General features: G+C 61.6%; 55 protein-coding genes, 1 tRNA gene and 1 pseudogene (2 of these 57 cut by a window edge). 34 read left to right on the forward strand and 23 right to left on the reverse strand.

All coding sequences use genetic code 11. The features are described 5' to 3' along the window. Nucleotides 1-501: the 3' portion of an aldo/keto reductase gene (locus ACN0X6_RS00530; protein ID WP_417701214.1), read on the forward strand. 321 nt of this gene lie to the left of the window's left edge; 501 of the gene's 822 nt are visible here — the last part of the coding sequence; its start codon lies off the left edge, out of view; the stop codon is at nt 499-501. Between the two features lie 158 nt (nt 502-659). Here ACN0X6_RS00530 and ACN0X6_RS00535 read toward each other — a convergent pair whose 3' ends face one another. Together ACN0X6_RS00535 and ACN0X6_RS00540 are read right to left on the reverse strand one after the other, a co-directional pair. Next, the gene (locus ACN0X6_RS00535; protein WP_417701216.1) at nt 660-1,616 is read right to left on the reverse strand and encodes a hypothetical protein; all 957 of its coding nucleotides are present in this window, start codon (nt 1,614-1,616) and stop codon (nt 660-662) included. 20 nt (nt 1,617-1,636) lie between these two features. Then, nucleotides 1,637-3,352: a proline--tRNA ligase gene (locus tag ACN0X6_RS00540; RefSeq protein ID WP_417701218.1), complete on the reverse strand. Its 1,716-nt coding sequence runs from the start codon at nt 3,350-3,352 to the stop codon at nt 1,637-1,639. Between the two features lie 130 nt (nt 3,353-3,482). Here ACN0X6_RS00540 and ACN0X6_RS00545 point away from each other — a divergent pair, with 130 nt between their 5' ends. After that, nucleotides 3,483-3,890 carry a PaaI family thioesterase gene (locus ACN0X6_RS00545; RefSeq protein WP_417701220.1) on the forward strand — a complete coding sequence of 136 codons (408 nt, stop codon included), beginning with the start codon at nt 3,483-3,485 and terminating at the stop codon, nt 3,888-3,890. A gap of 73 nt (nt 3,891-3,963) precedes the next feature. Here ACN0X6_RS00545 and ACN0X6_RS00550 read toward each other — a convergent pair whose 3' ends face one another. Further along, nucleotides 3,964-5,244 (reverse strand): OprD family porin, encoded by a 1,281-nt coding sequence (locus ACN0X6_RS00550; protein ID WP_417701221.1) that lies wholly within the window; start codon nt 5,242-5,244, stop codon nt 3,964-3,966. 660 nt (nt 5,245-5,904) lie between these two features. Here ACN0X6_RS00550 and ACN0X6_RS00555 point away from each other — a divergent pair. Then, nucleotides 5,905-6,336, forward strand: coding sequence for an HIT family protein (locus ACN0X6_RS00555; RefSeq protein ID WP_417701222.1), 432 nt, complete (start codon nt 5,905-5,907; stop codon nt 6,334-6,336). After that, on the forward strand, nt 6,333-6,539 hold the full coding sequence (locus ACN0X6_RS00560) for a SlyX family protein (protein ID WP_417701223.1): 207 nt from the start codon (nt 6,333-6,335) through the stop codon (nt 6,537-6,539). Before ACN0X6_RS00555 ends, ACN0X6_RS00560 begins: the two co-directional genes overlap by 4 nt. Nucleotides 6,540-6,581: 42 nt before the next feature. Here the strand turns inward: ACN0X6_RS00560 and ACN0X6_RS00565 are convergent, their stop codons facing one another. The 4 genes from ACN0X6_RS00565 to ACN0X6_RS00580 form a co-directional block, all read right to left on the reverse strand. Beyond that, the gene (locus tag ACN0X6_RS00565) at nt 6,582-7,205 is read right to left on the reverse strand and encodes a cold shock domain-containing protein membrane protein (RefSeq protein WP_417701225.1); all 624 of its coding nucleotides are present in this window, start codon (nt 7,203-7,205) and stop codon (nt 6,582-6,584) included. Nucleotides 7,206-7,378: 173 nt separating this feature from the next. Beyond that, nucleotides 7,379-8,446, reverse strand: coding sequence for a GGDEF domain-containing protein (locus tag ACN0X6_RS00570; RefSeq protein WP_417701227.1), 1,068 nt, complete (start codon nt 8,444-8,446; stop codon nt 7,379-7,381). Between the two features lie 96 nt (nt 8,447-8,542). Next, nucleotides 8,543-9,013, reverse strand: coding sequence for a Dps family protein (locus ACN0X6_RS00575; protein ID WP_013714439.1), 471 nt, complete (start codon nt 9,011-9,013; stop codon nt 8,543-8,545). A gap of 185 nt (nt 9,014-9,198) precedes the next feature. After that, nucleotides 9,199-10,317, reverse strand: a complete 1,119-nt coding sequence (locus ACN0X6_RS00580; protein ID WP_417701229.1) for an HD-GYP domain-containing protein — start codon at nt 10,315-10,317, stop codon at nt 9,199-9,201. Between the two features lie 198 nt (nt 10,318-10,515). On the opposite strand from ACN0X6_RS00580, the gene aspS reads away from it, so the two are divergent. The 15 genes from aspS to ACN0X6_RS00655 all read left to right on the forward strand — a co-directional run bounded on the left by aspS (nt 10,516) and on the right by ACN0X6_RS00655 (nt 22,803). Then, nucleotides 10,516-12,291 carry an aspartate--tRNA ligase gene (gene aspS, locus ACN0X6_RS00585; protein ID WP_417701231.1) on the forward strand — a complete coding sequence of 592 codons (1,776 nt, stop codon included), beginning with the start codon at nt 10,516-10,518 and terminating at the stop codon, nt 12,289-12,291. A 104-nt stretch (nt 12,292-12,395) separates the two neighbouring features. Then, on the forward strand, nt 12,396-13,145 hold the full coding sequence (locus ACN0X6_RS00590) for a YebC/PmpR family DNA-binding transcriptional regulator (RefSeq protein ID WP_160020681.1): 750 nt from the start codon (nt 12,396-12,398) through the stop codon (nt 13,143-13,145). Nucleotides 13,146-13,525: 380 nt separating this feature from the next. After that, a complete protein-coding gene (ruvC, locus tag ACN0X6_RS00595) occupies nt 13,526-14,050 on the forward strand; it encodes a crossover junction endodeoxyribonuclease RuvC (protein ID WP_017361755.1) in 525 nt (174 codons plus the stop codon). Between the two features lie 21 nt (nt 14,051-14,071). Then, on the forward strand, nt 14,072-14,677 hold the full coding sequence (ruvA, locus tag ACN0X6_RS00600) for a Holliday junction branch migration protein RuvA (protein WP_160020680.1): 606 nt from the start codon (nt 14,072-14,074) through the stop codon (nt 14,675-14,677). A 99-nt stretch (nt 14,678-14,776) separates the two neighbouring features. Next, nucleotides 14,777-15,829, forward strand: coding sequence for a Holliday junction branch migration DNA helicase RuvB (ruvB, locus tag ACN0X6_RS00605; protein ID WP_160020679.1), 1,053 nt, complete (start codon nt 14,777-14,779; stop codon nt 15,827-15,829). 53 nt (nt 15,830-15,882) lie between these two features. Then, on the forward strand, nt 15,883-16,335 hold the full coding sequence (gene ybgC, locus ACN0X6_RS00610; protein WP_417701234.1) for a tol-pal system-associated acyl-CoA thioesterase: 453 nt from the start codon (nt 15,883-15,885) through the stop codon (nt 16,333-16,335). A gap of 2 nt (nt 16,336-16,337) precedes the next feature. Beyond that, nucleotides 16,338-17,033, forward strand: a complete 696-nt coding sequence (gene tolQ, locus ACN0X6_RS00615) for a protein TolQ (RefSeq protein WP_417701236.1) — start codon at nt 16,338-16,340, stop codon at nt 17,031-17,033. Between the two features lie 27 nt (nt 17,034-17,060). Next, a complete protein-coding gene (tolR, locus tag ACN0X6_RS00620; protein WP_021488348.1) occupies nt 17,061-17,513 on the forward strand; it encodes a protein TolR in 453 nt (150 codons plus the stop codon). Continuing rightward, nucleotides 17,510-18,454, forward strand: coding sequence for a cell envelope integrity protein TolA (tolA, locus tag ACN0X6_RS00625; protein ID WP_417701727.1), 945 nt, complete (start codon nt 17,510-17,512; stop codon nt 18,452-18,454). Before tolR ends, tolA begins: the two co-directional genes overlap by 4 nt. Nucleotides 18,455-18,459: 5 nt before the next feature. After that, on the forward strand, nt 18,460-19,758 hold the full coding sequence (tolB, locus tag ACN0X6_RS00630) for a Tol-Pal system beta propeller repeat protein TolB (protein WP_417701238.1): 1,299 nt from the start codon (nt 18,460-18,462) through the stop codon (nt 19,756-19,758). A 55-nt stretch (nt 19,759-19,813) separates the two neighbouring features. Beyond that, nucleotides 19,814-20,311, forward strand: coding sequence for a peptidoglycan-associated lipoprotein Pal (pal, locus tag ACN0X6_RS00635; protein WP_160020676.1), 498 nt, complete (start codon nt 19,814-19,816; stop codon nt 20,309-20,311). A 6-nt stretch (nt 20,312-20,317) separates the two neighbouring features. After that, nucleotides 20,318-21,130, forward strand: coding sequence for a tol-pal system protein YbgF (gene ybgF, locus ACN0X6_RS00640; RefSeq protein WP_417701240.1), 813 nt, complete (start codon nt 20,318-20,320; stop codon nt 21,128-21,130). A gap of 214 nt (nt 21,131-21,344) precedes the next feature. Continuing rightward, a complete protein-coding gene (gene queE, locus ACN0X6_RS00645; protein WP_417701242.1) occupies nt 21,345-21,992 on the forward strand; it encodes a 7-carboxy-7-deazaguanine synthase QueE in 648 nt (215 codons plus the stop codon). A 2-nt stretch (nt 21,993-21,994) separates the two neighbouring features. Next, nucleotides 21,995-22,669, forward strand: a complete 675-nt coding sequence (gene queC / locus ACN0X6_RS00650; protein ID WP_417701244.1) for a 7-cyano-7-deazaguanine synthase QueC — start codon at nt 21,995-21,997, stop codon at nt 22,667-22,669. Nucleotides 22,670-22,727: 58 nt separating this feature from the next. Next, nucleotides 22,728-22,803, forward strand: a tRNA-Lys gene (locus ACN0X6_RS00655). A gap of 177 nt (nt 22,804-22,980) precedes the next feature. Here the strand turns inward: ACN0X6_RS00655 and ACN0X6_RS00660 are convergent. The 6 genes and pseudogenes from ACN0X6_RS00660 to ACN0X6_RS00685 all read right to left on the reverse strand — a co-directional run bounded on the left by ACN0X6_RS00660 (nt 22,981) and on the right by ACN0X6_RS00685 (nt 28,879). Further along, nucleotides 22,981-23,202, reverse strand: a complete 222-nt coding sequence (locus ACN0X6_RS00660; RefSeq protein WP_417701246.1) for a dihydrofolate reductase family protein — start codon at nt 23,200-23,202, stop codon at nt 22,981-22,983. A 211-nt stretch (nt 23,203-23,413) separates the two neighbouring features. Beyond that, nucleotides 23,414-25,102: a WD40 repeat domain-containing protein gene (locus tag ACN0X6_RS00665; protein ID WP_417701248.1), complete on the reverse strand. Its 1,689-nt coding sequence runs from the start codon at nt 25,100-25,102 to the stop codon at nt 23,414-23,416. A gap of 18 nt (nt 25,103-25,120) precedes the next feature. Then, a pseudogene (locus tag ACN0X6_RS00670) lies at nt 25,121-25,727 on the reverse strand (GTP cyclohydrolase II). Nucleotides 25,728-25,772: 45 nt separating this feature from the next. Further along, complete coding sequence (locus ACN0X6_RS00675; RefSeq protein WP_417701250.1) at nt 25,773-26,780, reverse strand: formylglycine-generating enzyme family protein; 1,008 nt, start codon at nt 26,778-26,780, stop codon at nt 25,773-25,775. A 42-nt stretch (nt 26,781-26,822) separates the two neighbouring features. Beyond that, the gene (locus ACN0X6_RS00680; RefSeq protein WP_417701252.1) at nt 26,823-27,560 is read right to left on the reverse strand and encodes a class I SAM-dependent methyltransferase; all 738 of its coding nucleotides are present in this window, start codon (nt 27,558-27,560) and stop codon (nt 26,823-26,825) included. A gap of 410 nt (nt 27,561-27,970) precedes the next feature. Continuing rightward, the gene (locus ACN0X6_RS00685; protein ID WP_417701254.1) at nt 27,971-28,879 is read right to left on the reverse strand and encodes a LysR family transcriptional regulator; all 909 of its coding nucleotides are present in this window, start codon (nt 28,877-28,879) and stop codon (nt 27,971-27,973) included. A gap of 96 nt (nt 28,880-28,975) precedes the next feature. Here ACN0X6_RS00685 and ACN0X6_RS00690 point away from each other — a divergent pair, with 96 nt between their 5' ends. The 4 genes from ACN0X6_RS00690 to nadA all read left to right on the forward strand — a co-directional run bounded on the left by ACN0X6_RS00690 (nt 28,976) and on the right by nadA (nt 34,950). Continuing rightward, complete coding sequence (locus tag ACN0X6_RS00690) at nt 28,976-29,449, forward strand: DMT family transporter (protein ID WP_417701256.1); 474 nt, start codon at nt 28,976-28,978, stop codon at nt 29,447-29,449. Nucleotides 29,450-29,534: 85 nt separating this feature from the next. After that, nucleotides 29,535-30,629 carry an efflux RND transporter periplasmic adaptor subunit gene (locus ACN0X6_RS00695; protein ID WP_417701257.1) on the forward strand — a complete coding sequence of 365 codons (1,095 nt, stop codon included), beginning with the start codon at nt 29,535-29,537 and terminating at the stop codon, nt 30,627-30,629. Next, nucleotides 30,626-33,697 (forward strand): MexW/MexI family multidrug efflux RND transporter permease subunit, encoded by a 3,072-nt coding sequence (locus ACN0X6_RS00700; RefSeq protein ID WP_417701258.1) that lies wholly within the window; start codon nt 30,626-30,628, stop codon nt 33,695-33,697. The genes ACN0X6_RS00695 and ACN0X6_RS00700 overlap by 4 nt, the downstream gene beginning before the upstream one ends. Before the next feature lie 194 nt (nt 33,698-33,891). Then, nucleotides 33,892-34,950, forward strand: a complete 1,059-nt coding sequence (nadA, locus tag ACN0X6_RS00705) for a quinolinate synthase NadA (RefSeq protein ID WP_003241694.1) — start codon at nt 33,892-33,894, stop codon at nt 34,948-34,950. Nucleotides 34,951-35,072: 122 nt separating this feature from the next. On the opposite strand, the gene ACN0X6_RS00710 is transcribed toward nadA, so the two are convergent. Next, the gene (locus ACN0X6_RS00710) at nt 35,073-36,146 is read right to left on the reverse strand and encodes an LOG family protein (protein WP_417701259.1); all 1,074 of its coding nucleotides are present in this window, start codon (nt 36,144-36,146) and stop codon (nt 35,073-35,075) included. A 131-nt stretch (nt 36,147-36,277) separates the two neighbouring features. Next, nucleotides 36,278-37,681, reverse strand: coding sequence for an MBL fold metallo-hydrolase RNA specificity domain-containing protein (locus tag ACN0X6_RS00715; RefSeq protein WP_417701261.1), 1,404 nt, complete (start codon nt 37,679-37,681; stop codon nt 36,278-36,280). Between the two features lie 124 nt (nt 37,682-37,805). On the opposite strand from ACN0X6_RS00715, the gene ACN0X6_RS00720 reads away from it, so the two are divergent. Further along, nucleotides 37,806-40,208 carry a xylulose 5-phosphate 3-epimerase gene (locus ACN0X6_RS00720; protein ID WP_417701263.1) on the forward strand — a complete coding sequence of 801 codons (2,403 nt, stop codon included), beginning with the start codon at nt 37,806-37,808 and terminating at the stop codon, nt 40,206-40,208. Between the two features lie 37 nt (nt 40,209-40,245). Further along, nucleotides 40,246-40,440, forward strand: a complete 195-nt coding sequence (locus tag ACN0X6_RS00725) for a hypothetical protein (RefSeq protein ID WP_417701265.1) — start codon at nt 40,246-40,248, stop codon at nt 40,438-40,440. A gap of 13 nt (nt 40,441-40,453) precedes the next feature. Here ACN0X6_RS00725 and ACN0X6_RS00730 read toward each other — a convergent pair whose 3' ends face one another. After that, nucleotides 40,454-40,855, reverse strand: coding sequence for a quorum-sensing-regulated virulence factor family protein (locus tag ACN0X6_RS00730; RefSeq protein WP_417701266.1), 402 nt, complete (start codon nt 40,853-40,855; stop codon nt 40,454-40,456). 289 nt (nt 40,856-41,144) lie between these two features. Here ACN0X6_RS00730 and ACN0X6_RS00735 point away from each other — a divergent pair, with 289 nt between their 5' ends. Together ACN0X6_RS00735 and ACN0X6_RS00740 are read left to right on the forward strand one after the other, a co-directional pair. After that, entirely contained in the window at nt 41,145-42,833 is a 1,689-nt protein-coding gene (locus tag ACN0X6_RS00735; RefSeq protein ID WP_417701268.1) for an OmpP1/FadL family transporter, read from the forward strand. 60 nt (nt 42,834-42,893) lie between these two features. Next, nucleotides 42,894-43,616 (forward strand): tRNA-uridine aminocarboxypropyltransferase, encoded by a 723-nt coding sequence (locus ACN0X6_RS00740; RefSeq protein WP_417701269.1) that lies wholly within the window; start codon nt 42,894-42,896, stop codon nt 43,614-43,616. Here ACN0X6_RS00740 and ACN0X6_RS00745 read toward each other — a convergent pair. Further along, nucleotides 43,576-44,502: a DMT family transporter gene (locus ACN0X6_RS00745; RefSeq protein WP_417701271.1), complete on the reverse strand. Its 927-nt coding sequence runs from the start codon at nt 44,500-44,502 to the stop codon at nt 43,576-43,578. The genes ACN0X6_RS00740 and ACN0X6_RS00745 overlap by 41 nt on opposite strands. A gap of 203 nt (nt 44,503-44,705) precedes the next feature. Between ACN0X6_RS00745 and erdR the strand changes: the two genes are divergently transcribed. Then, nucleotides 44,706-45,356 (forward strand): response regulator transcription factor ErdR, encoded by a 651-nt coding sequence (gene erdR / locus ACN0X6_RS00750; RefSeq protein WP_417701273.1) that lies wholly within the window; start codon nt 44,706-44,708, stop codon nt 45,354-45,356. Nucleotides 45,357-45,629: 273 nt separating this feature from the next. On the opposite strand, the gene ACN0X6_RS00755 is transcribed toward erdR, so the two are convergent. Continuing rightward, entirely contained in the window at nt 45,630-46,556 is a 927-nt protein-coding gene (locus tag ACN0X6_RS00755; protein WP_079784346.1) for a LysR family transcriptional regulator, read from the reverse strand. 113 nt (nt 46,557-46,669) lie between these two features. Here ACN0X6_RS00755 and fpr point away from each other — a divergent pair, with 113 nt between their 5' ends. Then, a complete protein-coding gene (gene fpr / locus ACN0X6_RS00760) occupies nt 46,670-47,449 on the forward strand; it encodes a ferredoxin-NADP reductase (protein ID WP_026041990.1) in 780 nt (259 codons plus the stop codon). A 215-nt stretch (nt 47,450-47,664) separates the two neighbouring features. On the opposite strand, the gene ACN0X6_RS00765 is transcribed toward fpr, so the two are convergent. The 3 genes from ACN0X6_RS00765 to ACN0X6_RS00775 are packed head-to-tail and all read right to left on the reverse strand — an operon-like array spanning nt 47,665 to nt 49,959. Further along, nucleotides 47,665-48,219: a peptidylprolyl isomerase gene (locus tag ACN0X6_RS00765; protein ID WP_417701275.1), complete on the reverse strand. Its 555-nt coding sequence runs from the start codon at nt 48,217-48,219 to the stop codon at nt 47,665-47,667. Between the two features lie 5 nt (nt 48,220-48,224). Then, nucleotides 48,225-49,022 carry an alpha/beta fold hydrolase gene (locus ACN0X6_RS00770; protein ID WP_417701277.1) on the reverse strand — a complete coding sequence of 266 codons (798 nt, stop codon included), beginning with the start codon at nt 49,020-49,022 and terminating at the stop codon, nt 48,225-48,227. Nucleotides 49,023-49,032: 10 nt separating this feature from the next. Continuing rightward, entirely contained in the window at nt 49,033-49,959 is a 927-nt protein-coding gene (locus ACN0X6_RS00775) for a LysR family transcriptional regulator (protein ID WP_417701278.1), read from the reverse strand. A gap of 77 nt (nt 49,960-50,036) precedes the next feature. Between ACN0X6_RS00775 and ACN0X6_RS00780 the strand changes: the two genes are divergently transcribed. The 4 genes from ACN0X6_RS00780 (at nt 50,037) to rarD (ending at nt 53,027) form a co-directional block, all read left to right on the forward strand. Further along, nucleotides 50,037-50,351 (forward strand): 3-phosphoglycerate kinase, encoded by a 315-nt coding sequence (locus tag ACN0X6_RS00780; protein WP_417701280.1) that lies wholly within the window; start codon nt 50,037-50,039, stop codon nt 50,349-50,351. Between the two features lie 135 nt (nt 50,352-50,486). Further along, a complete protein-coding gene (locus tag ACN0X6_RS00785; RefSeq protein ID WP_417701282.1) occupies nt 50,487-51,086 on the forward strand; it encodes an FMN-dependent NADH-azoreductase in 600 nt (199 codons plus the stop codon). 163 nt (nt 51,087-51,249) lie between these two features. Beyond that, the gene (locus ACN0X6_RS00790; RefSeq protein ID WP_417701284.1) at nt 51,250-52,122 is read left to right on the forward strand and encodes a carboxylate/amino acid/amine transporter; all 873 of its coding nucleotides are present in this window, start codon (nt 51,250-51,252) and stop codon (nt 52,120-52,122) included. Then, nucleotides 52,122-53,027 carry an EamA family transporter RarD gene (gene rarD / locus ACN0X6_RS00795; RefSeq protein WP_417701285.1) on the forward strand — a complete coding sequence of 302 codons (906 nt, stop codon included), beginning with the start codon at nt 52,122-52,124 and terminating at the stop codon, nt 53,025-53,027. Before ACN0X6_RS00790 ends, rarD begins: the two co-directional genes overlap by 1 nt. Here rarD and ACN0X6_RS00800 read toward each other — a convergent pair. After that, nucleotides 53,014-53,592 (reverse strand): dihydrofolate reductase family protein, encoded by a 579-nt coding sequence (locus tag ACN0X6_RS00800; protein ID WP_417701287.1) that lies wholly within the window; start codon nt 53,590-53,592, stop codon nt 53,014-53,016. The two genes, rarD and ACN0X6_RS00800, sit on opposite strands and share 14 nt — an antisense overlap. A gap of 99 nt (nt 53,593-53,691) precedes the next feature. Continuing rightward, nucleotides 53,692-54,096: an anti-virulence regulator CigR family protein gene (locus tag ACN0X6_RS00805; protein WP_417701289.1), complete on the reverse strand. Its 405-nt coding sequence runs from the start codon at nt 54,094-54,096 to the stop codon at nt 53,692-53,694. Between the two features lie 199 nt (nt 54,097-54,295). On the opposite strand from ACN0X6_RS00805, the gene ACN0X6_RS00810 reads away from it, so the two are divergent. Then, nucleotides 54,296-54,715, forward strand: partial view of a DEAD/DEAH box helicase gene (locus tag ACN0X6_RS00810; protein WP_417701290.1) — the 5' end (the start) only. Its footprint extends 906 nt past the window's final position; 420 of the gene's 1,326 nt are visible here — the first part of the coding sequence; its start codon is at nt 54,296-54,298; its stop codon lies off the right edge, out of view.

Genomic DNA, 54,715 nt, shown 5'->3' on the forward strand with positions numbered 1-54,715 from the left:
CTGTTGCACTGGAGCGGGCGCTATCCGCTGGCTGAAACGGTCGAAGGCTTCGAGCGCCTGCGTGAGCAGGGCAAGATCGGCGCCTGGGCTGTCTCCAACTTAGACCTGGATGATCTGCTCGAACTGGATCAGGCTGCGTGCCGGGCCAATCAGGTGTTGTACAACCTGGAGGCGCGCGGTATCGAGTATGACCTGCTGCCCTGGCAGCAACGCGTCGGCATGCCGCTGATGGCCTACTGTCCGCTAGGCCAGGCCGGTACGCTGCTGCACGAATCGGCACTGCTCGAGGTGGCCCGGCGGCATGGGGTTACGCCGGCCCAGGTCGCACTGGCCTGGGTGCTCAGGCAGGAAGGTGTGATCGCCATTCCCAAGGCCGTGGGCAGCGCGCATCTGCGCGATAACGCGGCGGCGGCTTCGATTGCCTTGAGTGCGGATGATCTGGTCTTGCTCGACGCGGCTTTCCCGCCACCGCGCCGCAAGCAAGAACTGCAGATGATATAGAGCGCAACGCCGCTCGGTAGGGTGCGCCGCGCGCACCGAGTTTAGCGCAAGGCTGGAGTCCGTCGCCCTCAAGGCCCGACAGGCAGATGCCGGCTGAAGGGTTGGGTGGTGCAGGGCCTGCACTGCCCTGCGACGTCCTGAAGAGCCTGAGTGGGGGCTCAGTTGGCAGGGTCGGCAGCCAGGCGCCCGGCATCCTTGAGCAGTGCCTTGAGGAAGGCATCCTGCAACTCAGGGTCGTTGCGGGTCAGCTCGATCAGGCTTTGCTCCAGCTCGCTGGCCTCTTCTTCCAGGCCAAGATCGGAAAGGCGTTTGACCCGGTGTACCCACTGCTCGACATCGCCGCCTTCGAGGTCATCGAAGATCAGGTCATGCGCTTCACGCAGTTTGCCGCGCAGGGTGTGGCTGACCATAAGGGTCGTTTCCGCACGCGCGACATCGTCGCCAAGGCGATCTTCGACGCTCAGTTGCAGCATGTTCAGGCGCGCGATGTCCTGTTCACTGAACGGGCTGTCGAGCAGGTTGAGGCGCAGCACCCCGCTGCCGTCGGTGAGCAGTTCGAATTGCTGATCGCCCGCCTTGACCTGCACCGGGCGCTCGGACCAGGGCAGGTTGGTGTACTCCATGCGACGGTCCCGCTGCTGTTCCTCGATGCTCGCCAGGTTCTGCTCGGCGCGGCCATTCGACTCGACGTTCATGAAGGGGTTCAGGCCGGCCATGCCGTAGCTGATCCAGCCACGGGTAGCGGTTTCCGGCAGGCTGCCGAGCAGCACGACGTTGAGTATGTTGGCGCCCACGCCCGCAACCACCGCTACCGCGCCCATCGGTACTTCATAAAGCTCGCGCCAGGGCTGATAGGGTGTGTAGCGGTCGTAGCGACGGGTCACCTCGAAGGCTGTGACCTCGTAGCTCTTCTGGTCATGCACGCGCACGCGGCGTTGCGGTAGCTCCAGCACCTTGGGTTCGCCGGCATCGATCTGCAGCTGGTGATCCAGCAGTTTGCGTTCGATACGCTCCTCATGCTCGCTGCGTTGCGGCAGCTGATTGGCGCAGCCGCTGATCAAGAGGGCGCCGCACAAGGCGGCGCCGGTCAGGCGAGGGTTGTTGCTCGTGTGCATGATGTCTCGGTAGGGCGCGATCAGCGGCTGATACGGGCTTGCAGGAAGGGCAGGATATCGGCCAGCGGCACGGCTTGCGCATCGGTTTCGGCGCGGCTCTTGTACTCGAGGTTACCCTCGGCCAGGCCACGGTCGCTGACGACCACGCGGTGCGGAATGCCGATCAGCTCCATGTCGGCGAACTTGATGCCGGGGCTGGTTTTCTTGTCGCGATCATCCAGCAGCACTTCGTAGCCAGCGGCGGTCAGCTCGGCATACAGCTTGTCGGTGGCCTCGCGCACCTGCTCGGTTTCGTAGCGCAGCGGTACCAGGGCGATCTGGAACGGTGCCAGTGCATCGTTCCAGCGGATGCCGCGTTCGTCGAAGTTCTGCTCGATGGCAGCCGCCACCACGCGGGAAACGCCGATGCCGTAGCAGCCCATGGTCAGGGTGACCGGCTTGCCGTTCTCGCCGAGTACCTGGCAGTTCATCGACTCGCTGTACTTGGTGCCGAGCTGGAAGATGTGACCGACTTCGATGCCGCGCTTGATTTCCAGGGTGCCCTGGCCATCCGGGCTGGGGTCGCCGGCGACGACATTGCGCAGGTCGGCAACCTCGGGCAGCGGCAGGTCGCGCTCCCAGTTGACGCCGAAGTAGTGCTTGTCTTCGATGTTGGCACCGGCAGCGAAATCGCTCATCAGCGCAACGCTGCGGTCGATGATGCAGGGAATCGGCAGATTGACCGGGCCCAGCGAACCGGGGCCGGCACCGATGGCGGCGCGAATCTCGGCTTCATTGGCCATCTGCAGCGGGCTGGCAACCTGCTCCAGGTTGGCAGCCTTGATCTCATTCAGTTCGTGGTCGCCGCGCACGATCAGGGCGACCAGCTTGCCCTCTTCGGCGGCGTGCACCACCAGGGTCTTGATGGTCTTCTCGATGGCCAGGCCAAAACCCTGAACCAGCGCGTCGATGGTCTTGGTGTCGGGGGTGTCGACCAGGCGCATCGCTTCGGTCGCTGCAAGGCGCTCTTTCTCGCGCGGGATGGCTTCGGCCTTCTCGATATTGGCGGCGTAGTCGGAGACATTGCTGAAGGCGATATCGTCTTCACCAGAGTCGGCCAGTACGTGGAACTCATGCGAGCCGGTGCCGCCGATGGAGCCGGTATCGGCCTGTACCGGGCGGAAGTTCAAGCCCAGGCGGCTGAATACGTTGCAGTAGGCCTGGTGCATGCGGTCATAGGTTTCCTGCAGGCAAGCCTGGTCGGCATGGAAGGAGTAGGCGTCCTTCATGATGAACTCGCGGCCACGCATCAGACCGAAGCGCGGACGGATCTCGTCACGGAACTTGGTCTGGATCTGGTACATGTTGATCGGCAACTGCTTGTAGCTGTTCAACTCGTTGCGGGCCAGGTCGGTGATCACTTCTTCGTGGGTCGGGCCGACGCAGAACTCGCGATCATGACGATCCTTCACACGCAGCAGCTCGGGGCCGTACTGCACCCAGCGCCCGGATTCCTGCCACAGCTCGGCAGGCTGAATGGCCGGCATCAGCACTTCCAGCGCGCCGGCTGCGTTCATTTCCTCGCGCACCACGGTCTCGACCTTGCGCAGCACGCGCAGGCCCATCGGCAGCCAGGTGTACAGGCCGGAGGCCAGTTTGCGGATCATGCCGGCACGCAGCATCAGCTGGTGGCTGATCACCACGGCATCGGAAGGGGTTTCTTTCAGGGTCGAGAGCAGGAACTGACTGGTACGCATGTTTGGCCGTTCTGTCGGTTGCTAGGGCTTGGAATAGGCCGGCATTGTACGGTGCCTATACAGTGGCGTACAGGACGGGCGCAGGTGCGAAAGTGCTACTGCGCTTGCCGGGGAGGAATGAAGAGTGGGATTGACTGCACTTGAGGTTCAGACCCTGATTCGAGCAGGGCTGCCGATGGCGGACGATATCGATCTGCGGATCGACCGCCTCGATGAAAAGGGTGTGCTGGCGCGCGTGCCTTTTCACGCCAAATTGGTGCGTCCGGGTGGCACGCTATCGGGCCCGACCATCATGGCGCTGGGGGATGCGGCGATGTATGCGGTGGTACTGGGGCGTCTCGGCCGGGTGGAAATGGCGGTGACGTCCAATCTCAACATCAACTTCCTGGTCAAACCCAAACCGGTGGACTTGTTGGCCGAGGCACGAATACTTCGCTTGAGCCGGCGCCAGGCAGTTTGTGAAGTTTCGTTGTATTCGGCCGGGAATGAGAATGAACTGGTTGCACATGTAACGGGGACTTATGCGCTGCCCCTTTGAAACACTGAACCCGAAATAAAGAAACCCGGCCAAGGCCGGGTTTCTTTTATTCCGCTATCGAGTAGCGCTGAAGTTACAGAACGCTCAGCGGGTATTCGACGATCAGGCGGAAGTCGTTCAGGTCGCCTTCGAACGAGTTGCGGTAGAAGGCTTGACGAATGCGGAAGGACAGATCCTTGGCAGCGCCGTCCTGGATCACGTACTTGGCTTCGACGTCGATCTCACGCTCTTGCTCGCTGCTGCCAGTACCCACATCCATATCGGTACCGCGGATGTAGCGGGTCATGAAGCTCAGGCCAGGAACGCCGAACTCAGCCATGTTGATGTCGTAGCGGGCTTGCCAGGATTTTTCGTCTTTCTGGTTGAAGTCGGAGAATTGAACCGAGTTCGCCAGCCAAACGGTACCACCGCCGTCGACGCCGTAATCATAGCCACGGTCACCAGAAGAGCGCTGGTGTGCCAGGGTGAAGGTATGAGCGCCCATGGAGTAGGCAGCTGCCAGGCTCCAGATGGTGTTGTCTTGGTCGCTGGTGGTGTTGGTGTAGCTCTTGTCGTAGTCGGTCTTGTAAATGTTGACGTCGAAGTTCAGAGCCTGTTCTTCGGCCAGCGGCAGGTTGTAGTTGACGTTGCCGTAGTACTTCTTCCAGTAGTCCTCTACATCGGAGGCATGGAAAGCTGCGCTCAGGTCGTCGGTGAAGGAGTAGGAAGCGCCCACGATGTTGGCATACTTCAGGCCAGCTTCACCCTTGCCGTTGATGTCATCGCGGCTGGTGCCAGTCTGGCTGCTCATGGCAGTGAAGCGACCAGCGCTCAGTTCCAGACCTTCGATTTCGTTACTGACCAGGTAAGTACCGGTGGTGACTTCCGGCAGGATGCGGCTGTCGTCGGTGGAGAACACCGGGCTGGCCGTGAACTGGCTGCCGTACTTCAGAACGGTGTCGGAGATACGGAACTTGATGGCGCCGCCAACTTCGGTCTGAGTATCGTCGCCACGACCGTCATCGGTCTGTGAGAACAGGCCATTGCCGTAGCGGCCGCGACCGCTGTCCAGCTTGATGCTGCTCAGGGAGTGAGCGTCGAAACCAACGCCTACGGTGCCTTGGGTGAAGCCGGATTCGTACAGCAGGCGGATGCCCAGGCCGGTTTCTTCACGGTAGCCAGCCGGGTTGGCGGAGGTGCTTGCGCCGTTCGGGCCGTTACGGAAATCGCGGTTCATGTACAGAACGCGATTGAAGATGTTGAAGCTGCTGTCTTCGATAAAGCCGTTGGACTCGGACTGGCTGGAAGCCACGGCCATTTGGCTGGTACCCGCGGCTACTGCCAGGGCGATTACGCTCCACTTCATCACTTGCATCGTGATTGCTCCTTTGGTTTAGAAGAGTTGCGCTGCCCACTGTTTTGTTATATGGGCGGCTCTTTCTTTTTGTGTCGGCGCTAACTTATAGCACGCAGCCAATATTGGCGATAGTTGCAGTCTATTCGTTACGACTTCGTTCATGCTGGTGTCGCATCGCATTAGGAGGAATGTCGCAAATCTGTAGCTCTGCCCTTGCGTTTCGTTATGCCAACGCTTTCGCGGCTCTGAGGTGTCTGGGGGCCGCTGTTATTGATCGACTGCACGGCTCGCCGAGCATTGCTTTCACAGATAGCAAAAGTCGTGCTCAAAACCTGGATGTCCCGCTAAAACCATGATTTTCTGGCATGCAGTGCATTGAGCAGCGACGCTGATCCCGCGTCCGGCGCGGGTTTGCCTGAGCGGTGTCAGTTCTTCGCGTCGGGCCAGCGGCAGGCGATATCGCCTGCGTTCATATTGCTGCCCCGGTAACGCTTGGCGCTACCTATTACGGGAAGAAACAAAATGGTGCACGCCTGCGGTGCGTATGTGTTCAGGCTGCCTTGCGTTGGTGCGTGGTCGGCGGATGAAGTCTCGACTGAGCCAGCGTATGCTGCGCGCCATTGCTCGGCCCTCGCTGGGGCTGTGCTTGATTGATCCGTTCAAAGGAGGAGAGCCGTCATGTTCGCTCTGGATTCGCGTCTGCAGCAGGATTGCCTGCTGGTCGGGGATTTTCCCCTGTGTCGTTTGCTGCTGATGAATGACTCCAATTACCCCTGGTTCATCCTCGTGCCGCGGCGTGAGGAGGTCAGCGAGCTGTTCCAGCTCGACGCTGATGATCAGCGTCAGCTGTGGCAGGAAACCACGCTGCTGGCCGAGGTCCTCAAGGACACTTTTGCCGCCGACAAGATGAACCTGGCCACGCTCGGCAATGTGGTCAGTCAGCTGCATATGCATGTGATCGTGCGTCGACGTGAGGATGTCGCCTGGCCCGCGCCGGTGTGGGGGCGCCATCCTGCGCAGCCTTACGCCGGGCAGCAGGTGCGACGGATCATCGACAAGCTGCGCCTGGTGCTGACCGAGGATTTTCAGTTTGCCGGAGAGCCAGCATGAGCCTCGAGTCGCGGATCATGGAGCTGGAGAGCCGCCTGGCTTTTCAGGATGACACCATTCAGGCGCTCAGCGATGAGCTGGTCGAGCAGAACAGGCGCATCGAGCGGATGCAGCTGCAATTGACGGTTCTGGCGCGACGCCAGGAGGAGTTGAGTGGTCAGGCGGATATTGCCGAAGATGAAGCGCCGCCACCGCATTACTGATATGAAAAAGCCCGGTTTCCCGGGCTTTTCTTTGCGTACCGCTCAGCGCCGCGAAGGGGCTGCTGCGATCACGTCTTCCGCCTGCAGGCCTTTGTCACGCTGCATGACCGAGAACTCCACGCGCTGGCCTTCGATCAGGACGCGGTGACCTTCGCCGCGAATGGCACGGAAGTGCACGAAGATATCGTCACCCGAGTCGCGGGAAATGAAGCCGAATCCCTTGGATGTGTTGAACCACTTGACCGTGCCGGTCTCGCGATCATCTGCAGTCACGCTGGTGCTGACACTGGCTTTTGGCACGGGCGGACGTTGCTCTGCGCTGCGCGGCTGCGTGTTCAGTTGCGCTGCAAGGTTCAGTGCCACGGCGATGACCAGGGCCAGAAGCGGCAGCCAGATGGCGGGTTGGCTACCGATGCTTGGCAGCGGGGCAAGCAGGATCAGGCTCTGTACCACGGCAGCCAGTATCAAGAGAGCCGATGACAGTCCCAGCAGTTGTTGACGCGCAGCGTGGGCGTTCTGTTGCTGCGCTGCGGCAAGCAGGTTGAGCAGGCCGATGAGGGCCAGATAGATGGCATCCGGGGTGGTCAGGAACGAAGTGGAAAAACCGGGTACGGCAGACAGCAGCAGGGCGGCAAACCCTGTCACGAGATGGGCAATCTTCAACATCTTCGATGAACTCACTGATTGAATGATGACTCAAGGTGTTGCGGAGAGAGCGCGCTTGTAAGGGTTGCCAGTCGAACGGCAACGACGCGCGCCGGTATACAGGGTTGGCGACGCCGCAGAACGGTAATGCGGCGTGCAAGGCTATTTAACAGCAAAGGCGGGGGCTTCTCAAATCAAGCGCTTAGCATCGTTTCGCTGGTAATCGGGTGGACCTGATTGCGGCCGGCGCGTTTGGCCTGATAAAGCGCGTCATCGGCGCGGGTGAGCAGGGATTCGAAGGTGTCGCCTTCTTCGGTCATGGTACAGCCGAAGGACGCGGTGATGCTGTCCAGAACCTGGTCCGTTCGTCTTACCTTGATTCTCAGTGACTGGATCTTGTGGCGCAGTCGTTCGGCGAAATCGAGAACTTCGTTGAGGTTGACGCAGTTGCGTAGCACCACGCAGAACTCTTCGCCGCCGTAGCGCGCAGCAAAGGCCTCTGGTGGCAGCAGGTCGCGCAATAGTTGTCCGACGTGTTGCAGTACGCGATCACCCAGTGGATGGCCGTACTGGTCGTTGAACTGCTTGAAGTGGTCGATATCCAGAATCACCAGCGCCAGGCCCTGCTGTGACTCGTTCAGGGCGCGCTCCAGCAGGCGGGTAAAGGCATGGCGATTGAATACGCGGGTCAGGCTGTCGAGCGTTGCTGCCAGATGTGCGCGTTCCAGTTGGCTGCGCAGGTGAGTGATCTCCTGCTGTGCGGCGCGCAGGCGATAGAGGAATTTTTCCTGCTGATCCTGCATCAGCTGGGTGCTTTCCTGCAGTTCGCTGAGCACGCTGGGTAGATCGTCGACGATGGGTTCCTGCAGTGCGCTGAGGCCCTGGCTCAGGCTCTGCTGGTAATGCAGGCCGCCGATCACGCTGCGTGAGACGTCGCCTTCGATATCATCGACCAGCTCGATTACCTGCTGCTGGCCGGCACGGGCTTCTTCCAGCTCGCCGCGGATGATGTAGTCGCGAAACAGCCGGCTGGCGGTTTCCGGCGGGAACACGTCGAAGTCTTCCACCACCTTGTCCAGGCGGCGGTTGAGCTCAGGTTCGCTGCCTCTGCTGTAGGTGTACCACAGCGCGTAGTGCAGCGGATTTGGCGGGATGTCGTGGCGCATCATCAGCGGCACGGCCTGCTTCAGGAGGTCGGCCGCCTTGCGGGTTTCCTCCGGATACAGATCGATGATGCTGGGCGGTTTGGCTGGTTGACTCATGGGTGTCGGAAACTCAATGGCGAATGGCCAGAGCATAGATCAGGGCAAGGCTGCCTGCCTAATGAAAAGGCCCGGATCACCGGGCCTCTGAGTATCTCAAGCAGCGAGCAGGCTGCGCAGCATCCAGGCGGTTTTCTCGTGCACCTGCATGCGTTGGGTCAGCAGGTCGGCAGTCGGCTCGTCGCTGACCTTGTCCAGCAGCGGGAAAATGCCGCGCGCAGTGCGTACGACGGCCTCTTGGCCTTGTACCAGCTGCTTGATCATATCGTCGGCGCTGGGTACGCCTTCCTCTTCCTTGATCGAGGACAGGCGGGCGTAGGCGGCGTAGGTGCCTGGCGCCGGGAAGCCCAGTGCACGGATGCGTTCGGCGATTGCGTCAACCGCCAGGGCCAGTTCGGTGTACTGACCTTCGAACATCAGGTGCAGGGTGTTGAACATCGGACCGGTGACGTTCCAATGGAAGTTATGGGTCTTCAGGTACAGGGTGTAGGTGTCGGCCAGAAGGCGCGAGAGACCTTCGGCGATGGCGGCGCGATCCTGTTCGGCGATTCCGATATTGATTTCCATGGTTTTTCTCCTTTCAGGTGAGCCCAGGGTGTCTATCCCGCAATGTTGGTGAGAGCCTAACACGCAGGGCGTCGAGATGATCTTGGCTTATATCAATGAAGGCGATGCTTAGAGGCTATTGATAGCGGACGGTTCAATAAATCCTGCTCTGGCGGCGTCAATCCTCTGTGTGGCGCAAGGCTCGCTCAGCCGTGCGCCAGCCCGGGCTTCTGCTGCAGGGTGCGATTGAACACCTCCACCCAATGGGCGCTGAATTGCTGGCCGGCAAGGTTGTTGATTTCCAGGATGGCGCGTAGCAATGGGCGCTTGCTCAAGGTCTGGTGTGCACGTTCATGGGTCCTTGCGTCAAAGGTGTCGACGATATGCAGGATCAGTGCGCCTGGGGCAATCTCCTTTTCGCGCAGGCCTTTGGGGTAGCCAGAGCCGTCAGCGTGTTCCTGATGCTGGAGGATGATCTCCATGGCTGCTGACCACTCAGGCATGCGTTTGAGCAGGTCGCTGGCCAGGCGTGGGTGGCCTTGCATCATGCGTCGTTCTTCGCGGCTGAAATGGCTTTGCTTGTGCAGAAGCTCCAGCGGCAGGAAGGCCATGCCCAGATCATGCAGGCAGACGGCGGCCGCCAGTTGCTCTGGCTGCTCAGCGTATCCGCCCGCTGCATTGATGCTCAGTGCCAGTTCCAGCAGGCGCAGGTTGCGGCCTCGCCAGTAGGGTGAGCGCTGTTCGGCGGCCTCGGTCAGTGCGCAAAAGAACTGCAGGTCGGGCTGGATCGCGATTGCGTGGCGTGCCAGCAGCGCCGCGCTTGTGCTGGGTTCCACTTCTTCGCTGAGTTGCAGGCGAGTGCTGGGGTCCATCTGCTGCAGCAGCTCGAGACGTACCTCGCTCTGGCGCTCATTCGGCGTCATGGCCAGCGCCTGAAGCGCGCCGCAGAGTCGGCTGACCTGCGTGTTGTCCGGGGCGGCTTCGGCGTCGCCCAGTGCCTGAGCGACCAGGGCGCGAAGATGGTCGAGGCTGAGCAGCAGTATGTCCCCGAGCAGGCTGTCGAAGGTCAGGCGGCCCGAGCGCAGGGCATCGAGTACGTCCTCCATGGCTTGTGGCAGCGGCATCAGCTCGTTGAGCTCGACGTAACCAAGATTGCCCTTGAGCGTATGAATCAGGCGAAACAGCTCGCGCAACCGTTCCGTGCTCTTTGGCGCTCGCTCCAGTTCGATCAGCAGTTGCTCGCAGCGGGGAAACTGCTCGGCGGCGTCAAGGCGAAAATCTTCCAGCAGATCGCTGGACAGGTCGCTGCGATGGGGGTGGGTCATGGTCGTTCTCCTGGCAGGAGGCGCCCTTCATTATAGAAGCCATCTGCCGAGCGGCTGCGTCATGACGATTTACGCTATATAATCCCGCTCTTTATCGAAGCGCGGCGTACGGTTGGACGTTCGCCGTGGTGTAGCTCCTGCCCAGGGCGCTGGGGGCTGCCTGACCTATCCAAGACCTTAGAGAAGCGAAACACGATCATGATGCGCAGCCACTATTGCGGCCAGTTGAACGAGAGCCTGGATGGCCAGGAAATCACCCTTTGCGGCTGGGTACATCGTCGCCGTGACCATGGCGGGGTGATCTTCCTCGATATCCGTGATCGTGAAGGTCTGGCCCAGGTGGTGTTCGATCCTGATCGTGCCGATACCTTCGCCAAGGCTGACCGCGTGCGCAGCGAATACGTGGTCAAGATCACCGGCAAGGTGCGTCTGCGTCCAGCGGGCGCGGTCAACCCGAACATGGCGTCCGGCGCCATCGAGGTGCTGGGCTATGAGCTGGAAGTGCTCAACGAAGCGGAAACCCCGCCGTTCCCGCTCAATGAGTACACCGACGTTGGCGAAGAAACCCGCCTGCGTTATCGCTTCATCGACCTGCGTCGCCCGGAAATGGCCGAGAAGCTCAAGCTGCGCTCGCGCATCACCTCGAGCATCCGTCGCTACCTCGACGACAACGGCTTCCTCGACGTGGAAACACCGATTCTGACTCGCGCCACCCCGGAAGGTGCGCGCGACTATCTGGTGCCGAGCCGTACCCACGCCGGCAGCTTCTTCGCCCTGCCGCAGTCGCCGCAGCTGTTCAAGCAACTGCTGATGGTCGCCGGCTTCGACCGCTACTACCAGATCGCCAAGTGCTTCCGCGACGAAGACCTGCGCGCTGATCGTCAGCCGGAATTTACCCAGATCGACATCGAGACCAGCTTCCTCGATGAAAAAGACATCATGGACATCACCGAGACCATGGTGCGCAACCTGTTCAAGGAAGTGCTGGATGTCGAGTTCGGCGAGTTGCCGCACATGACTCTGGCCGAAGCCATGCGCCGCTTCGGTTCGGACAAGCCGGACCTGCGTATCCCGCTGGAACTGGTTGATGTTGAAGATCAGCTCAAGGACGTCGAATTCAAGGTCTTCGCCGGTCCGGCCAACGACCCGAAATGCCGCGTCACCGCGCTGCGCGTACCAGGCGGGGCGAGCATGCCGCGCAAGCAGATCGACGACTACACCAAGTTCGTCGGCATCTACGGTGCCAAGGGCCTGGCCTATATCAAGGTCAACGAGCGCGCTGCCGGCGTTGACGGTTTGCAGTCGCCGATCGTCAAGAATATCCCGCTGGACAACATCAATGTCATCCTCGACCGTGTGGGCGCTGTCGATGGCGATATCGTGTTCTTCGGTGCCGACAAGGCCAAGATCGTCAGCGAGGCCCTGGGCGCGCTGCGCATCAAGCTCGGTCATGACCTCAACCTGCTGACCTGCGAGTGGGCGCCGCTGTGGGTCGTCGACTTCCCGATGTTCGAGGAAAACGACGACGGCAGCCTGACCGCCATGCACCACCCGTTCACCTCGCCGAGCTGCAGCCCCGAGGAACTGGAGGCCAACCCGTCTGCCGCGCTGTCGCGCGCCTACGACATGGTGCTCAACGGTACCGAACTGGGTGGCGGCTCCATCCGTATTCACGACAAGGCCATGCAGCAGACCGTGTTCCGTGTGCTCGGCATCAGCGAAGAAGAGCAGCAGGAGAAGTTCGGCTTCCTGCTCGATGCACTGAAGTACGGTGCACCGCCCCATGGCGGCCTGGCCTTCGGCCTGGATCGACTGGTGATGCTGATGACCGGTGCCAGCTCGATCCGCGAAGTGATCGCCTTCCCGAAAACCCAGAGCGCGGCCTGCGTCATGACTCAGGCGCCGGGCATCGTCGACAACAAGTCGCTGCGCGAGCTGCATATCCGCCTGCGCGAGCAAGCCAAGGCCGAATAAGCCTGCAAAAGAAGCCTGGTGATCCCAGGCTTCTTCGTTATGGGGTGGAGAGACTCAAATGCTTACGCCCCGGCAATTGTGAAACCTTATAGATGGAGTGAGTTATGGCTGGTCATTCCAAATGGGCCAACATCAAGCACCGCAAGGGGCGTCAGGACGCCAAGCGCGGCAAGATCTTCACCAAGCTGATTCGTGAGCTGACGGTCGCCGCCAAGCACGGCGGCCCGATTCCGGCGGACAACCCGCGTCTGCGTCTGGCGGTGGACAAGGCGCTGACCAACAACATGTCGCGTGACGTGATCGATCGCGCCATCGCCCGTGGTGCCGGCAACAACGAAGCCGACAACGTCGTCGAGTTCAGCTACGAAGGTTACGCACCGAGCGGCGTGGCGATCATCGTCGAGGTGATGACCGATAACCGCAATCGCACCGCTGCCGAAGTGCGCCATGCCTTCACCAAGTGCGGTGGCAATCTGGGGACTGACGGTTCGGTCGCCTACATGTTCGACCGCAAGGGGCAGATCAGCTTTGCGCCGGGTGTCGATGAAGATGCCCTGATGGAAGCAGCGCTGGAAGCCGGTGCCGACGACGTGGAAATGGGCGAGGACGGTTCGGGCCTGGTGTCGACCAGCTTCACCGAGTTCCATGCCGTCAACGAAGCACTTAGCGCCGCCGGTTTCAAGGCCGAGGAAGCGGAAATCGCCATGATCCCCTCGATCAGTGCGCCGATTGCCGACCTGGAAACTGCGCAGAAGGTGTTCAAGCTGATCGACATGCTCGAAGACCTGGATGACGTGCAGAACGTCTACCACAACGCCGAAGTCTCCGACGAGATCATGGAGCAGCTCGGTTGAGGCTTGTGGCTTGGATGCGTAGGGTGGGCCGGGCGGCTATCCGCTTCAGCCCACCATGCAGAGCGACCCTGGTGGGCTGAAGCCCGCCCTACGCCCTGGATGGCGTGCAGAACGTCTACCACAATGCCGAAGTACCCCGACGAGATCATGGAGCAGCTCGGTTGAAGCAGCTTGTCGCGCGGATGCAATCCGGGACGGTTTCGTAGGGCGGGGGAACCCCGCCAAGCTGATGACGGCGGGTTACAGCCGCCCCACCAATGAAAAGGCCGGAAGCGCTGCACAGCGCTTCCGGCTTTTTTCATCAGGCTGACCGGCTGGCAGATGACGCCGACGAGGGCGCCCCGTATACTCGCCAACTGGATAAATAGACAGTTGCCGATATGACCCTGATTCTAGGCATCGACCCGGGTTCGCGTATTACCGGCTATGGCGTGGTGCGCGATACCGGACGCGGTTGCGAGTACGTGGCGTCGGGCTGCATTCGCACGGGTAACGGGCCGTTGGCCGAGCGTCTGCAGATCGTCTTTCGCGGCGTCAGCGAGGTGATTCGCACCCATGGCCCGGTGACCATGGGCATCGAGCAGGTGTTCATGGCGCGCAATGCCGACTCGGCGCTCAAGCTGGGGCAGGCGCGTGGCGCCGCTATCGTCGCGGCGGTGGAGGCAGGGCTGGAGGTCAGCGAGTACACCGCGACCCAGGTCAAGCAGGCTGTGGTTGGCACCGGGGCGGCGGACAAGCAGCAGGTGCAGATGATGGTCATGCATCTGCTCAAGCTGGTGCAGAAGCCGCAGATCGACGCCTCCGACGCATTGGGCATCGCCCTGTGCCATGCCCATCACCGACAGAGTCTCATTCCCCATGGGCTCGCCGGCGCCAAGCGGCGTGGCGGCCGTCTTCGTTTGTAATCGGATTAAAGGAAAGCAGTGGTGATCGGACGTTTGCGCGGCACCCTGGCGGAGAAGCAGCCGCCGCATTTGCTTCTGGATGTGAATGGCGTCGGTTATGAGCTGGAAGTGCCGATGACGACCCTTTATCGTCTGCCTGCGGTGGGCGAGCCGGTCACCCTGCATGCTCACCTGGTGGTGCGTGAAGATGCTCACCTGCTGTATGGCTTCTTCGAAAAGCGTGAGCGTGAGCTGTTTCGCGAGCTGATTCGCCTCAATGGCGTCGGCCCCAAGCTGGCGCTGGCGCTGATGTCGGGCCTTGAGGTCGACGAGCTGGTGCGCTGCGTGCAGTCTCAGGACACGGCGGCCCTGGTCAAGGTCCCGGGTGTCGGCAAGAAAACCGCCGAGCGTCTGCTGGTCGAGCTCAAGGATCGCTTCAAGGCCTGGGAGTCGATACCGTCCATTGCGCCGTTGGTGGTTGAACCTCAACTGGCTCAGGCAGTCTCAAGCGCGGAGAATGACGCCGTCAGTGCCCTGATATCCCTTGGCTACAAGCCGCAGGAGGCCAGTCGAGCAGTTGCCGTGGTCAAGGAGGACGGTCTGAGCAGTGAAGATTTGATCCGACGCGCGCTGCGCGGCATGGCGTAGGGTGGATGACGCCTTTTTCATCCACCGGTTTTCTGGTGGAAAACGTTGCGCGGTTTTCCCCTGCATCGCAATTCAACGGACTCTTAGTGGAACCCCTCGATGATCGAAGCCGATCGCCTGATTACCTCCAGCCCGCGTGAGCGTGAAGAGCAGCAGGACCGAGCCATTCGTCCGCTGCGCCTGGCTGACTACATCGGTCAGCCAGTGGTGCGTGAGCAGATGGCGCTGTTCATCCAGGCTGCACGGGGCAGGGCGGAAGCGCTCGACCATACGCTGATCTTCGGCCCGCCAGGCCTGGGCAAGACCACCCTGGCCAATATCATCGCCCAGGAAATGGGCAGCTCGATCAAGAGTACCTCCGGCCCGGTGCTCGAGCGCCCGGGTGATCTGGCGGCGCTGCTGACCAATCTGGAAAGCGGCGATGTGCTGTTCATCGATGAAATCCATCGACTTTCGCCAGTGGTCGAGGAAGTGCTGTATCCGGCCATGGAAGACTTCCAGCTCGACATCATGATCGGCGAAGGCCCGGCCGCGCGTTCGATCAAGCTGGATCTGCCGCCGTTCACCCTGGTTGGTGCCACCACCCGTGCCGGCATGCTGACCAACCCGCTGCGTGACCGTTTCGGCATCGTCCAGCGCCTGGAGTTCTACGGCATCGACGACCTGGCCACCATCGTCTCGCGCTCGGCCGGCATTCTCGGCCTGCCCATCGAGGCCAAGGGCGCCTTCGAGATTGCCCGTCGTGCCCGTGGTACGCCGCGTATCGCCAACCGTCTGTTGCGCCGTGTGCGCGATTTTGCCGAGGTGCGCGGTAACGGACAGATCTCCCAGGCCACTGCCGATCAGGCACTGAACCTGCTGGATGTCGACGAGCGTGGCTTCGACCACTCCGATCGACGCCTGCTGCTGGCCATGATCGAGAAGTTCGATGGCGGTCCGGTAGGGCTCGATAGCCTGGCAGCAGCCATCGGCGAGGAGCGTCATACCATCGAGGACGTGCTCGAGCCCTATCTGATTCAGCAGGGCTACATGATGCGCACCCCGCGCGGGCGTGTGGTCACCCGTCACGCCTACCTGCACTTCGGGCTGAACATTCCCAAACGCGCTGGCGAGCAGGCCGGTGGCGATCTTTTCTCGGCAGGTGACGAATGACGAAAAAATTGTTGCCAGGCCGGATTGGCAAGCAGCAAGCCGGGGACTAGAGTATGCGCGCGCCAAACGAAGTGCAGCCGTTCAGCCACCGTTGCCGGGTCTACTACGAGGACACCGACGCGGGCGGCATCGTCTACTACGTCAACTACCTCAAATTCATGGAGCGGGCTCGCACCGAGCGTCTGCGTGAGCTGGGTTATGCCCAGTCGACGCTTGCGGGTGAGGGCCTGTTGTTCGTCGTGCATTCTGCCGAGGCGCGTTATCACGCGCCGGCGCGCCTGGATGACGAACTGGTGATCAGCGCCGATGTGATCGAATTGAACCGTGCCAGCCTGCGTTTTCGTCAACAGGTCAGGCGGGCTGCGGATGATGTGCTGCTCTGCGAAGGGCAGTTTCTGGTGGCCTGTGTGCGCGCCGACAACTTGAAACCCCGGGCCATTCCCGAGAGCCTGCGACACGCGTTCGCCGGGACGCAGGCGCCGGGCTTAATTGCAGCAGGAGAGTAAGCGTGGAAGCTAACGCCGTTGACCATATGTCGATGTGGAGTCTGATCAGTAACGCCAGCTTCGTGGTTCAGCTGGTGATGCTGACCCTGGTGGCCGCTTCGGTCATTTCCTGGGTGATGATCTTCCAGCGCAGTAATTCGATTCGCGCCGCCAAGCGTGCCCTGGACAACTTCGAGGATCGCTTCTGGTCCGGTATCGATCTGTCCAAACTGTATCGCCAGGCGGGTAGCAACCCCGATCCGGATTCCGGTCTGGAACAGATCTTTCGTGCCGGCTTCAAGGAATTCTCCCGCCTGCGTCAGCAGCAGGGCGTTGACCCGGACGCGGTGATGGATGGCGTATCCCGTGCCATGCGCGTGGCCATCTCCCGCGAGGAAGAGAAGCTGGAAACCGCGCTGCCATTTCTCGCCACCGTTGGTTCGACCAGTCCGTACATCGGCCTGTTCGGTACCGTATGGGGCATCATGAACTCCTTCCGCGGCCTGGCTCAGGTGCAGCAAGCCACGCTTGCAACCGTGGCGCCGGGTATCGCCGAGGCGCTGATCGCTACCGCCATCGGCCTGTTCGCGGCGATTCCGGCGGTTATCGCCTACAACCGCTTCTCTGCCCGCAGCGAGATGCTGATCGGTCGTTACTACACCTTCGCCGACGAGTTCCAGGCCATCCTGCACCGCAAAGTGCACACCTCGGAAGACTAAGGCGAGCGAAGAGGACAGGTTCTAACCATGGCGAGAATTCGCAACAGACGCAAACCAGTCGCCGAGATGAACGTGGTGCCCTACATCGACGTGATGTTGGTACTGCTGGTCATCTTCATGGTCACCGCGCCGATGCTCAATCAGGGCGTCAAGGTCGATCTGCCCAAGGTCAGCAGCGAAGCGCTGCCGCAGGACAACGACGCCCAGGTGTTGACCATCTCCATCAAGGCCGACAAGACCTACTACTGGAACATGGGCAGCGAGGTCGACGTGGATACCGAGCAGGAGCGCGCCTCGACCCTAGAGCAGATGACTCAGGCAGTCTCGGCGATCATTGCCGAGAACCGTCGCCAGGGTAAGCAGGTGCAGGTGTTCGTGCGCGGTGATCGCACGGTCGATTACGGCACCGTGATGTCGGCCATGGGTGGTCTGCAGCAGGCCGACGTGGGCAACGTCGGACTGATTACCGAGGCTCCCTGATGCAGCAAGCCGAGCGTTCGCAGTCGGAAAGCTACTTCTGGCCCGTCGTCTGGGCCGTGGGTCTGCACGTCCTGATGTTCGCCATGCTGTTCGTCAGCTTCGCCTTCACGCCAGAACTGCCGCCGGCGCGTCCGGTGGTGCAGGCTACGCTGTACAAGCTGCAGTCACAGAGCCAGGCCACCACGCAGACCACGCAAAAGGTTGCGGGTGAGGCGCAGAAAACCTCAGCACCGCAATTCGAGACCGAACGCCTGGAGCAGAAGAAAGCTGAAGAGCAGAAGGTAGCCGCAGCCAAGAAAGCCGAGGAACAAAAGCAGGCTGAAGAGGCTCGAAAGGCCGAAGCGGCGAAGAAAGCCGAGGCCGAGAAGGCCGCCGAACAGAAACGTCAGGCGGATATCGCCAAGAAGCGCGCCGAGGACGAAGCGAAGAAGAAAGCCGCTGAAGAGGCCAAGAAAAAGGCCGCTGCAGAAGAGGCGAAGAAAAAAGCGGCAGCCGCCGAGGCCGCGAAGAAGAAAGCCGCCGAAGATGCCAAGCGCAAGGCCGAAGATGCAAGGCGCAAGGCTGCCGAGGATCAGAAGGCCGCGGCACTGGCCGAGCTGCTGTCGGATAACGTGCAGAACCAGCAGGCGCTGGCCGAGACACATGGTGATGAGGTCGCCGGCAACCTTGACGACCTGATCATCAAACTGATCACCGAGAACTGGCAGCGACCGATGTCGGCACGCCGAGGCATGAGCGTCGAGCTGCTGATTCAGATGCTGCCTGACGGCACCGTGACCAACGCCAGCGTGTCGCGCTCCAGCGGCGATGCGCCATTCGACAACTCGGCCGTTGCAGCTGTACGTAACGTCGGGCGTATTCCCGAGATGCAACAATTGGATCGCGCTACCTTCGACCGTATGTACAGGCAGCGTCGCGTCATTTTCAAACCGGAGGATTGAGCTCTGTGAATACCCTGATTCGTACCGCCCTGCTGGGGCTGGTCATGCTGGTCGGTAGCGTCCAGGCGGCCGACCCGCTGGTGATTTCCCAAGGCGCTGACCGTGCCACGCCCATCGCCGTCGTGCCCTTTGGCTGGCAGGGCGGTTCGGTGCTGCCTGAAGACATGTCGCAGATCATCGGCAACGATCTGCGCAACTCCGGCTACTTCGAGCCGATCCCGCGGCAAAACATGATCAGCCTGCCGACCCAGGCCAGCGAAGTCATCTACCGTGACTGGAAAGCGCTCGGTGCCCAGTACGTGCTGGTGGGCAACATCGTGCCCAATGGCGGTCGCCTGCAGGTGCAGTACGCACTGTTCAACGTCAACACCGAGCAGCAGGTCATGACCGGCAATGTCGGCGGTGGCACCGATCAGCTGCGTGACATGGCTCACCATATCGCCGACCAGTCGTTCGAGAAGCTCACCGGCGTCAAGGGTGCGTTCTCCACGCGCCTGCTCTATGTCACTGCCGAGCGCATGGGGACCAACAATACCCGTTACACCCTGCAGCGTTCCGACTACGACGGTGCCCGTGCGGTGACCCTGCTGCAATCGCGCGAGCCGATCTTGTCGCCGTCGTTCGCGCCGGATGGCCGTCGCATCACCTACGTGTCGTTCGAGCAACGTCGCCCGCGCATCTTCGTGCAGCACATCGATACCGGTCGCCGCGAGCAGATCACCAACTTCGAAGGCCTCAACGGCGCTCCGGCCTGGTCGCCGGATGGCAACCGCCTGGCCTTCGTGCTGTCCAAGGACGGCAATCCGGAAATCTATGTGATGGATATGGGCAGCCGGCAGATGCGCCGCGTCACCAACCATTACGCGATCGATACCGAACCCTTCTGGGGCAAGGATGGTCAGACCCTTTACTTCACCTCGGATCGTGCGGGTAAGCCGCAGATCTACAAGACCAACATCAATAGCGGGGCAGTGGAGCGAGTGACCTTCGTCGGTAACTACAACGCCAACCCGAAATTGTCGGCGGATGAAAAGACCCTGGTGATGATCCATCGTCAGGATGGTTTTACCGTGTTCAAGGTGGCTGCGCAGGACCTGGAAACCAACCGTTTGCGTATTCTTTCAGACACAAGTTTGGATGAGTCGCCCACTGTTGCGCCCAATGGCGCCATGCTAATCTACGCCACCCGCCAGCAGGGCCGGGGAGTCTTGATGTTAGCGTCCACCAATGGACGTGTGAGGCTCCCTCTTCCTACCGCTCAAGGCGAAGTTCGAGAGCCTTCTTGGTCCCCTTACCTGAACTGATGCGGCGTTACACCTATATTGCTTAACACAACTGGGGTTCATTAGGAGTTACATGATGGAAATGCTGAAATTCGGTAAGTTCGCTGCACTGTCCCTGGCTCTCGCTGTTGCCGTAGGTTGCTCCTCCAAAGGCGGCGACGCTGCTGGTGAAGGTGCTGTTGACCCGAACGCTGGTTACGGTGCCAACACTGGCGCTGTTGACAGCAGCCTGAGCGAAGAAGCTGCTCTGCGCGCTATCACCACCTTCTACTTCGAGTACGACAGCTCCGACCTGAAGGCCGAAGCCATGCGCGCTCTGGACGTACACGCCAAGGACCTGAAAGGCAACGGCGCTCGCGTCGTTCTGGAAGGCCACGCTGACGAGCGCGGTACCCGTGAGTACAACATGGCGCTGGGCGAGCGTCGTGCCAAGGCCGTTCAGCGTTACCTGGTTCTGCAAGGCGTTTCCCCGGCTCAGCTGGAGCTGGTTTCCTACGGCGAAGAGCGTCCGGTTGCCACTGGCAACGACGAGCAGTCCTGGGCTCAGAACCGTCGCGTAGAGCTGCGTAAGTAAGCTGCCATGCGAGATTGCCGCCGTATCCTGACCCTTCTGACACTCGCCTTGCCGCTCGCGGCAATGGCGGAGGTTCCCGTACTGGAAAGCAGCTCCATGCAACAGGGCAGCAGCTATCCACCGGCGGGTTATGGTACGGCCGGCGCCTCTGCCGGAGCGGGTGCGCAAGCACCCGCTTCTGCGCAGGGTATGCTGTTCAACCAGCTCCAGCAGATGCAGCAGGAAATTGCGCAACTGCGTGGCATGGTCGAGGAGCAGCAAAATGAAATCCAGCGCCTCAAGCAGGAAGGCCTGGAGCGTTACCAGGATCTGGACCAACGCATTTCTTCCGGTGTTGCTGCCGGTGGAGCTCCTGCACAGCATTCAGCCGATGGCGCGGTAAGCGCCAATGGCACCCCGACGCCCCCTGCAGCGCAGCAGCAGGCCAGCGCCGAGCCGGGTGATCCGGCCAAGGAAAAACTCTACTACGACGCCGCCTTTGACCTGATCAAGGCCAAGGATTTCGACAAGGCCTCGCAGGCATTCGCAGCCTTTCTCAATCGCTATCCCAACAGCCAGTACGCAGGTAACGCGCAGTACTGGTTGGGCGAAGTGAATCTGGCCAAGGGCGACCTGCAGGCAGCCGGCCAGGCCTTCGCCAAGGTCAGCCAGGCCTATCCGAGCCACGCCAAGGTACCGGATTCACTGTTCAAGCTGGCCGATGTCGAGCGTCGCCTGGGTCACAACGACAAGGCCCGTGGCATCCTTCAGCAAGTCATCGCGCAGTACCCGGGTAGCTCGGCCGCTCAACTGGCCCAGCGTGATCTGCAGCGGCTGTAAGCCGTACGTTGACGAAAAACCCGCGCCCGTCGCGGGTTTTTCTTATCTGGCATCGCGTGATCCATTAGAATGCGCGGCGGCTCAGGTGGCAGGGTTTCAGCTCGGCTGATGTCCTTGTCGCCGCGCCTTGTCGAACGTCGGCCGCTGCCGGCGTTCCTGTCTTTCCACGCAACGGAGGCGGATGGCCTGTTTCGTCATCACGCTCGTGGCTACCATGCAAGAAACCCTGCGCATCACCGAGATTTTCTATTCGCTGCAGGGGGAGACGCGTACCGCTGGCTTGCCAACGGTATTCGTGCGCCTTACCGGCTGTCCCCTGCGCTGTCAGTACTGTGATACCGCCTATGCCTTCAGTGGTGGCGAAATCGTCACGCTGGACAGCGTCCTCGACCAAGTGGCCGCCTATCGCCCGCGTTACGTCTGTGTCACCGGCGGTGAGCCGCTGGCTCAGCCCAACTGCATTGCCTTGCTCACGCGCCTGTGCGACGCCGGCTACGAGGTATCGCTGGAAACCAGTGGCGCGCTCGATGTTTCTGCGGTCGATCCCCGGGTCAGCAAGGTGCTGGATCTGAAGACGCCTGGCTCTGCCGAAGTGCAGCGCAATCGCTACGAGAACATCCAGTGGCTGACACGCAACGATCAGGTCAAGTTCGTTATCTGCTCGCGCGAGGACTACGACTGGGCGGTATCCAAGCTGATCGAGTACGACCTGGCTGGCCGAGCCGGCGAAGTGCTGTTCTCGCCCAGTCACAAACAGGTCGATGCGCGTGCGCTGGCCGATTGGATCGTGACCGACAACCTGCCAGTACGCCTGCAGTTGCAGCTGCACAAGATTCTCTGGAACGATGAGCCGGGACACTGAACATGAACGACAAGAAAGCAGTCATCCTCCTTTCCGGCGGCCTGGACTCGGCCACCGTGGTAGCCATGGCCAAGGCCGAGGGTTACAGCTGCTACAGCATGAGTTTCGATTACGGCCAGCGCCATCGCGCCGAGTTGCAGGCAGCCGAGCGTGTGGCGCGGCAGTTGGGTGTAGTCGAGCACAAGGTGATCGGCCTGAACCTCAACGGCATCGGCGGTTCGGCGTTGACCGACAGCAGCATCGCCGTGCCGGAGTCCCCGACCGAGGGCATTCCTGCGACCTATGTGCCGGCGCGCAATACCGTGTTTCTGGCGCTCGCACTGGGCTGGGCCGAGGTGCTCGATGCGCGCGAGATCTTCATTGGCGTCAACGCAGTGGATTACTCGGGCTACCCGGATTGCCGCCCCGAGTTCGTCGACGCCTTCGAGCGTATGGCCAACCTGGCGACCAAGGCGGGTGTGGAGGGGCAGGGCTTCACCATTCGCGCGCCGCTGCAGCAGATGAGCAAGGGTGAGATCATCCAGGCTGGTATGCGCCTGGGTGTCGATTATGCGCTCACGGTCTCCTGCTACCAGGCCGATGATGATGGCCGCGCCTGTGGCAAGTGTGACAGCTGCCGCCTGCGTGCAGCTGGTTTCGCCGCAGCCGGTGTGCCTGATGCAACGCGCTACTTCTGAAAAAGTTTTCGTGAAGTGTTGATTTCCTGAATTAAATCAGTATCATGCGCCTCGCGTTGGGTCGTTAGCTCAGTTGGTAGAGCAGTTGGCTTTTAACCAATTGGTCGTAGGTTCGAATCCTACACGACCCACCAGATCTAAAAGGGTGGCTGCAACCTGTCATACACTGTACGCCTAGGGCCCGCTTGTGGTGAAAACAGTTTGGTTGCAGGCTCTCGACTCATACAGAAAGTCCGACTGAAAAGTCGGACTTTTTCGTTTCTGGGACTCAGAAGCCTTCTGTCTTCGCGCGCAAGCGAAGCCTTGGATCCTCACCAAGCTGTGTGCATTCGTACAATTTGACGCCAGGCGCCTGTGCGAACGAGCCCGGCGACACCCCCTTCAGCCCAGGGGCCAGCCTTTTCACCCAGCAAGCGTGGCGCAATGTCAGGCAGGAGCTCGTCGACTAATCCGGCCCTGATCAGCGCTCCGCCCAGGCGAGCCCGCGCTTCGACGAACAGGTCGTGGACGGAGCGCTTGCAAAGCGCCTTCATCAACTCCTACAGCATCTCGTGATCGTCGCTGGCCAGATGATTCAGCCCTCACCCAGGACACAGCCTACATGAGGTTTGGGGGCTGTAACGTCCCCGCTTAGCCAGCTCCAGAGCAGCGCCGACAATTCATCGCGATGATCGATGCTTGCGCTGGTGAGGCCGGGCAGGGCGCTTTGTGCCTAGGGGGCGATTTCCCCTTCAGGCTGCCGTTTCAGGGTTGCGCCTCGATGGGGTACAAATGCCCATCGTAGGAGCTGGCGATGAACGCCTGCGTCTCCGGTGAGTAGGTGATGCAAGAGATGCCGCTGGTGGTCGGTTTGCGCTGGGTGATCCAGCGCTGTGTTTCCAGGTCGAATAACGCCACCGTACCACCATAGCTGCCGGTGGCGATCAGCTTACGATCCGGCGAAGCAGCGATGCATTTCACCGAATGCAGATGCGGGGTTTTGAATACTTCGCTCTTGCCGGTACGCCACAAGCGCAGCTTGAGATCCCGGCCCACGCTGGCGAACCCACCATCGATGGTGGTGCAAGCATTGGAGATGCGTTCATGGGCAAGCTCGCTATAGGCGTGTTCGGTGAAATCGGAAATTCGGTGGAATGCGGCGGCCCTGTTGGCGCAAACGCTGAAGAGGAACTCTTCGTCGGCGGATATGCCTTTGATGGCGTTATCGTGCATCAGGATCTCGCTCTGATAGGCCACCTCGCCCTCGTGATTTAGGGCAAACACCAGGGCTTCACCCGTGTAGGTGCCGATTGTCGCGTGCGGCTGGCCGTCACGAAGGAATGCTGCGCCGCAGTTGAGTGGCGAGCGATGCTGATAAATCAGCTTGCCGGTCACCGCATCGAACACCTGGCCCATCTGGCCGCCGGTGAGAACGGCGTCTTCAAACGGCAGCAGGAAGTTGCACAAGCTGCCGATCAGTGTGCTCGGCTTGCCGTTCACCATGAGCAGGCCGGCGTCACCGATCGCGTAGGTATCGCCCTGATGCACGAGAACGGCATTGAGGCTGATGGCCTGCTCGATGCCTGCGAGCTCCCACTCGTTAGTGATGTGATTCCATACAGCGTATGACGAGCCGAAGGTGACGAAGGCGATACGCCGCTCGCCCAGGAAGGTGCAGCTTCGCGGCCAGATGAGGTTGGGTAGAGAGCTCTCGGCGAGCTTTCTCAATTGACCGTGCTCGAGTGCCTGCCAGAGAACCACCGAGCGATCATAGCTGAGACTGATCAGCTGGCGTTTCTGGTCGTCCCAGACGACTCGCTTGATACCCGCAGCATGGGCCTGATGACAATGCTTGCCCGCCTTGTCGATGACGGTCAGGCGTCCTTTGTCGTCACCCGCGAAGATAGTGCCGTCACTGGTCAGGGCTATGGTATCGGTTTCCACGCCGCCCAAATCGATGTTCTCGATGTGGACGCCGCTCTGAACGTCCCAGCGGCGAATGGTGCCGTCGTCGCTGCTGGAAATCAGGCTGGCACCGTCGGCGGCCCAGCTCACCGAGATGACATCGGCCTCGTGGCCGCGTAGCACATGACGGCATTGGCCGCTGGCGACATCGAACAGGCGGATGGTGTGGTCGCGTGAGCAGGTGGAGACAGTGTCGCCGGCTGGGTTGAAGACGGCCATTTCGACATCGTCCTCGTGTCCGATGAGCGCAGCTTTCAAACGCATGCTCGGGACTTCCCAGATACGGGCGCTGTAGTCGCTGCTGGCACTAACCAGAAGCCTGCCGTCCTGGCTGAAGGCGCATTGATTGGCGAGGTGATCGTGGAAGACCTGATGGATGGCTTGCTTGGTTTGAGCGTCCCACAGGATGACTTGATTGTCATAACCTGCGGTGGCGATGTAGCGCTCCTGGTAACTGGCGATACCGCTGATCGGGGCGAAATGTTTCATCACAGAACTCCTCGCATATCAAACCGAAAGATCGAGTTTGATGGTGTGATTTTTTTTCTGGGCCTTGGCCAGCAGATAGTTACGGTTGTGCTCGGTCACGAAGATTCCCGTTGGAATCACCTCGTCAATCTGCAATCCGAATGCTTGCAAGGCTTCGACTTTTTCCGGGTTGTTGGTCATCAAGCGACAGCGCTTCACACCCAGTGCTGTGAGCATCTGCGCAGCAGCGGTGAAATTGCGACCGTCATCGGGGAAGCTCAGTTGGCGATTGGCCTCGAAGGTATCCAGACCGCCATCCTGAAGGCGATAAGCGGCCAGCTTGGCGTTACAGCCCGATACCCCGTCCCTCCTGGCGTAGATAGAGCAGTACGCCGCCCTCTTCGGTCATCCGCTCAAGGGCTTCGTGCAACTGGGCACCGCAGTCGCAGCGATGGGAGCCGAAAATGTCGCCCGTCAGGCATTCGGAGTGAATTCTGACCAGAGGCGATTCTTGTTCCAGAGAGCCCATGACGATAGCGACATGTTCTTCGGGTGTTTCAAATCCATCGAAGGAAAAGAACTTTCCTACATAGCCATTGGAAAGGATGGGGATTTCGACGAAGTTCTTTACATGGCATGCGCACATGGCGAATCTCTCATGAAGCAGGGAACGGACTATTGGCTGTCTGGCTCAGAGACTCTCAGCAAGGCGCAAGCCCATCACGTAGATAGCTCTGGGAAACTTTCCATGACGTCTCGTGGAGCGCGCTAGATCCCGGAAACGGGAAAAGCTCCCGCCACGGGCGATCCGATGGGGGCCCACGACACAGAGCAGATCGTCGGTTACCCGTTCTCCTCCAGGGTAGGGGCGGTAGTCGTCGGCGACGTATTCCTCGACATTGCCGGCCATGTCCAGGCAACCAAAGGGTGAGGCGCCGCAGGCGAACATGCCTACAGGGGTGGTATGCAACAGGCCGGCCTCGGCAGTATTCGCATGATCCGCCAAGAAGCGCTCTCCCCAGGGGTACTCGAGGTTCCCTGGCCCGGCAGAGGCGTACTCCCATTCAGCTTCGCTGGGCAGACGAAAGGACCGTCCGGTCTTCTCCGCCACCCAGTCGGCATAGCAGTCAGCATCCTCAGCACGCAAACCGCTGACCGGATGATTGGCCTGCTCAGCGGGATAGCGCCCGAGAAACCAGCTGTCAGGTATACGCTGCTCGCCACTTTCCCGTAGAAAGATTCGATACTCCAGATTGGTTACCGGATAACGTGCGATCCGGTACGGCTCGAGGTGCACGCGATGGCGTGGTGTCTCCTTGATGATCCATCTGCGATCGAGATTGAGATCCGCCAACTGATCCATGACAGCGTCCAGCTCGGTGGTATCCAGGCCTATGTACACCTCACCGGCAGGCACATCGATCATCTGTGGCGCCAACGGATCCAGACGTGGATCACCGTACAAGGCGAGCAGGCGCCCGGCCTCATGTCGCCGTGCCAGTGGCTCGTCTTGGCTTTCCAGCAGTGCTACCAGGCGCTCGGTATTGAGCTGGGCCAGGGCACGGAATTCATCTACCGGTAGAAGCAGTTCACGCGTGGTGGTGTAAGCGTCGGGAAGCCCCAGCAACGCTCGATCACTTAGTTTCGGCGAGGCTTTTGCCAAGAAAGGGGGGGAGTGGAAATGCTTTTCCATTGCCATCTTATCGCGCCTATTGAATTGAATTCAGACACCGGCGGTGGTTTAAAGCCGGCCGCTCAAACCGGTCTGCAGGCAGTTATCCTGGAATCTGTCCCAAAAGCCCGGGGTATAACGTTTGATATCGCTCTCGAGGAGCAAGGGTTTTTGCCAATGCACATCGCGAAGTCCAGCGTCGACCATTACCGCTTCATAGTCTTCACGGCGCCAGCGGAAGAAGGTAAAGGGGCTGGGTGGGATGGTGACGAACTCGGCCTGATGGCGAAATCCTTCGGCCCAAGGCTCTTCGGTCAGAACATTGACTCCGTAACGGGTGAAGTTTCCATTGGCCAACTGGAAGTCCGGTTCGACCGTATAGGCAACCAGGCGTCCTGAAGGTTTCAAGTTGTTTACCACGGTTTTGAACATCTTTCTCATGTCGTCTAGGGAATCGGCATAATTGAACAGCCACGCCGCCATTACCATGTCAAACTTTCCGAACGACTCCATGTTGCATACATTTCGGACATGGAATTCAATAGCGTCGCCATTCTCGCTAGACTTCTTGCGCGCAAGGTCGATCATTTTTTCCGAAATATCCACGCCGACCACTCTACTTGCTTCTTTTTCGAGCAGTTCGCGGCCGAAATAGCCATATCCGCAGGCAAGATCCAGAACGCTCTGGCCTTTCACATCCCCTGCCATATGCATCAGTGTTCGTACTTCAACCGCACGTTGAGCAGCGGTGTCGGTAAAACTCTCGAAGAGGCCGCCGATCAAGTCGTAGGTTGATTTGTTTTTCATCTGAAGTATCTCTTGTAATGGCGTTGAATATTAATGGTCAGTTCTCTTTAGGGTAGATTGCAATGATTTAAGAAAAGGAGGCGCTAGGGTGTAGTGTCAAAGGGCTTGTTAGTGAGCTCTTGGGCAGACCGCTAGTTGGGGTGAAGTAATTTATAGTACGAATGTGTATAGGGGAGTTTTCGGGAGCGGTCCAATTCTTTTGCTGCATCATGAATATTCTTACGGCGAATCAAGTGTTGGTTGAATCGCAAGGTAAATGAGCGATTGCGAGGCGTCGGAGTTGCACGGCAGGATGAGGGGGTTAATGGCGGGATACGCTGCTCGAGTAAGCGCTCATTGATGATCTACGGCGCTGAAATGGCGAAGACTAGTGTAGATGTGCAGCGATCTAATCTATATCCATATTTAACTCAGTCACGATTCGCCGTGCGTATGATCATCTGTCGTAGCCACGAATGCGCGGGATCGCCCTCCCGGCGCTGATGCCAGATCAGGTCGAAGTGGAAAGGCTCTATCACCAGCGGTGGCTCGAACACTCTAAGTCGTGGATCCATGCCAGCCGACTCGAGGCTGCGTCGGGCCACGGTAAGGATTAGATCGGTGCCGACAATCAGTTCGTTTGCCACACCCCAATGCGGCAGGATCATGGCTATTCGCCTGTGCAAATTCTCCCGCGCAAGCGCACGGTCGATTTCGTTGTCGTTACCCGAGCGCATGGCCACTAGCACGTGCGGACGTGCCAGCCATGAGTCCCGATCAATTACGCCACTTTCCGGCAGGGTCGAGACGTCGGCGAGGCAGGCGAAACGTTCGACGAAAAGCGTGCGCATGCGCAACTTGTCCGAGTTTTGCCCTGGGAAGACGCCGAGGGCCATATCCGTTTCACCATCCATCACATCGGCCAGCATCGATTCCCGGCTGGCCTGGCTGACGACGAGATCGATACCGGGCGCGATGGTGCGTAGCGAGCGTGTCAGTCCAGGTAGCAGCACCCGTGCTCCGTAATCCGACATGGCCAGGCGAAATATCCGCTGTGCGCGGGTCGGATCAAACTGCGGAGGATCCAGCAGCGCCCCCAATTGATCCAGAGAGTCGGTCAAGGGCTGTATAAGCTCGCTCGCTCGTGGCGTCAGTTCAAGCCTGCCCGCGCGTCTGATCAACAGAGGATCATCGAACAACTTGCGTAGATGAGCCAGAGAGTGGCTGATCGCCGGCTGGCTTTTATGCAGGCGCAAAGCAGTTCGTGAGATGTGTTTTTCCAGCAGCAAGGCATGGAGGGTGACCAAGAGATTGAGGTCGATGCGTCTTAGTTTATTCATAGTAAGAATATCCATTAAATAGAATATGAATTTCCATTCGAGATGCTAATGCGTAAAGGTTCTTGCCACGACAATCTATGACACTGGAGTGATCGCATGTCCTCTTCGCTTTCTCTCGCCGGCATGTTACTGGCCCTGGCTGCGTTGATCTCCGGTGCTCTGGTGCCTTTTCAGGCTGGCAGCAACGCGGCGCTGGGGCGCGCACTGGGCCACCCGTTATGGGCAACCGTCGCTTCACTGCTGGTCAGCCTGTGCGTTGTGCTGCCGATCATTTTGGTCACGAGAGCCCCTGCACCGTTGCTCAATCAGGCTGGGGCGTTACCGCTGTGGGCTTGGTTTGGCGGCGTCGCCGGCGTCATCTACATCAGCTCGGCGCTGATGCTGACTCCCCGCTTGGGCGCGACCGGTTTCATCGTCTGTGTCATCGCAGGCCAGATGCTCACTTCCTTGCTGATCGACCACTTCGGTCTGATGGGGCTATCGGTCAAAGAAGCCAGCCTTGGACGCGTCGGCGGTGTCCTGCTGATCTTCGCGGGGATGCTCATGGTGCAGTGGTCCGCTGCCCTCTAGGGCATACCCGCAGCCGTGTCCTTGCACGACGCTGCCGTCGCGCAAACCACAATCAACGCAACGTCAAACGCGGGAGACTTACAGGATGAAGACCTCGCTCGCGCTTGTGGCGACCATGCTGAGTGCGGCTTTGCTGGCGACCTGGAGTCTTTGGTCGGCTCAGGCCGAAGAAGCTCAGGTGCAAACCATGCTCAAGGTGAAGGTTGCCTTGAGCAAGGTCGAGTTTCAGCACGTGCCGCGTTATTACGACAGTATCGGAACCTTGGAAGCCGTCAGCCAGGTTCGGGTGAGCGCCGAGGTGCCGGGCAGGGTTTCCGCCTTGCATTTCGACTCGGGGCAGAGAGTCGAGGCCGGGCAACCTCTGATCAGCCTCAATGACGAGCCGCAGAGGGCGCAAAGACGTCGCCTGGAGGCCGTGCTGCGCAACGCCGAACAGCGTCTGCAACGAATGTCCAAGCTGGCTCCCAGTGGTGCGGCTAGTCAGGAGCAATTCGACCAGGCCCGTGCTGATCGTGACGCGGCTCGGGGCGAGTTGGCGCAAGTCAATGCGCTGATCGCTCAGAAGAACATCCGTGCGCCTTTCAGTGGCGAGTTGGGCATCCGGCAGGTTCACCTTGGGCAGTATCTCAACCCCGGTGATGTCATCGCCAACCTCAGCGACAGTCGCCGCCTGCGCGTCAATTTTTCCCTTGACGAACGGGCGCGCAGCGAACTCGACTGGGGGCAGCCCGTGGAGTTGCGCTTCCATGCGCGTCCGGATCAGCGCTTCGAGGCGCGCATCAATGCCATCGACCCCATACTCGACGACGCGCGGATGATTCACGTCCAGGCCAGCCTGGATGGCCGCGACAGGCATCTTGCCGCCGGGATGTTCGCTGAGGTTCGGGTACGCCGGCCTGATCGCGCAAAGACGCTAAGCATTACGCAGACCGCCATCTTGGCCACGGCCTACGGCGACATGGTCTTCATCGCCCGAGAGGAAGACGGAGTGCTGCGCGCCAAGCGTGTAGCTGTGCGCACCGGCGATGTCTGGGATGGCCGGGTGGAGGTGCTTGAAGGGCTCCAGATCAGTGACCGGGTGGTGGTATCCGGGCAGAACAGGCTCAGCGACGAGACGCCACTGCAAGTGCTCCCGCGCAACAGCCTCGACGATGACGACGGGCAAGGCCCGCAGCCATGAAGTTCACGGATCTGTTCATCCATCGGCCAGTTCTGTCCCTAGTGCTCAACGCGCTCATTCTGCTGCTGGGCGTGTTGGCCATTCAGCACTTGCCGATTCGCCAGTACCCGTTGCTGGAAAATGCCACGATCCGGGTGACCACCGAATACCCAGGCGCCCCCGCCGAGCTCATGCAAGGCTTCGTCACCCAACCTATCGCCCAGGCACTGGCCTCGGTAGAGGGGGTGGATTACCTGAGCTCCTCCTCGGTACAGGGCAAGAGTGCAATCGATGTGCGCCTGCGTCTGGGGCAGGACTCGACCCAGGCACTCACCGAGGTGATAGCACGGGTCAGCCAGGTTCGCTACCGTCTCCCAGAGGAAGCCTACGATCCGGTGATCGAGCGCTCCAGTGGTGACTCCACCGCGGTCGCCTACGTGGGTTTTTCGGGCAAGGAGCTATCCGCACCTGCGCTGACCGACTACCTATCGCGGGTCGTGGAGCCGATGTTCTCCGCGATCGATGGGGTTGCCAGGATTGAAATTTTCGGCGGTCAGCGCATGGCAATGCGCCTCTGGCTCGACCCGGCGCGCCTGGCCGCGCGCGGTCTCACCGCAGAAGAGGTGGCGGTGGCGATTCGCGCGGAGAACTACCAGGCGGCGCCTGGGAAGATCAAAGGTCAGTACCGGGTCTCGGGGATCGAATTGGATACCGATCTGAACAGCGTTTCGCAGTTCAGCGAGATGGTGGTGCATAGCGACGCACGTGGTCTGGTGCGGATCAAGGATGTGGGCACCGTCGAGCTGGGCGCGGCCGCTAGCGAAACCAGCGCGTTGATGGACGCTCAGCCGGCGGTGCACCTGGGGCTATTCGCCGCGCCGCTCGGAAACCCGCTGGTGATAGTCGAGGGTATCGAGCAACGCTTGGCGGAGATCCGCAAGACGCTGCCTCCTGGCGTCAAAGTCGAGTTGGCGTTCGAGACCGCGCGTTTCATTCAGGCCTCCATCGACGAGGTCATGCACACCCTGGTCGAGGCACTGTTGATCGTGGTGGTGGTCATCTACTTCTGTCTTGGCTCGTTTCGCACCGTACTTATTCCGCTCATGGCCATCCCCTTGTCGATGCTCGGTACCGCTGCACTGATGCTGGCCTTCGGCTTCAGTATCAATCTTCTTACCCTGCTGGCGATGGTGTTGGCGATCGGCCTGGTGGTGGACGATGCCATTGTCGTGGTGGAAAACACCCACCGTCACATGGCCGAAGGCAAGTCAGGGGTGGTCGCGGCTCTGCTCGGTGCGCGGGAAGTGGCGGGGCCGGTGATCGCCATGACCTTGACCCTGGCGGCGGTATACGCCCCGATTGCCTTCATGGGTGGCCTGACTGGAGCGCTATTTCGCGAGTTCGCCTTGAGCCTGGCAGGCGCTGTGTTGATTTCCGGGATTGTGGCACTGACGCTTTCGCCCGTGATGGCCTCCATGCTGCTGCGCCATGATCAGGAGAGTCGAGTGGCACGAGCGGCGAGCCACTTCTTCGAATCTCTCGCGCAGCGATACGGGAATCTGCTGGAACGCTCGCTGGCGCATCGGGGCATTTCCCTGACAGTCGCCGTGCTCGTACTGGCCAGCCTGCCGCTGCTGTATCAGCAGGCGCAGCGGGAACTCGCGCCCGTGGAGGATCAGGCGAGCCTCCTCGCTGCCATCAAGGCGCCGCAGTACGCTAACCTGGCCTACAGCGAGCTGTTTTCCCGTAGGCTCGATTCGGTCTTCCGAGAGTTGCCGGAAACCACCAGTCGCTGGATCATCAATGGCACCGATGGGCCCGCTACCAGCTTCGGCGGCATCAACCTGTCCGCTTGGGATGAGCGCGAGCGCGATGCTACGGAGATTCAGGGCGATCTCCAGCAGAAGGTTGGCGCGGTGGAAGGAACCAGCATCTTTGTCTTCCCGCTCCCCCCCTTGCCCGGCTCCACGGGGGGTGTGCCGGTGCAACTGGTGCTGCGCACCTTGCAGGACTACCGCACGCTCTATGACAGCATGGAGGTACTGAAACAGAAGTCGCGAAGCAGTGGTCTGTTCGCTGCAGTGGACAGCGACCTGGATTACAACAACCCGGTGATTCGCCTGCGTGTCGACCGCGACAAGGCCAGCGCCATTGGTGTACGTATGAGCGACATAGGCCAATCGCTGGCCGTGCTGGTCGGCGAGAACTATGTCAACCGCTTTGGCCTTCATGGGCGCTCTTATGACGTCATCCCTCAGGCCACCCGCGAGCTGCGGATGAATGGCCAAGCCCTGGGGCAGCAATACGTGCGCAGCCGTGAAGGGCGATTGGTGCCGCTGTCGGCCCTGGTGCGCATGGAAGAGAAAATCGAGCCGAACAGGTTGACGCAGTTCAACCAGCAGAACGCGGCAACGCTCCAGGCCATTCCCGCTCCCGGGGTTAGCATCGGTGAGTGCGTCGCCTTCCTGGAGAAAGCCAGTGCCGACCTACCGGTCGGTTTCACCCTGGATTGGCAGGCCGATGCAAGACAATACGTGCAGGAGGGCAATACCCTGTCGTCTGCCTTTGGCCTGGCGGTGATCATCATTTATCTGGTGTTGGCCGCTCAGTACGAGAGCTTGAGGGATCCCCTGATCATTCTTTTCACCGTGCCGCTATCGATCTGCGGAGCGTTGATTCCCCTGGCGCTGGGGCTGGCGACGCTGAATATCTATACCCAGATAGGGCTGGTCACCTTGATCGGCCTGATCAGCAAACACGGCATTCTCATGGTGGTCTTCGCCAATGAGATGCAGGTCAAGGAGCAACTCGATCGCCACGCCGCCATACTGCGTGCAGCCTGCATCCGCCTGCGCCCGATACTGATGACTACCGCCGCGATGGTCGTGGGCCTCGTTCCGCTGCTATTCGCCAGCGGGGCCGGCGCTCATAGCCGGCAAGGCCTGGGGCTGGTGATCGTTTGCGGGATGCTGGTGGGAACCGCCTTTACCTTGTTCATCCTGCCTACGGCCTACAGTTTGCTGGCCCGCGATCATCGGGCCAGAGCGCTTGATCCGAGAACCATGGAGTTGCAGCGTGCGGGAGAATGAGGTGCGTCCGATGTTCTCGACTGGTGGTTGCATTGCAACGCGCTTTGGCGAGATTGACCCGCGCCCTCGCGGCGAGCATCGGCAGGCGTCGCTGCACAGGTCGAGTTTCTACTGATTCACCTATCCGCTCGTTCTTCCCGATCTTCTCGGGGAGGTATACTCGACGCGCCGGATAACAATCAGAGCCTGATGAAATGACGCAGATTTCCGAACGTCTCCTCGTTCAAGCCCACCTCGATGCCAAACAGCCCAAGCCGCTGACTGCCGAGGAAGAGGCCTTCTATCGCCGCGAAATCGCCGCCGAGCTGAAGAAGCAGAATGCGGTGCTGGTGGCGCACTATTACTGCGATCCGGTCATCCAGGCGCTGGCCGAGGAAACCGGTGGCTGCGTTTCCGACTCCCTGGAAATGGCCCGCTTCGGCAATCAGCACCCGGCGCAGACCGTGGTGGTCGCCGGGGTCAAGTTCATGGGGGAGACGGCGAAGATCCTCAACCCGGAAAAACGTGTGTTGATGCCGACCCTGGAGGCGACCTGTTCGCTCGACCTGGGCTGCCCGGTGGACGAATTCTCGGCTTTCTGCGATCAGCACCCGGAGCGTACCGTGGTGGTCTACGCCAACACGTCGGCGGCGGTGAAGGCGCGTGCCGACTGGGTGGTGACGTCCAGCTGCGCGCTGGAGATCGTCGAGAGCCTGATGGACAACGGCGAGACCATCATCTGGGCGCCGGACAAGCATCTGGGCAATTACATCCAGCGCGAGACCGGCGCCGATATGCTGCTGTGGGACGGCGCCTGTATCGTGCACGAGGAGTTCAAGTCCAAACAGCTGTTGGACATGAAGGCGCTGTATCCGGATGCCGCCATTCTGGTGCACCCGGAATCGCCGCAGAATGTGGTGGAGCTGGCCGATGCCGTGGGTTCCACCAGTCAGTTGATCAAGGCGGCGCAGACCCTGCCGAACTCCACCTTCATCGTCGCCACCGACCGTGGCATCTTTTACAAGATGCAGCAGCTGTGCCCGGACAAGACCTTCATCGAGGCGCCAACCGCCGGCAATGGTGCGGCCTGCCGCAGCTGCGCGCACTGCCCGTGGATGGCGATGAACACCCTGGAGCGCGTGCTGACCGGCTTGCGTCAGGGCTCTGGCGAGATTCATGTCGACCCGGCGCTGATTCCCAAGGCGATCAAGCCGCTCAAGCGCATGCTCGACTTCACCCAGGCGGCGCGGATGAAGGTCGCCGGTAACGCCTGACTGCCAGCCGTCAAAAAGAAGCCCAGCACATGCTGGGCTTCTTGCTTTGCGTAGCCCGGATGCAATCCGGGAAGGGCGAGCGGCCAATACCCCCGGATTGCATCCGGGCTACGTAGGCTGCGTTAGCTCACCCAGTTTTCCGGTTCGTTGACCACATTGAGCAGCGCGCGCAGGCGGCCGTAGTCACGACCGTTGAAGGCAAAGGCCAGGCGGGTCAGGTGGCACAGTTCCGGTTCGTCGCGCTCCTGCTCGCAATAGGCTTGCTGGGTAAAGCCACCTTCTTTGCACAGGCTGGCGAAGTCGCTGTCCAGCTTCGCCAGAGTCGCCTCGTTGAGTGGATGATTGAGGCGGATCACGAAGCGATCCTTGAGCCAGCGGCTGGAGTGGAAGTTGCGGTAGAAGCGGGCGATTTCATCCACCGCCTCTTCGGCGCTGTAGACCAGGTGCATCAGGTTGAGGTCGGTGGGCAGGATGTAACCGTTGTCGCCAAGCTGGCGACGGATGAAGCCCAGTGCATCTTCCCAGTAGCTGCCACCCGGTTGATCGAGCAGCACCACGGGCACCAGCGGGCTCTTGCCGGTCTGGATCAGGGTCAGCACTTCCAGCGCTTCGTCGAGGGTGCCGAAACCGCCGGGGCAAAGCACCAGGCCGTCGGCCTCCTTGACGAAGAACAGCTTGCGCAGAAAGAAGAAGTGGAACGACAGCAGGTGATGGCTGCCGCGCATGGTCGCGTTGGCGGTTTGTTCGAAGGGCAGGGTGATATTGAAGCCCAGGCTGCTTTCCGCGCCGGCGCCTTCATGGGCTGCCGCCATGATGCCGCCTCCGGCACCTGTGACCACCATCAGGTCGCGGTGTGCCAGTAATGCGCCGAGCTCGCGCGCCTGCCGGTACAGGGGATGATCGGGCGGAGTTCGTGCCGAGCCGAACACCGTGACCTTGCGCCGCCGTTTCAGTTGTTCCAGCATGCCGAAGGCATGCTCCATCTCGCGCAGCGTCTGCATCATGATCTTGGCGTCCCAGCGGTTACGATCCGCCTGGGCCATGTGGATCACCGTAGTGAGCATTTCGCGGTAAAGCGCCAGATTGGGGCTGTTGCTCGGGGTGGCCAGCGCTACCAGTTCCTCCACCTTGTTGCTCAGGTCGACCTCGCTGGTTTGCACGTGGCGTGACAGATAGTCGTCCGGTTCAAAGGGCATGGAAACTCTCCTCTTCTTGGCCTGTGAGAGACGAGGAGCCTCTCGTGTTGGCCGGTTCCTTGATTATGGAGTGTCGAGCAGCTTGCCACAGGCAGTCTGCCGTTTCGTTGCCATCTTTTCGTAAGCGCCGATTACAGGGCGATCTGTTCACCGGGTTCGGGAATGTTGGCAATCCAGTTCAGGCGCTCGCGCAGGGCGCCTTGCAGTGTCTGCATCTTTTCCAGTTCGCCATGCACCAGATACAGCTCGGGGTGATGCTCGAACCGGCTGGCCCAGTCGAGCAATTGCGATTGCCCGGCATGCGCGGAGAAACCGCCCAGAGTATGCACCTTGGCCTTCACCGCGATGCGCTGATGCAGCACCTTGACCGTTTCGGCTCCGTCGACGATCAGACGACCCAGCGTGCCCTTGGCCTGGAATCCCGGGAACACCAGGTGGCAGTTCTCGCGCCAGAGGTTGTGCTTGAAGTGATGGACGATACGCCCGCCATTGCACATGCCGGCACCGGCGATGATGATCGCGCCGCTATTGATCCGGTTGATCGCCATCGATTCTTCGGCTGTCGGTGTGCAGCGCAACACTGGCAGCCAGTCCTCGATGCGCTTGACGCCCTTGGCGGCCAGCGCCGCGCGATCCGCAGTCGCGAACTGGTCATGGAAACGGCTGTAAATGGCGTTGGCGCGGATGGCCATGGGGCTGTCGAGGAACACGGCCTGCTGCGGCAGTCTGCCTTCCTGATAGAAGCGTCCGAGGTAGTAGATCAGGTCCTGGGTGCGGCCGACGGCGAACGACGGGATCAGCACGTTGCCACCTTCCTTGTGAGCCTGCTGAAGAATGTCGGCCAGCTCCTCCAGGGTCTCGTCGCTGGGGCGATGGTCGCGGTCGCCGTAGGTCGACTCCATCAGCAGCACGTCCGCCTGGTTCAGCTGTGTCGGCGCCTGCATCAGCGGTGAGCAGGTGTTGCCCAGGTCGCCGGAGAACACCAGGTGACGTCGCAGGTGGTGATCCTCTACCTGCATTTCGACGATGGCCGAGCCGAGGATGTGGCCTGCATTGTGGAAGGTGACGTGCACGCCCTTGGCAACCTCGACCGCTGCGCCATAGGCATGCGCGCGACGCTGGCTGAGCGCCTGCTCGGCATTGGCGATGGTGTAGAGCGATTTGACCGCCGGCTTGCCCTGGCGTGCGCGCCAGCGGTTTTCCCATTCGGCGTCCTTCTCCTGCAGGAAGGCCGAATCCAGCAGCATCAGCTCGAGCAGTTCGCAACTGGCTTCGGTGGCGTGGATCGGGCCGCGATAGCCCTCGGCGACCAGGCGCGGCAACAGCCCGCTGTGATCGAGGTGGGCGTGGGAGATCACCACCGCATCCAGGCTGCCTGGATCGAAAGGAAACGCACTGCGGTTCTGATCTTCTTCCTGGCGGCGTCCCTGATGCATGCCGCATTCGAGCAGCACCTTGGCGCCGTCGCGGCTTTCCACCAGGTAGCAGGAGCCGGTGACCTGTTGAATCGCACCGAGAAAAGTGAGCAAGGCCATGGTTTGTTCCTTGTCGTGATGATGACGCGAGTCTGCCGCTTCCAAACGGAGCGGGTCTTGATGCAGGTCAGCGGGTGCTTCGTAGCGAGACCTAAACTGCAGGCAAGCATTCAGGAGAGCACTCATGACCCAGCTATTGCCCGACGCCGCCACCCTGGCTCGGCACGCCCAGCAATATCCCGACTTTGCCCGCTGGCAAGTTGGCCACGGACCTGTCCAGCATAGCCCGCAGACCCGCGCCGCCGTCTTTCGTCTGGCCCATCAACTGGTGCAGAGCGGTTTGCAGCCCGACCTGCCGAGCGTCTACCGCCTGTTGCGCGCGCTGGACGCGCTGACGGCAGCCGGCCTCTGGCTGGTGGCACACATGACTTATGCACGGCGCGTTCGGCTCGATGGCCAGCCACTGCAGGCCGATGACTTCAAGCCCGTGCCCGAAGGCCATACCGGCGGCGCGCTGAACATGGTGCCGGCCTATGCCGGCTACCTGGCGCTCAACGCCCTGACGGGGGAGGCGCGTGGCTGGTTGATGGGCCAGGGCCATTGCGTGGCGGCGATCGAGGCGCTGAACCTGCTGACCGGCAACCAGCATCCCGAGCAGGCCACCCGTTACGGCTGTGACGAGACGGGCATGAGCCGCCTGGCGGCTGACTTCTACAGTTACGCCCAGGCTGCGGACGGCAGCCCAGGCGTGCCGTTGGGCAGTCACGTCAATCCGCATACCGCCGGCGGTATCGCCGAAGGCGGATACCTGGGCTTCGCTGAGCTGCAGTACGCGCATCTACCGCTGCCGGGGGAGAAACTGGTGGCGTTCCTGTCCGATGGCGCCGCCGAAGAGCAGCGCGGCAGCGACTGGATGCCACGCTGGTGGCGTGCCGAGGATTGTGGCGTGGCGCTACCGGTGATGATCGCCAACGGCCGGCGTATCGAGCAGCGTACCGAGTTGGGCACGCTGGAGGGCCTGGAAGGGTTTCGTCGGCACCTGCGCGGTTGCGGCTTCGATCCGGTGAGCTTCGATGGGCGTGATCCGGCAGCCTTCGTCTGTGCGCTGTGGGAGATGGAGCAGCGCCTGGCGCATCGGCTGGATGAACTCGATCGCGAGCTGATCGGTTATCCCTTGCCGCTGCCCTACGGCATTGCCGAGACCACCAAGGGCTATGGTTTCTTTGGCGCTGGCAGCAACGCCGCTCATAACCTGCCGCTACCGGCCAGCCCGGCGCAGGATGAGCGTGCGCGCGAGCTGTTCAACCAGCATGCAGCGGCCTTGTGGGTAGCGCCGCAGGTGCTGTCCGAGGCCTGTAGTCTGTTCACTGCACGCAAGGGCCGTGTACTGGAGCGGGACAACCCGCTGGCACGGCGTCAACCGCCGCAGCCGGTACAGCCCGAGCTGCATTTTCATGATCGGCCCTGTTCGCCCATGAGTGCGCTGGATCGTTATTTCGTCGACCTGGTGCGCGCCAACCCACAGTTGCGGCCGCGTGTCGGCAACCCGGACGAACTGGCCAGCAACCGTCTGGGCGGTGTGCTGGCAGCGCTCAAGCACCGCGTCAGTCAGCCCGAGAGCGAGCTGGAGTCGCTGCACGGCGCGGTGATCACCGCGCTCAACGAGGAGGCTGTGGTTTCCGCCTGTCTGGCCAATCAGGGCGGCCTGAATCTGCTGGCCAGTTACGAGGCGTTTTGCGTGAAGATGCTCGGTGCCGTGCGCCAGAGTCTGATCTTCGCCCGCCAGCAGAAAGAGGCGGGACGTCCAGCCGGCTGGCTGGGCTGGCCGCTGGTGGCCACTTCGCATACCTGGGAGAACGGCAAGAACCAGCAATCGCATCAAGACACCACGTTCTGCGAGGCGCTGCTGGGCGAGATGCACGATGTCGTGCGCGTGCTGTTGCCGGCCGATCACAACTCGCTGCTGGCCCTGCTGCCAGGCATCTACCAGGAGCGCGGCCGGCTCGCGTGCCTGGTGGTGGCCAAGCGTGAACAACCCTGTAGCTTCACCGCCGAACAGGCGCAGCAACTGGCCCGTGAGGGGGCATTGCTGGTCGATGCCGAAGGCGATGGCGAACCGGTGCTGCTGATTGCCAGCGGCAGCTATCAGTTGCACGAGATGCGCCGCGCCGCCGTTCGTCTGAGCGAGCAGGCTGTGGCCTGGCGTCTGATTTACTTGCAGGAACCAGGGCGCTTTCGTATGCCGCGTGATGCCTGGGAGGCGTCGAGTGTGGCCAGCGCCGCTCAGCGTGAGGCGCTGTTCCCGATTGCCTGTCGGCGGCGCGTGTTGCTTGGCCACATGCGCCCGGAAGTGGCCCTGGGGCATCTGTCGACGGTGCTGGGCGATGCCGCTACGTGTCGTGCGCTTGGTTATCGCAACCGTGGCGGCACTTTCGACGAAGCCGGCATGCTGTTCGCCAATGGCTGTACCTGGGCGCATGTCCTGCAAAGCGTCGCCGAGGTGCTCGGCGTATCGATCGATGCCTGGCTGACGCTCGAGGAGCGTGCGGCTCTGGCAGGCAGGGGCAATCCTCTCGCCCTGCGTTGAGCCGGCTGACTGGGTCAATGGCAAGGGAGAGGCAGGTATGCCCAAGTTGATTCTGGAGATCGAAGCGGACCTCTATCGCCTGCTGCAGCAGGCGGCGCGAACCAATCGACTGAGTCTGGAGGATGAATGTCGACGTCGCCTCGAGGGCGGTGTACGGCGTTCGCGCTATATGGAGGCCTTGCTCGCCGAGCTGCGCGCCGACGATGCGCAGCGCCGAGCGGAACGGGACTGACGGCGGCTCTGGATCAGAGGCCGCAGTCGCTCTTGTCGAACACTTCGACGGTAACCGGGCGGTTGCTGCGGTATTCACTGAACTGGTAGCGCAGCTGTGCGCCCTGGGCCAACAGGTTGCGATAGCCCGGATTGCGGCAGACGCTGGCGGCCAGCTGCGCGCGCACGGTGTCGGGGTTGCCGCGCATCTGCGCTGCATGCGCTTCGCGCACGCTGAGGTGGTTGATCAGTGTGTGGCCTTCCACGGTGTAGCCCTGATCGAGAATGTCTTCGTTGATCGCGCGCGGCGTGCCCTCGCTGCTTTGCCGGGCGACCTGCTCCAGGGTGCGAGTCAGTTCCATCTCCTTCAGCGAGGCTGCCTGGGCAGTGGCAAGCGTCAGGCTGAGCGCGAGAGCGGGGAGGATGTAACGCAGCATGTCATGTGACTCCTGAAAGCGTGGACGAGGGTTGGACAGGGCCTCGCCGCGAATGTTCGCGCCGCTGGCCATTTGCCCGCCTGAAACAAAGTGTTACTGATGGGGACATGCTGGCCTGTGGCCGCCGTCCGTCACCACGACCAAAGGCCGGGGATCATCGGCCAATCCTGCACGTCACAGGCATTGAGCCGCCGTCGCAGTCGGACGTCGCCAGTGCAGACCTGCCTGAAGTCTGTCGCTGGTGCAGGAAGGACTGCGCGGTGTTCAAGCAGCGTGCAGGAGAATAACAATGACAATGCTCTCTCGGCGCTGGCCATCGCGGATGATGGTCGGCAGTTTACTGGTTTTGCCCGTTGCCCAGGTGCAGGCATCCGGTTATCACTTCGGTTCGCAATCCGTGGCGGCGCAGGGGGCGGCACATGCCAACGGTGCCGAGGCAGCCGATCCCTCGACCATTTTCTACAACCCTGCCGGCCTTGCCCGGCTCAAGGGCACCCAGGTGACCTCCGGCCTGAGCATCCTGCTGCCGGATGGCGATTACGAGGACAAGGGCAGTCGTGACGTGTTCGGCAATCCGGTATCGGGAGAGGCCGGCGAATTCCTGCCCGATGCCGCCGCTGCGCCCAACTTCTATTTTTCCCACGCGATCAGCGACCGGGTGACGGTCGGCCTGGGGATCTTCACCCCGTTCGGCGCCAAGCTCGACTACAAGGAGGACTGGGCCGGGCGCTACGGCATCCAGTCGGCCAGCCTGGAGACGGTGACCTTCAATCCGAGCATTGCCTTTCGCTTCAACGAGCACCACAGCGTCGGTTTCGGTGTGTCGGCGCAGTACATCAAGTCGGTGCAGCGCGGTGCGGCGGATGTCAAAGGCGCCTCGCGGCAGTTGGCTGGGCAGTTCGTCACCGCCAATCAGGAACTGACCGAGCTGGCGGCATCACCGCTTGGTCAGTTCGCCATTCCGTTGTTCTACGGCATCGATGTGCCCACTGAGATCAGCAGTTGCGACGGTCAGGCCGATGACGCTTTCGTCGACTGTGTGGCGAAGAACTTCGCCGACAACGTCCAGGGCGATGGCTACTTCCGGGTCAAGGGCGATGACTGGGGGTTTGGCTGGAATATCGGCTATATGTGGGAGCCGACCGAAGCGACGCGCTTTGGCGTGTCCTATCGCTCCAACATTCGCCACACCCTGGAAGGCGAGACCAAATGGAGCTTCGCCGGCGTGTCCGGCAGCGTGCCTTCACCCGATACCGATCTGAGCGGTGGCATCGATCTCGGCATCATCACCCTGCCGCCAGCCGATGCGCTGGGGCAGGTGCTGGACCCGGACAACTGGGTCAATCCCGGCGATTTCGCCGGCTCCAGGCTGCACCCCAACTCCAAGGCCAAGACCGCCATCGATACACCGGAGATGCTCTCCTTCAACGCCTTCCACCAGCTCAACGACAAGGTGGCGCTGATGGCGGATCTGACCTTCACCCGCCATTCGCGGCTCGACGAGGTGCGCATCGGTATCGATCAGGTGGCTGGCTACCCTTACTTCAATGGCGTTACCGAGGGCGACCTGAGCGTCGAGCAGGACTGGAAGGACAGCTACAAGCTCTCCCTGGGCATGAACTACCAATACAGCGATGACCTGCTGCTGCGTACCGGCGTGGCCTACGACCGCTCTCCGGTCAACTCGCCGCAGCTACGCCATCCGGCCTTTCCCGATGCGGATCGTTACTGGCTGTCGCTCGGCGCCAACTACAAGGTGATGCGCGACACCTCGCTGGATTTCGCCTACAGCTACGTGCAGTTCTCCAGCGGCAAGATGGATTACCAGGACGGCTGCTCCCCGGCTGGCTGGGTGCCAGGTGCCGGCGGGCTGTATCAGGACAGTGGCGTGCGCTGCACCGGCAACGGCGGCAACTACACCGGTGAGTACAACACCCACATCCATTTCATCGGTCTGGCGTTGAACCACAGCTTCTGAGCCGTCCGAGTGGCGAACGGGGGTGCTAGAATCGCTCCCCCGTTCGCTGTCACGCCCGCCATGACCCACTCAGCCCCACATGCCGTCGCCCGCCTGCGCACAGAGCGCCTGGCGCGCAGCCTCAAACCCTTCGTCGCCCGTGGCTCGCGTGCCGAGCGCTGCCCGCACTGCCGGGTGCAGCCGACCCATTGCCTGTGCGCCTGGCGCCCGCGGGTCGAGGCCAATGCCGCCATGTGTCTGGTGATGCATGACATCGAGGCGCTGAAACCGAGCAATACCGGTTGGCTGATCGCCGACGTGGTGCCTGAAACTCACGCCTTCGGCTGGACGCGCACCGCTGTCGCCCCGGCGCTGCTGGAGCTCTTGGCCGATCCGCAGTGGCAGCCTTATCTGGTCTTTCCCGGCGAGTACGTGGCGCCGCAACGCGTGGTGGAGGAGGTGACGCTGGCGCCCGGCAAGCGGCCGCTGTTCGTGCTGCTCGATGCCACCTGGACGGAGGCGCGCAAGATGTTTCGCAAGAGCCCCTATCTGGACGCACTGCCGGTGCTGAGCCTGACGCCAGCGCAGTTATCGCGCTATCGACTGCGCCGCTCTACCCGCGGCGAGCACCTGTGCACCGCCGAGGTGGCTGCCATGTGCCTGGAGCTGGCTGGCGACCTGCGCGCCGGCGAGGCGCTGGACGATTATCTCGACGTTTTCAGCCAGCATTATCTGGCGGCCAAACGGCGCCTGCCGCTGGATCTCAGCGATCCTTTGCATCAGCGTTTGCAGGCGTACCGCTGAGTTCGAGCGGCAGAGGTTTCGGCCATAGCTGGGCCAGCAGCATGCCGGCGAACATCAGCGCGCAGCCGAGATAGCCGCGCAGTTGCAACATTTCACCGAGCAGCAGGGCACCGGCGACAGCGGCGAATACGGCCTCCAGCGAGAGAATGATCGCCGCATGCGAGGCGATGGCGTGCTGCTGGGCGATGACCTGCAAGGTAAAGCCGATCGCCACGCCGAAAATGCCGCCATAGAGGATGGCCGGGCCTGCTTTGAGTATGCCCTCCAGCGTTGCCGTCTCGAACACCAGGGCCAGTGTCAGGCTGATCACTGCGCAGGTGGCGAACTGGATCAGTGCCAGACGCAGCGGGTCGTGGCGGCTGGCGAAAAAGCCCACCAACAGCACGTGGATACCCCAGACGAAGGCGCCAGCCAGCTGCAACCAGTCGCCGGATGCCACGCTGAAGCCTTCGCCGACGCTGAGCAGGAACATGCCGACTACCGCCAGGCTGGCGCCTAGCCAGATGCCCAGGCTGCTTTTCTGGCCGATGAACAAACCGAGCAGCGGTACCACGATCACATACAGGCCGGTGATGAAGCCGGAGTTGGTCACGGTGGTGAACATCAGGCCAACTTGCTGCAGGTTGATACCGATCGCCAGAGCCAGGCCCATGATCACGCCACCCAGCAGCAGCCCGCGATTCGGCGCAGGCCGGGGTTGCTGGCTGCGTCGCTGTATCAGGATGATCACCGGAATCAGCACCAGGCTGGCGAGGACGAAGCGCAGGCCGGAATAAAGGAAGGGGCCGATGTTTTCCATGCCCAACTGCTGGGCGACGAACACGCTGCCCCAGATCATCGCGGTAATCAGCATCAACAGGTCGGCGCGCAGGGCTTGGCTTCGCATTGGAGCGTCTCGGCGGTAAAGCTGGGCATCGTGCCGCAAAGCATTGAGCTTGACCACCCCGTCACAGCTCGGCATGCTGGGCGCCGCCGTCGGTCCGAGTGGGGAGTCTGTGATGCTGGATGTGCAGTCTTGAACGGATCTTCAGGCGAAAAGCACTGCCATACTCAGCTCAGTGCCACTCATAACAAGAACAGGATCTGCCAATGGCCGCTTACGAAATCCTGATTGCCGACGACCATCCGCTGTTTCGCAGCGCGCTGCAACAAGCACTGACCCTGGGGCTGGGGCCTGAAGTTCGCTTGGTAGAAGCCGCCAGCATCGCCGAACTCGAAGCCCACCTGGCCGCCAAGAGCGACTGGGACCTGGTCCTGCTCGATCTCAATATGCCTGGTGCCTACGGCTTTTCCGGCCTGGTGCTGCTACGCGGTCAGTATCCGCAGATTCCTGTGGTGATGATCTCCGCCCAGGAAGAGGCTTCGGTGGTCAACCGCTCTCGCGAGTTCGGGGCCAGCGGCTTCATCCCCAAATCCAGCCCGCTGGAGACCCTGCAGCAAGCCGTGCGCGAGGTGCTCGATGGCGATACCTGGTGGCCGCCGCTGGCCGAGGAAGGCGCGCCGGTTTCCGCTGAGGCCAAGGCCGCCAGTGCCGGTCTCGCCAGCCTCACGCCGCAGCAGTTTCGCGTGCTGACCATGGTCTGCGAGGGCCTGCTGAACAAGCAGATCGCCTACGAGCTGAGCGTCTCCGAGGCGACGGTCAAGGCGCATGTGACGGCGATTTTCCGCAAGCTGGGCGTGCGCACCCGTACTCAGGCGGCGTTGCTATTGCAGCAGATGGAGTCGATCCCCACGCAGTGAGGACTCTGCTGCGCGTCGGTGCTGCCACGTTTAAAGCAAGCTCGGCTTGCTCATGTACAGCCATTGAACTTTGCAGTCTCACTTGTTTTCACCTTGCATCCCTCTAGCTCGCGATCTCGTAAATAGCCTCTCGCGCCGCGTCCTTCATCGGGGCGCCCATCGACTGCATTGCCCCGGAGCGCCGCCTGCTGTCGAAGCACGCCAAGGACATTGGTGGCGCCGCGCAGTTCGTCGCGCTGCTCGGTCTGGGCAATCGTCCTCTTGAGCTGAAACTCAGACGATCGGCGGCAGGACGATCTGATCGCTGCGGCTGACGCCAGCGGTCAGCGCGCGACACTGTTCGAGAAACTCGCGCATGGCCGCTGTCTGGTACTTCTGCTTGTGCCAGATAAAGTAGAACTGCCGGCGCAGGTCCAGCTCCGGAGTTTCCACGGGCATCAGGCTGCCACGACGAAAGGCGTCGCGCAGCGCCAGGCGTGAGATGCAACCGATGCCCAGGCCGGATTCCACGGCGCGCTTGATCGCCTCGGTGTGTTCCAGCTCCAGGCGGATATTCAGGTTGCGCGGGTGATGCCGCATGGCCTGATCGAAGGTCAGTCGCGTGCCCGAGCCCTGTTCACGCAGAATCCAGGCCTCGTGCGTCAGCTCTTCCAGACTGGCGCTGCCGCGTTGGGCCAGCGGGTGCTGCGGTGCGCAGAACACCACCAGTTCGTCCTCGACCCAGGGCTGCACCTCGATATCCGGGTGCTGGCAGTCGCCCTCGATCAATCCCAGGTCCAGCTCGTAGTGGGCGATCTGTTGCACCACGTGGGCGGTATTGTGCACCTGCAGCTTCACCCGGCATTCGGGATGGCGTTGCATGAAACTGCCAATCAGCAGGGTGGCCAGGTAGTTGCCCACGGTGAGCGTGGCGCCGACGTTCAGCGAGCCATAACCGCTCTTGCCCCCCAGCAGGCGTTCGATCTCGCGCGCCTGGTCGATCAGGGCTACGGCCTCGGGCAGGAGCTGTCGGCCCAGGGCGTTGAGCGCCAGGCGCTTGCCGGCGCGATCGAACAGCTGGCAGTCGGATTGACGCTCCAGTTCGGTCAGCGAGGTGCTGGTCGCAGACTGCGACAATGCGAGCGATTGCGCGGCACGAGAAACGCTCTCATGCTGCGCCACGGCGACGAATACCTGAAGTTGTCTGAGCGTAAATCGCATATCGATATAACCGATAACCTATATCTTGATAATCCACTTAACAGATATTGTTGCCGCGAATAGAATGCCGCGCAATCGCGTCTTTGGCGCTGAAGTTCTTCGAGGAAATCATCATGAGCAATATGAACGTCGAGCGCGTGCTCAGCGTCCACCACTGGAACGATACGCTGTTCAGCTTCAAGTGCACCCGTGATCCGGGCCTGCGCTTCGAGAATGGCCAGTTCGTGATGATCGGCCTGCAGCAGGACAATGGCCGCCCGCTGATGCGCGCCTACTCCATCGCCAGCCCGAACTGGGAAGAGCATCTGGAGTTCTTCAGCATCAAGGTGCCGGACGGCCCGCTGACCTCGCAGCTGCAGCACCTCAAGGAAGGCGACGAGATCATCATCAGCAAGAAGCCCACCGGCACGCTGGTGCTCGATGATCTCAACCCCGGCAAGCACCTCTATCTGCTCAGCACCGGCACCGGTCTGGCGCCGTTCATGAGCGTGATCCAGGACCCGGAAACCTACGAGCGTTTCGAGAAGGTGATCCTGGTACACGGCGTGCGCTACGTGAACGAAGTGGCCTACCGCGAGTTCATCACCGAGCACCTGCCGCAGAACGAATTCTTCGGTGATGCGCTGAAGGACAAGCTGATCTACTACCCGACCGTGACCCGCGAGCCGTTCGAGAATCAGGGCCGTCTGACCGACCTGATGCGCAGTGGCAAACTGTTCGCCGATATCGGCCTGCCGCCGATCAACCCGCAGGACGACCGCGCCATGATCTGCGGCAGCCCGAGCATGCTCGACGAAACCAGCGAAGTGCTCGACAGCTTCGGTCTGAAGATTTCCCCGCGCATGCGTGAGCCGGGTGACTACCTGATCGAGCGCGCCTTCGTCGAGAAGTAAGCGCCTCCGTTAAACGACAAAGCCGCCCCATGGGCGGCTTTGTCGTTGTAGGGTGCGCCGTGCGCACCGAGCTGTTGCTCGTTGGAGCGCGAGGCGCACGGCCTGAGCGGCCCCATGACACCCTACGGCTTTAGCATCTCGTAGCCCGGATGCAATCCGGGGAGGATGTGATGCGATCTCCCGGATTTCATCCGGGCTACGGGCCACACAGCGTCTTACAAGCGCTTGGCGTCGATGATCAATACCGGCTCGCGCGGTACGTTCTGGTGCATGCCGCGGTTGCCGGTGGGCACCTGGGCGATCTTGTCCACCACGTCCATGCCACGGGTCACCTTGCCGAACACGGCGTAGCCGAAGTCGCGCGAGCTGTGGTCGAGGAAGGCGTTGTCCTTGTGGTTGATGAAGAACTGGCTGGTGGCCGAGTCGCGTACCTGAGTACGGGCCATGGCCAGGGTGCCACGGACGTTGTGCAGGCCGTTGTCGGCCTCGTTCTTGATCGGGGCCTCGGTGTCCTTCTGGCGCATGTCGGCATCGAAGCCGCCGCCCTGGACCATGAAACCCGGAATCACACGATGGAACTGGGTGCCGGCATAGAAGCCGCTGTCGACGTACTTGAGGAAGTTCTGCGTGCTGATCGGCGCCTTGTCGGCGGCCAGTTCGATTTCCACTTCGCCGAGGCTGGTGGTCAACAACACCTTGGGGTTTTCTGCGGCGAGCAGACTGGTCGACAGCAGCAGGGCGCCAGTGGCGAGAACGAGTTGCTTGAGCATGATGGTCAGTTTTCCTTGTTGGCAGTTTCGCCGAGAAAGGCGAGCAGGGCGTTATTAAAGCGTTCCGGTTGATCCAGTGGTGTGGCGTGGCGCGAATTTTCGATCACCAGCAGGCGCGCGTTGGGCATTTCTGCCACGTACTCGCGCTTGCGTTCAACTGGCGTGTAGTCGCGGTCGGCGCTGATCACCAGGGTAGGACAGGTGATGCGATCGAGGCGTTCCCGCACGCCCCAGCCGATGATCGCGTCGAGGCTGGCAAGGTAGGCGCGCTTGTCGTTCTGTGGCCAGCGCTCTTCGATCTTGCGCCGCAAATCGGCTTGCTCGGGCTTGGGGAATAGCAGCTTGCCCAGCGCCCTGGCGATGGTTTCCAGGCTGAGCAGGCGCGACAGCGTCCAGCGCTTGCCAATTTCCAGCCAGTCCCGCGCGCTTTTGGCCTTCACCTCCGGGCCGCTGTTGACGATGGTCAGGCTGCGCAACAATTCGGGGCGGTCGACGCCAAACTGGAAGCCGATCATGCCGCCCATGGAGATGCCCACCAGATGCACCGGTGGCAGTTGCAGGTGCTCGATCAGGGCGGCGACATCCTCGGCGAAGTCGGCGATGCGATAAGCCTCGCGCGGCTTGTCCGAGCGGCCGTGGCCGCGAACGTCCAGCGCCAGAACCCGGTAATGCTGAGCGAGCACGGGAATCTGGTATTCCCAGTCGCGCGTGCTCGAGCCCAGCCCATGCACCAGCAGCAGCGGCGCGCCGTGGCCATAGTCCTCGTAGTGCAACTGGCAACCATCGTTGTCGAAATAGGGCATGGAGGCGCTCTCAGTTGGTCGACTGCGGTGCGGCGAAGGGCGCGTCCAGAGGGGCCGCGTCGAAGTTCTTGATCAACTCGATGAGAATCTGTGTGGCCGGGCCGAGCACGCGCTCCTTGTTGCTGTAGAGGAAGAAGCGCGGTTTGCGGATAGCGCCCTGAGCCAGCGGCAGAGGTTTCAGCAGACCATCCTGCAGTTCACGGACGATCAGATGGCGCGGCAGCCAGGCGAAGCCCAGGCCGCTGCCGACGAAGGTGCGCGCAGTCGGCAGGCTGCCCACTGTCCAGCGCTGCTCCGCGCCCAGCCAGCCGGCATCCCGTGGCTGCAGACGGCCGGTGTCGCGGGTGACCACCTGCATCTGGCCTTCGAGATCCTGGAAGCTCAGTTCGCGTTGCAGGCGGTGCAGTGGATGTTCCGGGTTGGCGACGGCGACGAACTCCACTTCACCCAGTTCGATGCCGAGGTGGCCAGTGATGTTCAGCGCGCTGATGGCCAGGTCGGCGGTGCCTTCGAGCAGCACTTCCTCGACTCCGGACAGCACCTCCTCGCGCAGGCGCACGCGACAGCCGCGGCTCTGTGGCATGAAGGCGGTCAGAGCGCGGACGATGTTGGCGGTAGGGTAGGCGGCATCCACCACCAGGCGCACTTCGGCTTCCCAGCCCTGTTCCATGTGGTGAGCCAGGTCTTCCAGCTGGCTGGCCTGCTTGACCAGCTGCCGCGAGCGGCGCAGCAGCACGTCGCCGGCCTCGGTGAGCACGGCCTTGCGCCCGTCGATGCGCAGCAGCGGCACGCCTAGCTGTTCCTGCATGCGCGCCACGGTATAGCTGACCGAGGATTGCGAGCGGTGCAGCACGTCGGCGGCCTGGGCGAAGCCGCCCTGATCCACTACGGCCTGCAGCGTGCGCCATTGATCCAGGGTTACGCGGGGTGCTTTCATCACATCATCCTGCTTGAGTCGGCTGTTATCGCCGACGATCTCCACCTACACTGGCGATCCCATGTTGGAGAGCACCGATGAAAAAAATAATCTGCTTGCTGTTCGCCTTTGTGCCGCTGGCCGCCAATGCCTATCCCATCGAGGTGGAAAAACAGTTCAACGGCGCCGAGGTCTCCGCGACCACCCAGGAAATCGACCACAACATGGCGGCGCTGATGCTCTACAACTACGGTCAGAGCGAGGCCGAATGCAGTGCCGTGTTCCGCAATGGTCCCGAGGCGCCACGTACCCGGCGTACCGTATTGGCACCTGGCGCCAGCACCAACATGACGGTCAAGTTCACCCGTAGCGTGATTCGCCTGCGGATCAACCTGACCTGCAACCTGAAGTGATCAAAGCCTAGATGCGACAGCTCGATAAATCAATTTAGTCGATATATGTAAGCGGATATTTACGCTTTTTAATCGAATTTAGCATCTCTACTCTGTGCTCCATCGACTCGCAACCACCTCGATGGAGCCTCAGCCATGTCCCGTATTCTCGTCATCGAAAGCAGCGCCCGCCAGCAAGGTTCGATCTCCCGCGAACTGACCCAGCAATTCATTGCCAACTGGCAGGCCGCACACCCGGCTGATCAGGTCCAGGTACGCGACCTGGCGGCCGAACCGGTCCCGCACCTTGACGCCACGCTGCTCGGTGGCTGGATGACTCCCAGCGAGCAGCAGAGCGATGCCGAGAAAGCGGCCCTGGCCCGTTCCAATCAACTGACCGACGAACTGCTGGGCGCCGATGTGCTGGTGCTGGCTGCGCCGATGTACAACTTCGCCATCCCCAGCACCCTCAAGGCCTGGCTGGACCATGTGCTGCGCGCCGGCCTCACCTTCAAGTACACCGAAACCGGCCCCCAGGGCCTGCTGACCGGCAAGCGCGCCTTCGTGCTCACTGCCCGCGGTGGTATCTACGCCGGTAGCGCGCTGGATCACCAGGAGCCCTATCTGCGCCAGGCACTGGCCTTCATCGGTATCCATGACGTGCAGTTCATCCATGCCGAGGGCCTGAACCTGGGCGCCGAGTTCAGCGAAAAAGGTCTGGCCCAGGCCAAGGCCAAACTGGCTGAAGTCGCCTGATGCCAATCCGACTCTCCTGAGCGCCCGCTGGCGGGCGTGCTATGCCGGTCGCTTCGTGATGAAGTGACCGGTTTTTTTATTGGGCCGGTCAGCAGCGCCCGGCGCATGGATTGTCCGGCGCAGGGGAACGCGCTAAGGTCGCCGCCTTCCTTCGGAGGTGGCTGTGCGATATCTGCTGATAGTGACCCTGCTGTGGGCTTTTTCCTTCAGCCTGATCGGTGAGTACCTGGCCGGTCGGGTCGACAGCTATTTTGCGGTGCTGACGCGTATCGTCATCGCCGGCTTGCTGTTCGTGCCGCTGACCCGTTGGCGCGGTCACGCCCCGGCGTTCGTGCGCGGCATGCTGTTGATCGGCGCCTTGCAGTTCGGCATCACCTACGTCTGCCTGTATTTGAGTTTCTCGGTGCTGACAGTGCCGGAGGTGCTGCTGTTCACCATTCTCACGCCGCTGCATGTGACGCTGATCGAGGATGCCCTCAATCGCAGATTCAACCCCTGGGCGCTGGTCGCCGCGCTGGTCGCGGTGCTGGGCGCCGGGATCATTCGCTACGACGGTATCAGCAGCGGCTTTTTGCTCGGCTTCCTGTTGCTGCAGGTGGCCAACTTCACCTTCGCCACCGGGCAGGTGCTGTACAAGCATCTGCTGCTCAAACACCCCTCCACCGAGCCGCAGTACAGGCGCTTTGGCTTCTTCTACCTGGGCGCGCTGCTGATCGCGCTGCCGGCCTTCCTGCTGCTGGGAAACGGCGAGCGTCTGCCGAGCACCATGCTGCAGTGGAGCGTGCTGGTCTGGCTCGGTGTGGTGGCGTCCGGATTGGGGCTGTACTGGTGGAACAAAGGTGCCAGCCTGGTCGATGGTGGCACCCTGGCGGTGATGAACAATGCACTGGTGCCTGCCGGCTTGCTGGTCAATCTGCTGATCTGGAATCACGACGCTGACCTGCTGCGTCTGGCCCTGGGCGGTGCCGTGATCGCAGCGTCGCTGCCGCTGGTCCGCCTGGGGCGCACGCGCCGTGCGCCTGCCGGGGTGCACTGATGCAGCTGTCCGGACGAGGTGTGGCGCTATCGGTTGGCGCCTCGATGCTGTTTGCCGTGCTGCCTGGCTACGTGCAGTGGCTGACGCCGCTCGATGGCGTGCAGATATTCGCTCAGCGCGTGCTCTGGTCGATTCCCCTGGTCTTGCTGCTGGTGCTGCTGGCACGGCAGACCACCTTGCTGCGCGAGACCTTCGTGCGTCTGCGCCGCGAACCGCTGTTGTTGGCTGCCTGCCCGCTGGCGGCGGCGTTGATCGGCGTGCAGTGGGGGCTGTTTCTCTGGGCGCCATTGGCCGGGCACATGCTGGAAGTGTCCATGGGCTACTTCCTTCTGCCCTTGGCGATGGTGCTGACTGGCCGGCTGTTCTATGGCGAGCGCCTGCGCCCGCTGCAGCAGCTGGCGGTGACCTGCGCCATGCTCGGCGTGCTGCATGAGTTGTGGCGTACCCAGGCGTTCTCCTGGCTGACGCTGATCACCGCGCTGGGTTACCCGCCTTACTTCATGCTGCGCCGCTGGATGCGTCTGGATGCGTTGTCCGGTTTCGTACTGGAGATGCTGGTGCTGGCGCCGTTGGCGATCTGGCTGATCGTCGCGTACGGACCGGTGGGGGCGTTCAGCGATCGTCCCTGGCTATGGCTGCTGGTGCCGGTGATGGCGCTGATCGGCACCCTGGCGTTCGCCGCCTACATGGCATCGAGCCGGCTGTTGCCATTGGGGCTGTTCGGCATTCTCAGTTATGTCGAGCCGGTGCTGTTGTTCGCCGTGGCGTTGCTGGTGCTGGGCGAGCGCTTCGACAGCGGGCAATGGCTGACGTATCTGCCGATCTGGGGAGCCGTGCTGCTGGTCGGTTGGGACAGCGCTCGGCTGCTGCGCAAGCAGCAGCGCGAGAGCATCAGGCCACGTTGAAACGCGGCGCGGGGATCTGCGTCGGCACGTTGGCCTGCTTCTGCACCCGATAGTGCACCTGCAAGGTGCCACTGTTGAAGCGGCGTTGGTCGCTCAGGGTCAGGCTGCGCTCCATGCCCGTGGCCAGAAGCGGGATACCGGCGCCGAGCAGGTGCGGTACCAGGTTGATCACCACCTCGTCGATCAGGCCTGCGGTGTAGCAATTGCCTGCGAGCAGGCTGCCACCGACCAGCCAGATACGCTGGAAGCCGGCCTCGCTCAAGGCAGCCACGGCTTGCCCAGGTGTGCAGTGGGTCAGCTGGATTTCGTCTGCGGCACGCGGCAAGGCCAGGCGGGTCAGGACCACGCAGGGTTTGCCGGGGTAGGGCCATGGGCCGCCGCGCTTGAGTAGCGCTTCGTAAGTGCCTCGGCCCATCAGCAGCGCGTTGATGCCGGAGTAGAAGTACTGGAAGGCGTACTCTTCATCGGCCTGACGTAGCGAGTCGAACCAGTCGATGCGCCCATCGGGGCGAGCGATGTAGCCATCGAGGCTCGAAGTGACGTGATAGATCAGTGACGGGTTCATCATTGCACCTCGAACAGGCCATCTGAAAATTGGAGTGGCGCCGCCGAGACAAGTTCGTCGCGCGCCGTACCGCTTGTCGGATGGCCGCGCAATAATCTCTCAGTCCAGAACGTTGCGCAGGATTTCGTAGACGATCCCGGTCGCGATGGCGACCAGCACCACGTCACGGCCGATCTGCTTCCATTCGTAGCCCTCGTAATGGGGCAGGCGCGAGGTCAGGCGGCTGTCGAAGTTCTTGGCGATACCCGGTGGCAGCGGCTTGCCGCGAGCCAGGTTCTTGGCGATGCCCGGTGGCAGGGAGGAGGTCGGGCCGATCAGCTGACGATTGTCGCCGAGGATGATGCGCACCCTTCCGACATCCACGGTCGGGCCGCGCAGATCGATCTGGACGCCATCATGCTGGCCCGGTTTGCCTTTGCCGTGAGGCGGGTTGGCAAGCACTGGCGCTGCGGCCAACAGGAGGCACAGGCCGATACTGAGAGTGGTCTTGGGATTGCTGGGCATGGGGCAGCGCTCTTCGGGTGGTGATGCAGATTGGATATCCAGGCGCGCTCCCGGTTCCGCTCCGCTTCTGCCGGATAGCGGCTCCAGGCAGCCGTTCGTCGTCGCCTGGACGCGAGTTTCATGCAAAGAAATTCGGCCCCGGCGGCGGAAACCGTTAGGCTATGCATCGTTTTGTCGATTTCTTTGAGGTAGTGCCCCCGTGTTTGCCCAATTCGCCCTGCATGAACGCCTGCTGAAAGCCGTGGCCGAGCTTAATTTCGTCGAGCCGACTCCGGTGCAGGCGGCAGCGATTCCGCCTGCGCTGGAGGGCAAGGACCTGCGGGTGATCGCCCAGACCGGCAGCGGTAAGACCGCCGCTTTCGTCCTGCCGTTGCTCAACCGCCTGCTCGGCGATGGCAACTCGCAGCAGCGCGTGAGCATTCGTGCGCTGATCCTGCTGCCGACCCGCGAGCTGGCCCAGCAGACGCTGAAGGAAGTCGAGCGCTTCGCCCAGTTCACCTTCCTCAAGGCCGGCCTGGTGACCGGTGGCGAGGACTTCAAGGTGCAAGCCGCGATGATGCGCAAGATCGATATCCTGATCGGCACGCCGGGCCGTCTGATCGAGCAGGCCAACGCCGGC

The organism is Pseudomonas sp. (assembly GCF_048269965.1).
GTDB lineage: Bacteria > Pseudomonadota > Gammaproteobacteria > Pseudomonadales > Pseudomonadaceae > Aquipseudomonas.

Excerpts from the sequence above, each read along its gene's own strand:
- ACN0X6_RS00535 (WP_417701216.1), bottom strand. The coding sequence starts at position 1,616 with ATGCACACGAGCAACAACCCTCGCCTGACCGGCGCCGCCTTGTGCGGC.
- ACN0X6_RS00540 (WP_417701218.1), bottom strand. The coding sequence starts at position 3,352 with ATGCGTACCAGTCAGTTCCTGCTCTCGACCCTGAAAGAAACCCCTTCC.
- ACN0X6_RS00550 (WP_417701221.1), bottom strand. The coding sequence starts at position 5,244 with ATGCAAGTGATGAAGTGGAGCGTAATCGCCCTGGCAGTAGCCGCGGGT.
- ACN0X6_RS00555 (WP_417701222.1), top strand. The coding sequence starts at position 5,905 with ATGTTCGCTCTGGATTCGCGTCTGCAGCAGGATTGCCTGCTGGTCGGG.
- ACN0X6_RS00560 (WP_417701223.1), top strand. The coding sequence starts at position 6,333 with ATGAGCCTCGAGTCGCGGATCATGGAGCTGGAGAGCCGCCTGGCTTTT.
- ACN0X6_RS00565 (WP_417701225.1), bottom strand. The coding sequence starts at position 7,205 with ATGTTGAAGATTGCCCATCTCGTGACAGGGTTTGCCGCCCTGCTGCTG.
- ACN0X6_RS00570 (WP_417701227.1), bottom strand. The coding sequence starts at position 8,446 with ATGAGTCAACCAGCCAAACCGCCCAGCATCATCGATCTGTATCCGGAG.
- ACN0X6_RS00575 (WP_013714439.1), bottom strand. The coding sequence starts at position 9,013 with ATGGAAATCAATATCGGAATCGCCGAACAGGATCGCGCCGCCATCGCC.
- ACN0X6_RS00580 (WP_417701229.1), bottom strand. The coding sequence starts at position 10,317 with ATGACCCACCCCCATCGCAGCGACCTGTCCAGCGATCTGCTGGAAGAT.
- aspS (WP_417701231.1), top strand. The coding sequence starts at position 10,516 with ATGATGCGCAGCCACTATTGCGGCCAGTTGAACGAGAGCCTGGATGGC.
- ACN0X6_RS00590 (WP_160020681.1), top strand. The coding sequence starts at position 12,396 with ATGGCTGGTCATTCCAAATGGGCCAACATCAAGCACCGCAAGGGGCGT.
- ruvC (WP_017361755.1), top strand. The coding sequence starts at position 13,526 with ATGACCCTGATTCTAGGCATCGACCCGGGTTCGCGTATTACCGGCTAT.
- ruvB (WP_160020679.1), top strand. The coding sequence starts at position 14,777 with ATGATCGAAGCCGATCGCCTGATTACCTCCAGCCCGCGTGAGCGTGAA.
- ybgC (WP_417701234.1), top strand. The coding sequence starts at position 15,883 with ATGCGCGCGCCAAACGAAGTGCAGCCGTTCAGCCACCGTTGCCGGGTC.
- tolR (WP_021488348.1), top strand. The coding sequence starts at position 17,061 with ATGGCGAGAATTCGCAACAGACGCAAACCAGTCGCCGAGATGAACGTG.
- pal (WP_160020676.1), top strand. The coding sequence starts at position 19,814 with ATGGAAATGCTGAAATTCGGTAAGTTCGCTGCACTGTCCCTGGCTCTC.
- ybgF (WP_417701240.1), top strand. The coding sequence starts at position 20,318 with ATGCGAGATTGCCGCCGTATCCTGACCCTTCTGACACTCGCCTTGCCG.
- queE (WP_417701242.1), top strand. The coding sequence starts at position 21,345 with ATGCAAGAAACCCTGCGCATCACCGAGATTTTCTATTCGCTGCAGGGG.
- queC (WP_417701244.1), top strand. The coding sequence starts at position 21,995 with ATGAACGACAAGAAAGCAGTCATCCTCCTTTCCGGCGGCCTGGACTCG.
- ACN0X6_RS00660 (WP_417701246.1), bottom strand. The coding sequence starts at position 23,202 with ATGAAGGCGCTTTGCAAGCGCTCCGTCCACGACCTGTTCGTCGAAGCG.
- ACN0X6_RS00665 (WP_417701248.1), bottom strand. The coding sequence starts at position 25,102 with ATGAAACATTTCGCCCCGATCAGCGGTATCGCCAGTTACCAGGAGCGC.
- ACN0X6_RS00675 (WP_417701250.1), bottom strand. The coding sequence starts at position 26,780 with ATGGCAATGGAAAAGCATTTCCACTCCCCCCCTTTCTTGGCAAAAGCC.
- ACN0X6_RS00680 (WP_417701252.1), bottom strand. The coding sequence starts at position 27,560 with ATGAAAAACAAATCAACCTACGACTTGATCGGCGGCCTCTTCGAGAGT.
- ACN0X6_RS00685 (WP_417701254.1), bottom strand. The coding sequence starts at position 28,879 with ATGAATAAACTAAGACGCATCGACCTCAATCTCTTGGTCACCCTCCAT.
- ACN0X6_RS00690 (WP_417701256.1), top strand. The coding sequence starts at position 28,976 with ATGTCCTCTTCGCTTTCTCTCGCCGGCATGTTACTGGCCCTGGCTGCG.
- ACN0X6_RS00695 (WP_417701257.1), top strand. The coding sequence starts at position 29,535 with ATGAAGACCTCGCTCGCGCTTGTGGCGACCATGCTGAGTGCGGCTTTG.
- ACN0X6_RS00700 (WP_417701258.1), top strand. The coding sequence starts at position 30,626 with ATGAAGTTCACGGATCTGTTCATCCATCGGCCAGTTCTGTCCCTAGTG.
- nadA (WP_003241694.1), top strand. The coding sequence starts at position 33,892 with ATGACGCAGATTTCCGAACGTCTCCTCGTTCAAGCCCACCTCGATGCC.
- ACN0X6_RS00710 (WP_417701259.1), bottom strand. The coding sequence starts at position 36,146 with ATGCCCTTTGAACCGGACGACTATCTGTCACGCCACGTGCAAACCAGC.
- ACN0X6_RS00715 (WP_417701261.1), bottom strand. The coding sequence starts at position 37,681 with ATGGCCTTGCTCACTTTTCTCGGTGCGATTCAACAGGTCACCGGCTCC.
- ACN0X6_RS00720 (WP_417701263.1), top strand. The coding sequence starts at position 37,806 with ATGACCCAGCTATTGCCCGACGCCGCCACCCTGGCTCGGCACGCCCAG.
- ACN0X6_RS00725 (WP_417701265.1), top strand. The coding sequence starts at position 40,246 with ATGCCCAAGTTGATTCTGGAGATCGAAGCGGACCTCTATCGCCTGCTG.
- ACN0X6_RS00730 (WP_417701266.1), bottom strand. The coding sequence starts at position 40,855 with ATGCTGCGTTACATCCTCCCCGCTCTCGCGCTCAGCCTGACGCTTGCC.
- ACN0X6_RS00735 (WP_417701268.1), top strand. The coding sequence starts at position 41,145 with ATGACAATGCTCTCTCGGCGCTGGCCATCGCGGATGATGGTCGGCAGT.
- ACN0X6_RS00740 (WP_417701269.1), top strand. The coding sequence starts at position 42,894 with ATGACCCACTCAGCCCCACATGCCGTCGCCCGCCTGCGCACAGAGCGC.
- ACN0X6_RS00745 (WP_417701271.1), bottom strand. The coding sequence starts at position 44,502 with ATGCGAAGCCAAGCCCTGCGCGCCGACCTGTTGATGCTGATTACCGCG.
- erdR (WP_417701273.1), top strand. The coding sequence starts at position 44,706 with ATGGCCGCTTACGAAATCCTGATTGCCGACGACCATCCGCTGTTTCGC.
- ACN0X6_RS00755 (WP_079784346.1), bottom strand. The coding sequence starts at position 46,556 with ATGCGATTTACGCTCAGACAACTTCAGGTATTCGTCGCCGTGGCGCAG.
- fpr (WP_026041990.1), top strand. The coding sequence starts at position 46,670 with ATGAGCAATATGAACGTCGAGCGCGTGCTCAGCGTCCACCACTGGAAC.
- ACN0X6_RS00765 (WP_417701275.1), bottom strand. The coding sequence starts at position 48,219 with ATGCTCAAGCAACTCGTTCTCGCCACTGGCGCCCTGCTGCTGTCGACC.
- ACN0X6_RS00770 (WP_417701277.1), bottom strand. The coding sequence starts at position 49,022 with ATGCCCTATTTCGACAACGATGGTTGCCAGTTGCACTACGAGGACTAT.
- ACN0X6_RS00775 (WP_417701278.1), bottom strand. The coding sequence starts at position 49,959 with ATGAAAGCACCCCGCGTAACCCTGGATCAATGGCGCACGCTGCAGGCC.
- ACN0X6_RS00780 (WP_417701280.1), top strand. The coding sequence starts at position 50,037 with ATGAAAAAAATAATCTGCTTGCTGTTCGCCTTTGTGCCGCTGGCCGCC.
- ACN0X6_RS00785 (WP_417701282.1), top strand. The coding sequence starts at position 50,487 with ATGTCCCGTATTCTCGTCATCGAAAGCAGCGCCCGCCAGCAAGGTTCG.
- rarD (WP_417701285.1), top strand. The coding sequence starts at position 52,122 with ATGCAGCTGTCCGGACGAGGTGTGGCGCTATCGGTTGGCGCCTCGATG.
- ACN0X6_RS00800 (WP_417701287.1), bottom strand. The coding sequence starts at position 53,592 with ATGAACCCGTCACTGATCTATCACGTCACTTCGAGCCTCGATGGCTAC.
- ACN0X6_RS00805 (WP_417701289.1), bottom strand. The coding sequence starts at position 54,096 with ATGCCCAGCAATCCCAAGACCACTCTCAGTATCGGCCTGTGCCTCCTG.